Source organism: Kitasatospora sp. NPDC114501, assembly GCF_055633695.1.
The window spans coordinates 225,880-266,772 of record NZ_JBVKDS010000003.1 but is presented as its reverse complement, the minus strand read 5'-3'; the positions used below and the strand labels follow the sequence as shown (position 1 = coordinate 266,772).

Below are 40,893 nucleotides of genomic sequence, written 5' to 3'. Positions count from 1 at the left end.
GCGGTGCCGAAGACCTCTTCGGCACCGCGCCCCCGCCGCGCCCGGTGGCCGCTCGCAGCCCGCGTCCCCGCGGGCCGGGGCCGGCCCTAGCGGTAGTTCACGTACTGGATCGCGAAGTCCAGGTCCTTGCCCTTGAGCAGGGCCTGCACGGCCTGGAGGTCGTCGCGGCTCTTCGAGCTGACGCGCAGCTCGTCGCCCTGGACCTGCGCCTTGACGCCCTTCGGGCCCTCGTCACGGATGATCTTCGCGACCTTCTTCGCGTCCTCCGTGGTGATGCCCTCCTTGACGTTGGCGAAGATCTTGTACTCCTTGCCGGACAGCTGGGGCTCGTTGGCGTCCAGGGCCTTCAGCGACAGGCCGCGCTTGACGAACTTGGTCTGGAGGATGTCCAGGACGGCGCGCACGCGCTCCTCGCCGTTCGCCTTCATCTCGATCTTCTCGCCGGAGCGGCTGATCTCGGCGCCCACGTTCTTGAAGTCGAAGCGCGTCGCGATCTCGCGGGAGGTCTGGTTGATCGCGTTGTCGACCTCCTGCCACTCGACCTTCGAGACGATGTCGAAACTGGAGTCGGCCATGGGTGTTGGTCTCCTTGATGCTCTGGCTTCACTGGCGCGGGCCGCCCACCGGGCGTCCGCGGTCCCAGCCTATCCAGCGCCACACCGGCCCCGCCCGTAGCGGTCGCCCGAGGTTTCCCGGTCGTCGGGTGATCCATCGAGTGGCGAAGCACCCCCTGGCATCAGGTATGGTTTACCACGTCGAACGGGGTGAACACCCCGGGAGACAAAGATCCTGGCTGGTTGCCCGAGCGGCCAAAGGGAGCAGACTGTAAATCTGTCGCGCAAGCTACGCAGGTTCGAACCCTGCACCAGCCACAGGATAGAAAAGCGGTCCCTGACCTGCGGAAACGTAGGTGAGGGGCCGCTTTTTCGTTTATTTGCTTCCGGGGCGAGTGGTGCCTCGTTTGGGCGACTTGTCTCACTTTGCGCCACCCGGATCCCAGCGCTGACCAGCGCATACGGACCAGCTACGGACCAGGATCCGGAGCCGGCGCCGCCGGGCGGTTCCGGTTGAGCCGCTTCGAGATCAGCTCGTTCGCGTACTCGACGGTGCCGTGGAGGCACTTCGCGTAGACCCGTAGCAAGACGGCCACGCTGTGCCCCGCCCGCCGGGCGACCTCCGTCGGGTCGACCCCGGAGTTCAGCCCGAGCGAGATCCCGGCGTGCCGCAGATCGTACGGACGCTTGCCGAGCTTCGTCGCGCAGTCGGCCGGCGACAGCACCTCGGCCCGGGCCCGCTGCCAGACGACCCCGTACCCGCTCTCCTGCACCATCCCGCCCCGGGACGTCCGGAACAGCCGCCCGTCGGGCGCGGCGCCGAAGGCGGCGACGTGCTCCCGCAGGATCGCCACCAGCTCGGGCGGGATCGGAACGCGGCGGGTCGCCTTCTCGGCCCGGTGCTTCAGCCCGCGCTTGTCGTGCGAGGTCCCGTCGTCCGTCCAGGACGACCCGACCCGCGGCCGGGTCTCGTCCAGGACCACGTAGCCCCACCCCTCGGCCGGGAGGTGGCAGCGGGCGAGCGTGAGGAACACGGCCTCGGCCGGCCGCAGCCAGCCGTAGTAGAGGCAGGCGAAGAAGGCCCGGAGGTGGGCCCCGCGCTTCCCCTGGCGTCCCGCCGCCTCGATGAGCGCGGCGGCCTGGTCCTCGTTGACCACCACGCCGGGGTCGACCTCCTCCTCGGCCTCCGGCGGCTGCCACTGGACGGTCGGGAGCGGGTTCGCGGCCAGGTAGCCCTCCTCCACGGCGTAGCCGAAGAGGTGACCGAGGATGCGGCGCTTGCGCAGGATGACCGACGGCGCGGCCTTCTTGCCGTCGAGCTTCACCGCGAGGGCGTTCAGCAGGCGGCGCACCATCGGCGGCTCCTCGAAGGCGGAGACCAGCACGGACTGCTTCTGCACCCACGCCAGGGCCTTGGCCCAGTCCGCCGGCGGCTCCTCGCCCCACGCGTTCACGTTGAAGGCCCAGCTGTAGAGCGCCCGGCGGACGATCCGCTTGTCCGGCATGCCGGCCTTCGACTTCACCAGCTCGAACGTGACCGTGGCGAGGGCGTCGGCCCAGGTCGTGCGGGTCTTGGCGGGGGCTCCCTCCCACCGGGCCTCGACGTACCGGCGGCCGAGCTCGTACCAGCTGATCTGCTTCTCCTTGCGGAGCTCGGAGAGCGGCAGGCCACGGGCGACGTCGAACGGCTTCCCGTCGCGGAGGGCGGAGATCAGCTCCGCCTTCCGGCCGTCGGCCGCGGTCTTGGTCAGGAAGGACTCGGAGAACTCCCTCCCCGCGACGGTCCAGCGGACCATCCAGGGGGCCCGCCGGTCCGGACGGTGTCGGTGGTCCCAGAACTTGACCTTGTAGGAGGTGGGCATCAGGCGGCCACCTCGCAGGCGGCGAGCCACGCGTCCAGGTCGGACCGGTCGACCCGGACCTGGCCATTGGGGAGCTTGATCAGGCGCGGCGCCTGGCCCCGGGCGCGCATCCGGTAGAAGGCGGCACGGGACATGCCGAGTTCGGCGAGCACGACGGGGAGCTTGAGCAGTTCGCGCTTGGGCATGGCGAAGTCTCCTGCTGTGGGTGCGGAGGGTGGCTGCGGAGTGTTACGAGCCCTCTTGCGGGCGGCGATGGAGGGCGGAAGACGTCAGGCATGTCAGGGGAACTCGCTGACCTGCTGATACGCGCCCTGGCCGGGCGTCAGGGGTTGTCAGGGCTGTCAGGAGATCTCGGCTATCCCTGACAGCCCTGACGTGCCCTGACTGCGCGTCCGGCGGCGTATCGCCAGGTCAGGGCTTTGTCCTGACGTCCCTGACGGTTACGAGAGCGGCGTCGTGTCCACGGGGGTGCTCAGGACCGGGTGGACGCGATAGGTGACGGCCTGGGGCCGGCCGCGCTGGCCGCTCGCCGAGGGCTGGTCGGTGCGGAGCCAGCCGTGCTGTTCGAGGAGGGCAAGCGCGGGTTCGACGTCGGCGACCTTCTTGAACCGCCGGGAGGACGCGACGGCGTCGTGGGCCTTGATGTGGGTGCGATGGGTGCCGTCCTTCTTCGGCCGCTGGAGCCACTGGAGGAGGGCGTGGGCGTCCTCGGTGGCGGGGTCGGCGGCGATGAGGTCGAAGACGGCGAGGGTGTGGGCGGTGTAGTACTCGGCGATCTCGGCAGCGCGGTCGACGGTGGCGGCCTCGACGGGGGCGCGCCAGTCGCCGGCGACGTGGTCGGCGAGGTGGAGGAGGACCGCGATGCGGGCGATGTGGCCGACGAGCTTGCCGGCCCAGTCCTTGATGTGGGCGAGCGGCTCGTCCGGGCGGAGCTGGACCTCAAACTTCTCCTGGAGCTTCTCGACGGCGAGGTCGGCGGCCTCGGTCATCTTCACGGTGAACGGCTCCTCCAACGCGGTGAGGGCGCGAAGCAGCGCCGACAGGCGGGCGTCGTAGGCGGTGGCGACCGGCTCGGGGATGGGGGTGGTGCGGATCTTGCGGTAGCCGAGGTTGGAGGGCGGGAGGGAGTACAGGAAGCGGGCGAGCAGGCCGCGGTCGCGGGCCCCGGGGGCGGCGCCGAGCTCCTGGAGGACGGCTGGCTGCGGGGTGACGCCGATGGTGAGCGCGGGCTTGTCGACGGTGGGCTGCTCGCGGGTGATCCGGTCGGCCTGGAGGCGCTCGCCCTTGTGGGCCTGGAGGAAGACCCCGAGGTTGGGCTTGCTGCTGTAGCGGCCGACGATGCTGTCGAACAGGTCGCCCTCGGGGGAGAGCGCGGCCAGGCAGCGGTGGACGCCGAGCTGGTGGGTGACGGTCTCGGGGGTGATGTCCCCGGAGAGGGTCAGCCGCGGGCTCGGCGGGACGACGATCTCGTCGGCCAGCATTCGGGCGCCGGAGATCTCGGCCACCAGGTGGGCGCGGTCGAGGTCGGGGTTCTTGCGGGCCTTGGCCATGAGCGCCTCGACCTCGGCGAGTGCGGTCTCCTTGGCGGTCTCGGCTTCGATGATCCGGGGCCGGGCCTCGGCCCGCAGCTCGTCCTCGACCCGGTAGACCGGGCCGGTCATGAACGCGAACACGTCGGACTTGCGGCTGGCGGGCGGCATCGCGCACACCAGGTAGAGGTTGGACTGCTCGCGCCAGCCGGGCCGGATCTCCACGTTCACCCGGCCGCCGGCGGCGGTGGACAGGGCGGCCAGGGACATGGTGGCGGCCATGTCGGCCGGGGTCTGGGTGAACTCTGCCACCGCCTCCACGTACGCACCGACCCAGCCGGGCAGGGCGCGGGCGGGGAAGGTCGGCAGCGTCCCGTGGGAGCCGAGCGGGACGGGGTCCAGCCAGGTCTCGCCGGACGCGAGGTCCGCGAGCGCGGCGAGCGCGGCGGTGCGGACGGCGTCGAGGTCGGCCTGGTCGTCGCCGGCCATGTGGGCGAGGCGGCTGGTGGCGGTGTTGATGCGGCGCCGCTCGGCCGCGATGCGCACGATCTCGGCGTAGTAGTCGCCGTTCGCGGCAGTGGGTGTGGCTTCGATGCAGGTGTGCAGGTAGCCGGGCCCGCCGACGCGGACCAGGTCCCCCTGGCCGCGCAGGACACCGGCCAGTAGCAGCGGATCGACCGGCCGCTCACCGTCGGCCATGCGGACGATGGCGCGCCAGATCGTCTCGTGCACGGGGTGGTAGAACGCGCCCGGGTCGCCCAACTGGGCGGCGAGCGCGGGGATCTGGGCGGGGTCGAGCAGGGCTGCGCCGATGACGGCCTGCTCGGCGGCCTTGACCTCGGAGGGCTCGGGGCGGAACGGGATCACGTTCGGCGCGTACTCGGTGCTCAACGAGCTGATGACCGGGCCGCTCACCGGACGCCGCCGAGCAGGTCGGCGACGAGCGGGGCCAGGTTCCGGTTGGCGTGCTCGGCGAGCGCCGCGACGACGGCCTTGGCCTCGCTGGTGAGCGCGCGGCCGGGCCGGGCCGCGGTGGGGGTGACGAGGATGCTCTCCGGGACTGGGAGGAGCACGGTGGCGGTCACCAGGACGGCGGGGCGGTCGGTGCGCTCCGGGCCGACCAGCACGGGCCACGCCTCATCGGGGCGGGACCACGGGGCGCACTCCCAGTCCAGCGGGCGGCCGGTGGGGCGGTGGGCGAGCGCGTTGTGCCGCAGGCCGACCTTGACGCAGAACTGGGCGCCGCCGTCGTGGTCGACGTACACCTCGACCCGGTCGAGGTCCGGGCGCACGACCGCGTAGCCCGGGGCCATGACCGGGCTGGTGGCGATGCGCCACGCGGCGGCGGCGAACTCGGCCGGGCGGAGCGGCTGGCCGTCGTCGTGGAACTGGCCGGCGTGGTGGGCGATGTAGGCGCCGTAGCGGGAGTGGCCGTCGCTGGCGCTCTCCCGGTCGCCGGTGTCGGCCACGATGACGAGCGTGGAGCGGTCGAACTGGGGCATGCTGGTCCCATCTCTGTGAAGGGGATGCACAGCCCCGCACCGGCCGACTCTCTGCCAAGAACAGGCGGCCGGTGTGGGGCTTCGTGCTGTGTGGATCACGCGGCGTTGGCGCGGCCGACGATGATCGTTCGGGCGGGGTTCTCGGGGTCGGCGCGCATGACGAACCCCTCTCGGGTGGACCACTGCTGGGCGTTGTTGTGGTTGTTGTTGTTGTTGCTCTGACCTGCGACAACAACGCCGTCAGGGGCGCTCTCGGAGGGGGAGGGGAGCGGGGGCACGTCGTCGTGGTGGATCCCGGGCACGCTGATGCCCTCGACCTTCACCCCTCCTCGGACCCTGATTCCGGCCTCGTGAAGGAGGGAGCGGACGGCCTTCCCGGACCGCTTCCAGAAGGGGTGCGCGGAGGCGAGATGTGCGGTCACGGCGGTGAGGGCGACGTGGGTGCCGCCGGCCCCCAGCAGGGCGACCGCATGGCGGGCGTCGGCGGGGGTCGGGGCGGCCGCCTCGGAGGTCTCCGGGTAGTCCTCCTCGGCGGGCTCCTCCTCGGTGGCCTCGACAGCGGGCACCGGCTGGTCCTGGTCCTCCTGGTCGGCCTCGACCGGGGTGGTCTTGTCGGGGGTGGGGGCGTGGATCAGGGCGGCTATCCACCACGCCCCGATCAGGAGGCCGATGCCGGGCTGGATCCAGGGGCGGGCGAGGGAGTAGATCAGCGGGCCGCCGACGATCAGCATCAGGGCGGCCGCGCCGGCGGCGTCGCCCGCCCGGCTCCGCGCGGCCTTGCGTGCGGCTTTGGCCTGCTCCAGTTCCAGCTGGCGGGCCGCGACCTGCGCGGCTTCCTGGGCCTGGAGCATCGAGGCGCGCTTGGCCGGGTCGGCCTCCGCCAGCTTCTTGGCGAACGCGGCCTCGGCGGCCTGGGCGATCTGCTGCGCGAGCTCGTCCTGCTTGGCCTTGAGTGCGGCGGCCTCGGCGCGGCGCTCGCGCTGGGGGGCCGTCAGCTTGCGGACGAGGACGGGCGTGCCGGCGGCCAGGCCGGTGAACGGCCACAGGAGGGTCGGGATCAGCTTCTCGGTGGGGAAGATGCGTTCCACCGCCGTCAGCCGATGAACGAGTTGATCAGGCCGCTGAGAACGGAGGCGGGGATGGCCCAGAATCCGCCGGCACTCGCGTAGAGGCTGGGCGCGATGGCCCCGCACAGGGCGTCCTTCCAGGCACGGGGCTTGAGCCCGAAGACGGCGATGGTCAGCACGGCGGCGGTCGCGCCCTGCTGCCATTCCCCCAGCGCGGCGTTGCCCTCGAACGACGCGCCCAACTGCTCGCCGATCCCGGACAGCTGCTGGAAGGCGGTGCCGGCGTTGGCGGAGAGGAGACCGATGCCGAACGCCCAGTAGGGGACGTGGTCGGGGTCCACGGTGATCTTGTTCTTTCCGCGGATGCCGACGTAGAGGTACATGGTGGTGACGGTGGCGGCGCCGCCGGCACCCAGCGCGATGAGGCTGCTCATGGAGTGTCTCCTTGGCGGGGTCAGTAGAGGGGGAGGGCGGCGAGGAGCGGGGCGAGGCCGGTGGCGACGGCGAGGCCGGAGGCGACCGGGATGCGCGCGGCGATCAGGATCAGCAGGGGGCCGGGGCGGTGGACCTCGCTCACGCGCAGGCGGCCCCGGTCACGCAGGTGCAGGTCGAGGGCCCAGCCGCCGGCGGCCAGCAGCAGGCCGACGAACGGCCCGCCCGGCATGATCAGCTCGACCAGGCCGGTCGCGTAGCCGCCGACCGCGCTGATGGCGGTGAGGACGCACCAGCGGCGGAAGCGACGGGTGCGGTCGGAGGATCCGGCCGTGGCGCGGGCGGCCTTGCGGTGCTGGCGGCGGGCCCGGGCCTTGGCCTCGCGCTGGTCGGCGAGCCGCTGCTGACGGTGGCGCAGGTCGCGCTGGGTGGGAGTCTCACCTGCCGCGGCGCGCAGCTGGTCTTCCCGGACTCGGGCCCGCTGCCGGTCCAGCTCACGCTGGGTTTCTAGACGGGTGGCCCGGTCCTCGGGAATCTCGGAGAGCCGGTCCGCGAGGAGGTCGACCAGGCCGACGAGGTCGTCCCGCTGAGCGGGACCAGAGGGAGTGAGGACGTCCTCGATGCGGTGGCGCGCCGAACGCTCCTGGGCGCTCTCCCCGACCGCGCCGAGCGCCGCGTCCATCCGGGCACGCTGGCCCGCGAGCAGCTGCTCGTACTCCACCTGCTGGCGAGCCTGGCGCTGGGCCTCGGTCTCGGTCAGCAACTGGCCGATCTGTTCCCCCACCTGGGAGGCGATCGTCGAGGCCTGCTCAGCGAAGAGCCTGCTGGCCGGGGCCCAGAACGCCTCGGCGGCGGCCTCCATCGAGGGCGGTCCGGCGGCGGTGATCGGGACCGGGATGTGGACAGTGGAGTCCGGCGTGCCCGAGGTCGGGGTGGGGAGGACGGGGCCGGACTTGCGCCACCACTCGGCCACGGGCTCAGGGCCGGGGTTGGGGGTGCCGGCGGTGGGCGGCTGGGACGGCGGCGGGGGGATCGTCATCGGTCCCCCCGGATGAGCGCGCGGAGGCAGACGATGATGATCAGGGTGTCCACCGCGAGGAAGATCGTGCAGAGCATGTAGCCCATGGGTTCTCCCTGGTCAGGGGTGGTGCAGACCCCACACGCCGAGGCGTGTGGGGTCTGCACCACAGGGGCGGGGGTCAGGAGGAGCGCCACCATGCGCGCGGGGTCGGCGCGCGGTGCCAGGCGGTGGTGCTCTGGCTGGTGCGGTGGGAGTCGATCTGGCGCTGGCCCTCGCGGTCGGCGCGGCGGACGGCGGCGGCCCGGCGCTGCTGGCCGGACTTGGGCTGCTGGCTTCGGCGGAAGAGCTGCATCGGGTTCGTGCGCTCCTTCAGCGGTCGACGACGGGCTTGTCGAGGTCGCGGTGGGTGAGGCGGACGGTGGTGCCGGTCTTGGCGAGGCGCCTGGCGAGGACCAGGGCGACGGTGGCGGCGCGGTGTCGGCCACCCGCGCAGCCGACGGCGATGGTCAGCGGGGCCTCGGCCGGACCGGCGTCGAAGGCGTCGGCCAGCAGCGCGGTGGCGGTGATCAGCTCCCGGATGCCGGGAGTGGCGAGCACCGCCCGGCGCACCGGCAGGTCGTGGGCACTCTGGCGACGCAGGGACGGGTCAACGTGCGGGTCACGGAAGTGGCGCCGCAGGTCGAGGATCAGGTGGGCCTCGGGCGCGGCGGCGTGCAGGTAGCCGAAGCTGACGACCTGGATTTCGGTCACGGACATGGAGAGCGCCCCTACTCGCCGGCGACGGCCGGGCTGGTCTCGGCGGTGTCGGTGGTCACTGTGCGTTCTCCGTTCCGGGACGGTTGCGCTCGGCTTCGATGGCGGCGCGCAGGCGGACGGCGGTCTCATTGCGGCAGCCGAGCAGCGAGCGGACCTTGCGGGTCGACAGCTCCTCGCCGTCGGCGGCGAGGTCGGCGGCCAGCACCCGGACCCGAGCCAGATCGGCCGGGTTCAGGGCCCGTTCCCCGGCCGGGGCGGAAGCGTTCCCGCCGCCGTCGGTCGAGGACCCGTCGTCGGGCTCTTCGGGCTTCGGTACGGGTACGCCCGACCCGTTTCCGTAAATGGCTTCGAGCGCTTCCGTCGTGATCGGGGAAGCGTTCCGCAACGCGTCGGGAACGGTGTCGAGGTACACGCCGTCGGACGGTCCAGAGGGCAGCGGCAGCGTGAGCGAGGGGAACGGGTCGTCGGGCATGCCCGGCCACAGATCGGCCGGTGCTGGCAGCGCGCTCAGCTCCGCCACCCGGGCCCTCGCGTTGAGCCGCTGGGCCAGCAGCTCGGCCGTCAGGCCGGGGACGGTGACGCCGTGGACGTACTCCCACGCGATCCGCCACGCCTCATCGGGCGACAACGCTCCGTAAGCGGCGGCGGACAGCAGACGGTCCGCGACGGCCCGCACCTCGGGGTGGTGCTCGGCCCGGCGGCGGGCGTGCTCGGCCCGCTCCTTCGCCTGCTTCTTCTCGGCGGTGGTCGGGCCCCGGCCGCCGTGGGTCTGGAGGTCGGTCAGCCAGACGGCGCCGATGCTGGACAGGGCCAGCACGGCGGCGACCCACCGGGCATCGGTGTACTGCGTCCAGCCGTGGGCGAAGTTGATCCCGGCGGCGACCGCGCCGGCCGTCCAGGCGCCGAGGCGGTAGGTGTGGGTGGAGCGCTCGCCCTCCGCCTGGGCGCCCATGGCGACCAGCGCCCACGCGCCGCCCTCCAGCATCGCGGCCAGCAGCACCGCCAGCAGCAGGGCCACGTCCGCGTGGTCGAGCGCGGCGACCTGGGAGACCACGGCCGGCACGATCGAGCACGCCTGCACCAGCCGGACGAACGCCCGCGCGGGGTTCGCCGTGACCCAGCCGGTCACCCGGCCGAACCGCGCGGCCCGCGCCGCACGCCGCCGGTTCGCGGCTTCCTCGGCGGCGCGCTGGTCGGCCTCGCGCCGCTGGCGGGCCGCCTCGGCGTCCAGCCGGCGCTGCTCGCGCTCCTCCCGCAGGTCCGCCCGGGCGTCGGCCCGCTCGGCCCGGCGGTCTTCGCGCCGCTCGGCGCGGTACTCGTTCAGCCCGCTCACCGCTGCCACCCCCGCTCCAGGGAGAAGTCGGTAGCCTCGGCGGCCTGCTCTGCCGTCAGCTGCCCGCGCTCGTTCAGCGCGTCGGCGACCCGGCCGACCTGCTCCCAGAGCAGGTCGAGCAGGGCGTCGGTGTGGTCGTGCAGCGCGGCCAGGTCCCGGCACGGGTCGTCCCCGGTGTTGAAGGTGACGTCCCGGCCCGTGGCCTCGTCCACAGCCCGGTAGATCTCGCGGCGGTCGCCGATGCCACCGAGTTCGGTCAGCCATCCGCGTGCGGTGTTCCACCGCCCGGTCTCCCGCAGCCACCGGTCCTGGGCCCGCTCGCCGGCGGCCAGCATGACCAGGCCGGTGTAGAGCGGGGCCGACCAGGGCCCGACGACGACCGCGCCGCCGTTGCCGGCGCGGTCCGGGACCAGGCCGAGGTCGTCGCGGATGTAGACGCTCTCGAACGGGATCCCGAAGTGCAGCAGGACCACGACGTGGCCCGCTTCGTGCGCCGCAATGGCCCGCCGCACCTCGACCCTCGGCAGATCCAGGGCCGCGGTGACGGTCACCCCCGACGGCAGCTCCGGCCGGGGGTTGCGGGTGGTCAGCCCGGACCGGGCGTCGAAGTGCCAGCCCGTGCGGTTCAGGGTGTCGTTCACGCCGCCACCCGCTCGGTGCTGGCGGTGCGGCGGATGACGGCCGGGCGCCGCAGCGGCACCGGCGCAATGCTCAGCAGTCGCTCGGCGTAGGTGGCCAGCACCGGGTCCTCCCGGCGCAGGTCCGCCAGGATCCCGTCCGCCGCGTCCATGCGGGCCTCGCGCTCGACCGTGCTCTCACCGGGCACGCCGGTGAACAGCCGGGTGAACTCCGAGTCCGTGACGAGACCGAGCGCCAGCTCGGCGAACTCGTTCTCGTTCAAGGCCATCTGGCCTGCAACAATCGTCCTCACGGGTCTACCTCCTCTCTCGTAGGGGGTGGGCCTGAGGGCCGCCGCGCGTTCCTTGGCCGGGAGCACGGCGGCCCGACTCATGCGGGCCCAGCTACTCGTGGTGCACGAGCAGCCATGGCGCGGTCCAACCGCGAGCGGAAGGGCCGGGCCAAAGTCACTCGTTCACAGCTCGGGCCCCACCCCGCCGAAGCGGAGCAGGGCCCGAAGTGCCGTCCTCTTGGGGAGCGTGCTCCCGTTCAGGCGTGGACGGCGCGCCTTTCGGCTTGCCCTCCGGACTGCCAAGGCGCCGGGTACCTCGGCCCGATCTGTCCCGGGCCCCTTCGCCCTGGACACGGCAGTAGCCGGCCATTCGCGGGCGCAGTTGTGCAGGTCAGAGCAGCCCAAAGAAGGCCCCTCTGTGTCGCCCCTGTCTCACTTGGTGCGACACACACAACATAGGCAACCTGCTTAGACAGGTCAAGAGAGTTGGGTTTCTCGCGCCTGTTGGGCACCTCCCCTAGCATTGGCGTATGGCCCTAGACCCGGATGACTCGCGCCCCCCGTATCAGCAGGTCAGCAGCTCTCTGCGGGCCTCGATCCTCACGAAGAAGCCGGGCTTCGAGACCGGCGACAAGCTGCCCTCCGGCCCCGAGCTGGCGAAGCACTTCGGCGTGGCGCGCGGCACGGTGGACAAGGCGCTCGATCTGCTTCGCACCGAGGGGCTGATCGTGACCCGGCAGGGGAGCGGCTCGTTCGTCCGGGAGCGCACCTCGCGCCCGGTCGGCCTGCGGCCGCACCTCGAAGCGGCCTTCGAGCAGCAGCAGGTGACCCTCGACTTCGCCGGCTTCTCCAGCGAGACGCTGCACAACGCGCTCCAGGAGCCGCTCGACAAGGTCCGCTCCGGACGGTTGGCCCCGGAGTCCATCACGGTCCGGCTGCTGCTGCCGGACACCACGGCGCCGATGGCGGTGCCGGTCCTGGTCGACGGGCTCCAGGACGAAGCCGCCCTCCGGCAGCGCGCTCGGAACATCGCCCTGACGAACGCCGGCGGCATCGCGCACTCGGTGGAGATGCTGGCCGAGCTCGGCCTCGTCCAGAAGGCAAGCGTCCAGGTCAAGGTCCACCGGGCTTCCAGCCTGTTCAAGCTGTACATCTTGAACCGGCAGGAGGCGTTCTTCGGCTTCTACCCGCTCCGCGAGCGCACCGTGGCGATCGACGACACCGCCCACACCTTCTACGACGTGACCGGCAAGGACACCACCCTGTTCCACCATGCCGCCGGCCCGGACGACGCCTCGCTCGGATCGCAATATGTCCAGCAGGCTCAGATGTGGTTCGACAGCGTGTGGAGCACGATCGCCTACGAGCGGCAGCCATGATCGCCACGCCTCAGCAACTCGCCGACGTGCTGCGGCCAGTGAAGCACGTGCTCCTCGACTTCGACGGCCCGGTGTGCTCCGTCTTCGCTGGCCTGCCCGCTCCGGAGGTCGCGCGTCGACTCCATGAGGGCCTGCTCGCTGCGGGCAAGCAGGCCCCGGCCGGGGTGGAGGACGAGACCGACCCTCTCGCCGTGCTCCGGCTGGTCTCGAACGCCCGGCCCGATCTCGCGGCCAGCACGGATGCCGCGCTGGCCGCACTGGAGACCGAAGCCGTCCGGGTCGCTCGTCCGACCCCAGGCGGCGAATCGGTTCTGCGCGCTGCTGTCCTCTCCGGCCGGTTGGTCTCGGTGGTCAGCAACAACGCGGGCGCGGCCATCGAGGCCTACCTCACGGAGCACGGCCTCAGCGGCTACGTGGCCGGCGTCTTCGGACGTGCCCCGGGTGACCCCTCCTCCATGAAGCCGAATCCGCGCCTGCTGCTCGAAGCCATGGAGGCCGCGGACATCGGGCCGGAGGGTTGCGTCTTCATTGGCGACGCGGCCCGTGATGTTGAGGCGGGGAAAGCGGCAGGGGTCCCTACGGTCGGCTATGCCAATAAGCCTGGGAAGCGGCAAAAATTGGCGGCGGCCGGCGCTATCGCAGTAGTTAACTCAATGCATGAATTGGCGAATATTCTTAAGTGACGCCGAGGGTGGCTGCGCGCGAGCGGTTACCGATGCCGCTCGCGCGCACGAATGCATCTACATCCACTTATCGTTGAAGCGGCCTCCCGTTGCTTCTTGAAGTGCAGCAAGGAAGCTCAGCTGAAATTCTGCTGGCGACATGGTTGTGGGATCCCAATGGATCCATTGCGGCTTTTTGCGGCGCTTTCCGCGCCATTCTGCAAACATCCCCGCAGCTTGAGCGGTGAGAGGTGCGCTGCTGATGATGATTGGAATTATATGGAGTTGCGGGGGCAGGCTTTCGATCGTACGCATGACAGTTGCCGAGCTTACGGCGCGAGTGGAATGTTTGACTATGATGGCAAAGCTCGTCGAATCGACCGTTACGATCACGTCAACCCCATTTTCCCCGTCAAACTGCTGTACTATCGGCGCGAAGCCTTGCTCGTGGAGGTTGAGGATTTCACTCACTACGATACTTTCGTAGTGCACTGCCGCCATATGCGCACTGAGAGATTTTGTCTGCTCGATAGTCTCTTCCGAGACGGGCTTGGACAGAACCTTCCCGGCCCGTCTCAGAAATCCGGAGAGGGGCTGTTGGTAGTAGGACACTCCAGCAGTTGAGCGCATCTCTCGAATCAGCTCGGTCCGAGGGCCAATGGTCTGGCCGCTTTGGCGCCTGTACCAGTCTTCCTTGATGTCATCAGTCACCAGGAGGACTGGCCTCTGGGTCTGTTTTGCGTGTTCAATCAGCTGGAGCCAGAGAACGGCGTCACCGTTTGCATTGGCGCCCTTGTCTGCGTCTTTGCCGCCCGGGGGAAGGCCTGACTTAATCCGCTCTTCGGCCAATGCGTTGAGCTCTGCATGGCGGGCAGCATCTGGACGCTCCCCGACCTTTCCGGAAAGGAGAGATTCCCATCGGTTAAGGACTGGGTCGATGCGAAGAGCTTCCTCAAGCTTCGAATCCCGCTGATTGCTTAGTGATTTTACTTCTTCGATCAGATCATCCAGTCCACGGATGATCCTTTGCTGCTTTTCGGCAGTGACGATTGAATGACCCTGGAGGGTCTTGATGTGGTCTTCTAGCGACTTTCGCGCTGTAGTCAGTGGCGCTTCTAGCTTCTGGTAGACCTTATCCTCTCCTGCGAGTACGTTTGGTCGATTACTGAAGAACTCCCATGCGGCCTGGGGGGGAATCCAGATTTGCTCGGCTAGAAACTCTAGGATTGAAAAGAGCTGTCCCCGGGCTTGGCTATCCAGCCTGTAGGGGGAGAGTAGGACGTTGGTGTCTAGCGACACTACCCCGTTGGATAGATATTCTAGATACTCATCGTCGGACGGTGAGTAGTATTCGCTAAACTGTTCGCGCATCGACATTCGGACCCCTCCTGGATGCGATATGCGCGGGATCTTACCGAGAGTTGCGGTGGGAGTTGACCTGTTCGGCCATGTTGATCACGGGCCACGCTCGACGGTGCTGACACCTGGGCGTGGAGGTGGAGGTGCCGGGGCTGGCGGAGCGTGACCAGGAACACAGAAGGGCCGGGTCCGGGCAGCGGAGGAGCTGCCCGGACCCGGCCCTTCAGGTGGTCGCGGAGGCGGGTCGGCAGGGGTCGTGGAGACCATGATCCGGACCAGGGGCGGACCAGATGCGGTCTGGAGGCGAGAGCTGCCTGGTCAGAGTGTCTCTGGTCAGCGGCCTGTAAATCTGTCGCGCAAGCTACGCAGGTTCGAACCCTGCACCAGCCACAGGATGGAAACAGCCCCCGATCTGCGGAAACGCGGATCGGGGGCTGTTTCGTCTGTCCGGGGCCGTTCCGTGGGGTGATGGGCGGGGCTCCGGGCAGACTTATTGCACATTGCTTGCAATTACGGGTGGCAGGCAGCAGAGTGGGGGTCGGGGGTGGGAGTCCTTCGACAGAGCTGATCGTCTTCCCAGCCGGCGACCGCCGGGACAACGGCTCGCCCCACCCCCGCCAACAGCTACCGGGCGGGCCCCGCTCGGGTGGCGGCCGCGTCAAGGGCGCGTCAGGGCCGCTCGGGGCGGCGTCAGGAAGGCGTAGGGGCCCGCCGGGCGACGGGCGCGCGGACCGCAGGATCGGACCAACTACCGACTGCGGAGGTCCCGTCCGATGTCCAGCGCCACCACCCCGGCCGTCGCGGCCGATCCCCGGCCTCCGGATACCGGCGCCGCCGACGAGCGGCACCGGCTCAGCGTGCTCGGCGGGCTGGCCGCGCTCTCCTTGGACGCCATGGCCTCGGTCGCGTACGGGCCGGAGTCGATCGTGCTGGTGCTGGCCGCCGCCGGGGCGTACGGGCTGGGCTTCACGCTGCCGGTCACCGTGGCGATCGCGGTGCTGCTGGCGGTGCTGGTCGCCTCCTACCGGCAGGTGATCGCGGCGTTCCCGGACGGCGGCGGCTCCTACGCGGTGGCCAAGGCGCACCTGGGCCGCCGGACCGCGCTCACCGCGGCCGCCTCGCTGGTCGTCGACTACGTGCTGAACGTCGCGGTCTCCGTCACCGCCGGCGTGGCCGCGCTCACCTCGGCGGTGCCGGGCCTCTACGGCGACCGGGTCTGGCTCTGCCTGGGCGTGCTGGCGCTGGTCACCGCGGTGAACCTGCGCGGGATCGCCGAGTCGGCGCGCTGGTTCACGGCGCCGACGGCCGTCTTCGTGCTCTCCATCCTGGCGATTGTCGTGGCCGGACTGCTCCGGGACGGCCCGGCCAGCACCGCGGCCGCCGCCGGCCACGCCTCCACCCTCGCCGAGAACGCCACCACCGTCGGCGCGCTGCTGCTGCTCAAGGCCTTCGCGGCCGGCTGCTCCGCGCTGACCGGGGTGGAGGCGGTGGCCAACGCCGTCCCCTCCTTCCGCACCCCGCGGATCAGGCGCGCGCAGCACACCGAGGTCGCGCTCGGCGCCCTGCTCGGCGTGATGCTGGTCGGGCTGGCCGTGCTGATCGGCCGCTTCCACCTCCAGCCGGTCGAGGGCGTCACCGTGCTCGCCCAGCTCGCCGACGCCTCGCTCGGCCACGGCTTCGGCTTCTACGTCGTCCAGTCCGCCACCGTGGTGCTGCTCGGACTGGCCGCCAACACCTCCTTCAGCGGCCTTCCGGTGCTGCTCGACCTGCTCGCCCGCGACAACCACCTCCCGCACCTGTTCGCGCTGCGCGCCGACCGCCAGGTCTACCGGTACGGCGTGCTGTTCCTGGCCGCGGTGTCGGCGGCGCTGCTGGCAGGCTCCGGCGGGGACGTCAACAGCCTGGTGCCGCTGTTCTCCATCGGCGTCTTCGTCGGCTTCACCATCTGCCAGGTCGGCATGGTCCGGCACTGGCTGCTGCACCGGCCCGCCGGCTGGCGGGCCAGGGCCGCGCTGAACGGCTTCGGGGCGCTGCTCACCGGCGTCGCCGCGTTGGTCGTCACCGGCACCAAGTTCACCGAGGGCGCCTGGGGCATCGTGGTGGCCCTGCCGCTGCTGGTGGTGCTGTTCGAGGCCGTCCACCGCAGCTACGCGCGGATCGGCGAGCGGCTGGAGCTGGGCCGGGTGCCCGGTCCGGTGACCCGGCAGCGCAGCCTGGTCGTCGTCCCGGTGACCGCGATCACCCGGCTGACCAGGGACGGCCTCTCGGCGGCGCTCTCGCTCGGCGACGAGGTGATGGCGGTGACCGTGGTGCACGAGCCGGCCGCCGCCGAGGCGCTGCGCCGGGACTGGGAGCTGTGGCGGCCGGGCGTGCCGCTGGTGGAGCTCCCGGACGCCCACCGCCGGCTGGGCCGGCCGATCGCCGACTTCGTCGACGAGCTGGGGGCGGAGCACGCCTACGACCGGCTGACGGTGCTGATCCCCGAGGTGGAGCCGGCCCGCTGGTGGCAGCGGGTGCTGCAGAACCGGCGCGGGGCGGTGATCGACCGCGCCCTGCGCCGGCACACCGACGCGGTGGTCTGCCGGCTGCGCATGCGGATGTGACCGGGAACGGGGGAGGGAGGACGGCCCCGGACGGCAGCCTGCCGTCCGGGGCCGTTGCGCCCTGGCGGCAGGCCTGGCTGCGGGCTGGCGGCGGCCCTGGTGGCGGGCCTGGCCCGACCACGACGGTCTCGGTCCGGTGAAGCGCCCGTCAAGGCCGCGTCAACGTCCCGCTATCACCCGTATGGACGGCGTCAGGGCCCTCATGACGCGCCCCTGACGGCTGGTTTGCTGCATCTGCCGGTCGTCCACCGGCGCCGCGCGAGCCCCTCCGGCCAGGTCGCGGCATCTCCCGAACCGCTCTGGTGGAGCCCATGTCCGATCTCATCTACGTCGGTGTCACGGTCGCCGTGTTCGCCGTCATCGCCCTGATCGCGCGGGGGGTGGAGAAGCTGTGAGCGCGGAGAACGTCGCTGGTCTGATCGTGGCCGTCGCGCTCGTCGGCTATCTCGTCGTCGCGCTGATCTTCCCGGAGAAGTTCTGACATGGGATCCACTCTCGCGGGCTGGCTCCAGGTCCTCGCCCTCGTCGGCGCGCTGGCCCTGTGCTACCGCCCCCTCGGCGACTACATAGCCAAGCTCCTCACCTCCGCCAGACACCTCGGAGTCGAGCGCGGCGTCTACAGGCTGATCGGCGTCGACGGCGACGCCGACCAGCGCTGGCCGGTGTACCTCCGCTCGGTGCTGGCCTTCTCGGCCGTCTCCGTCCTCTTCCTCTACGGCCTGATCCGCCTCCAGGGCCACCTGCTGCTGAACCTGGGCGTCCCGCAGATGGAGGGCCACCAGGCCTGGAACACCGCCATCTCGTTCGTCGCCAACACCAACTGGCAGTCCTACGGCGGCGAGTCCGCGATGGGCCACCTGGTCCAGATGGCGGGCCTGGCGGTGCAGAACTTCGTCTCCGCGGCCGTCGGCATCGCCGTCGTCGCCGCGCTGGTGCGCGGCTTCACCCGCAACCGGACGGACCGGGTCGGCAACTTCTGGGTGGACCTCACCCGCATCGTGCTGCGCCTGCTGCTGCCGATCTCGATCGTGTTCGCCCTCGTCCTGGTCGCCAACGGCGTGGTGCAGAACTTCCACGGCTTCCACGAGGTGACCACCCTCGCGGGCGACGTGCAGAAGATCCCCGGCGGCCCGGTGGCCTCCCAGGAGGTCATCAAGGAACTGGGCACCAACGGCGGCGGCTTCTTCAACGCCAACTCGGCGCACCCGTTCGAGAATCCGACCGGCTTCACCAACCTGATCGAGGTCTTCCTGATCCTGCTGATCCCGTTCGCGCTGCCGCGGACCTTCGGCCGGATGGTCGGGGACAACCGCCAGGGCTACGCGATCGTCGCGGTGATGGGCCTGTTCTGGGCCGCCTCGGTTGCCCTGACGACCTTCGCCGAGTCGCAGCACTCCGGTGCGGCCCTCCAGGCCGCGGGCGGCGCGATGGAGGGCAAGGAGCAGCGCTTCGGCATCGCCGCCAGCTCGCTGTTCGCCGCGTCGACCACGCTGACCTCGACCGGTGCGGTGAACTCCTTCCACGACTCGTACACGCCGTTCGGCGGCGGGCTGACGGTCTTCAACATGATGCTGGGCGAGATCGCGCCCGGCGGTGTGGGCTCCGGCCTGTACGGCATGCTGGTGCTGGCCGTCGTGGCGGTGTTCGTGGCCGGCCTGATGGTCGGGCGCACCCCCGAGTACCTGGGCAAGAAGCTCGGCGGCCGGGAGATGAAGTTCGCCTCGCTGTACATCCTCACCACGCCGACGATCGTGCTGGTCGGCACGGGTGCGGCGACGGCCCTGCCGGGTGAGCGCGCCGGGATGCTCAACTCGGGCGCCCACGGCTTCTCCGAGGTGCTGTACGCCTTCACCTCCGCGAGCAACAACAACGGCTCGGCCTTCGGCGGCATCACCGTCAACACCGACTGGTACGACACCGCGCTCGGCCTGGCGATGATCTTCGGCCGTCTGCTGCCGATCGTCTTCGTCCTGGCACTGGCCGGCTCGCTCGCCCAGCAGCAGCCGGTCCCGGCCACCCCGGGCACCCTGCCCACCCACAAGCCGCTGTTCGTGGGCCTGCTGTCGGGCGTGATCCTGATCGTCGTCGGCCTCACCTACTTCCCGGCCCTGGCTCTCGGGCCGATCGCGGAAGGTCTGTCCTCCTGATGTCCACCCCCACGCTCAACCCCGCACCGGCCGAGACCCCCGCCGAGCCCGCCGCCCCGCACAGAGTGGCCGGCGGCCTGCTCGACCCGAAGCTGATCGTCGCGTCCCTGCCGGACGCGGTGAGGAAGCTCGACCCCCGGGTGATGGTCAAGAACCCGGTGATGTTCGTGGTCGAGGTCGGCTCGGTGGTCACCACCGTCGCCGCGATCGTCGACCCGTCCGTCTTCGCCTGGGCCATCACGGTCTGGCTCTGGCTCACCACGGTCTTCGCCAACCTGGCCGAGGCCGTCGCCGAGGGCCGCGGCAAGGCGCAGGCCGACACCCTGCGCAGGACCAAGACCGAGTCCGTCGCGCGCCGGCTGACGGACTGGCCCGCCACCCGGGACGAGGAGGAGGTGCCCGGCACCGCCCTGCGGCTCGGCGACCACGTGGTGGTCGAGGCCGGGCAGGTCATCCCCGGTGACGGCGACGTCGTCGAGGGCGTCGCGAGCGTCGACGAGTCGGCGATCACCGGCGAGTCCGCGCCCGTCATCCGCGAGTCCGGCGGCGACCGCAGTGCCGTCACCGGCGGCACCAAGGTGCTGTCCGACCGGATCGTGGTGAAGATCGCCTCGGAGCCCGGCAAGTCCTTCATCGACCGGATGATCGCCCTGGTCGAGGGCGCCGCCCGGCAGAAGACGCCGAACGAGATCGCGCTCAACATCCTGCTGGCCTCGCTGACCGTCGTCTTCCTGGTCGCGGTCGTCACGCTCCAGCCGATGGCCACCTACGCGGGCGCCCCGCAGTCGATGATCGTCCTGGTCGCCCTGATCGTGGCGCTCATCCCGACCACCATCGGCGCGCTGCTCTCCGCGATCGGCATCGCCGGCATGGACCGGCTGGTGCAGCGCAACGTGCTGGCGATGTCCGGCCGCGCCGTCGAGGCCGCCGGCGACGTCAACACCCTGCTGCTCGACAAGACCGGCACCATCACCCTGGGCAACCGCCAGGCCGCCGAGTTCGTCCCCGCACCCGGCATCGGCCGGGAGGAACTGGCCGGTGCCGCGCAGCTCTCCTCCCTCGCGGACGAGACCCCCGAGGGCCGCTCGATCGTGGTCCTCGCCAAGACCGAGTACGGTCTGCGGGCCCGCGCCCAGGGCGAGTTGACGCACGCCACCTGGGTGCCGTTCACCGCCCAGACCCGGATGTCGGGTGTGGACCTCGACGAGGCCGACGGCGTCCACCAGGTCCGCAAGGGCGCGGCCGGCGCGGTCACCGACTGGGTCGCCGAGAACGGCGGCCGGGTCACCGGCGAGGTGTCGACGCTGGTCGACGGCATCTCGGCGGCCGGCGGCACCCCGCTGGTGGTGGCGACCAGGACCGGCTCGGCTCCGGCCAGGGTCCTGGGCGTCATCCACCTCAAGGACGTGGTCAAGGAGGGCATGCGGGAGCGCTTCGACGAGCTGCGCCGGATGGGCATCAAGACCATCATGATCACGGGCGACAACCCGCTGACCGCCAAGGCGATCGCGGAGGAGGCCGGCGTGGACGACTACCTCGCCGAGGCCACCCCCGAGGACAAGATGGCCCTGATCAAGAAGGAGCAGGAGGGCGGCAAGCTGGTCGCGATGACCGGCGACGGCACCAACGACGCCCCCGCGCTCGCCCAGGCCGACGTCGGCGTCGCGATGAACACCGGGACCATGGCGGCCAAGGAGGCCGGCAACATGGTCGACCTGGACTCCAACCCGACCAAGCTGATTGAGATCGTGGAGATCGGCAAGCAGCTGCTGATCACCCGCGGCGCGCTGACCACCTTCTCGATCGCCAACGACGTGGCCAAGTACTTCGCGATCATCCCCGCGATGTTCGCCGGGGTCTACCCGGGCCTGAGCCACCTCGACATCATGGGCCTGCACAGCCCCCAGTCCGCGATCACCTCGGCGATCGTCTTCAACGCCCTGGTCATCATCGGCCTCATCCCGCTCGCCCTGCGCGGCGTGAAGTACCGCCCGTCCGACGCCGGTTCGCTGCTGCGCCGCAACATCGGGGTGTACGGCCTCGGCGGTCTGGTGGTGCCGTTCGTCGGCATCAAGCTGATCGACCTGATCGTCCAGTTCATACCCGGCCTCAGCTGACGCGGAAGGAGAGAACCATGTCCAAGCCCCTGCCGACGATCCTCCGCACCCACCTCACGGCCCTGCGGGTGCTCCTCGTGCTCACCGTGGTCCTCGGGATCGCCTACCCCCTGCTGGTCACCGGCATCTCCCAGGTCGCCTTCGACGACCGGGCGAACGGCTCGCCGGTGAAGTCCGACGGCAAGGAGGTCGGCTCCAGCCTGATCGGCCAGAGCTTCGACCTCCCGAAGAAGAACCCCGACGACCCGGACGAGGAGGCCCGGCCGGACCCGCAGTGGTTCCAGCCCCGCCCCTCCGCCGCCGGGACCGGCTACGACGCGTCCTCGTCCGCCGCCTCGAACCAGGGCCCGAACAGCGAGGACCTGCTGAAGGCCGTCACCGACCGCCGCGCCGCCGTCGCCGCGTTCGACGGCGTCGACCCGGCGAGCGTCCCGGCCGACGCGCTGACCGCCTCCGGCTCCGGCCTCGACCCGCACATCTCCGTCGCGTACGCCCGGGAGCAGGTCGACCGGGTCGCCAAGGCGCGCAACCTGCCGGTGGAGACGGTGGACAAACTGGTCGAGAAGTACACCGAGAGCCGCTCGCTCGGCTTCCTCGGCGACGAGGGAGTCAACGTCGTACTGCTCAACAAGGCACTCGGCGAGCAGAAGTGACCTCACCTCGCACAGTCGGGTGACCGGGCCGGCCCGGGCGCGGGAGCACGCCTCCCGCGCCCGGGCCGGCCGGCCCGCGTCCGCAGACGTGCACCACCTCCCGATGGAAAGAGCAGTGCCCATGGCCCGCGACCTCACCCCCGGCGCCGGCAACCGCGGCGGCCGGCTGAGGGTGTACCTCGGCTCCGCGCCGGGCGTCGGCAAGACCTACCGGATGCTGGACGAGGCCCGGCGCAGACAGCAGCGCGGCGCCGACGTCGTGGTCGGGTACGTCGAGTGCCACGGCAGACGCCACACCGAGGCCATGCTGGCCGGCCTGGAGGTCCTGCCGCGGGTCCACCGCTCCTACCGGGACACCGAGTTCGAGGAGATGGACCTCGACGGCCTGCTCGCCCGCCGCCCGTCCGTCGTGCTGGTGGACGAGCTGGCGCACACCAACATCCCCGGCGGCCGGAACGCCAAGCGCTGGCAGGACGTCGAGGAACTGCTCGCCGCCGGGATCGACGTCATCACCACCGTCAACATCCAGCACCTGGAGTCGCTGAACGACGTCGTCCAGAAGATCACCGGCATTCCGCAGCGCGAGACCGTCCCGGACGAGGTGGTCCGCCGGGCCGACCAGCTCGAACTCGTCGACATGGCCCCGCAGGCGCTGCGCCGCCGGATGGCCCACGGCAACGTCTACAGGGCGGAGAAGGTGGACGCCGCGCTCTCCAACTACTTCCGGGTCGGCAACCTCACCGCCCTGCGCGAACTCGCCCTGCTCTGGGTGGCCGGGCGGGTGGACGAGGGCCTGCGCGACTACCGGGCCAGCCACAACATCGACCGGGTCTGGGAGACCCGCGAACGGGTCGTGGTCGCCCTCACCGGCGGCCCCGAGGGCGAGACCCTGATCCGCCGCGCCGCCCGGATCGCCGACCGCACGGCCGGCGGCGACCTGCTGGCCGTCCACATCTCCCGCAGCGACGGCCTGGCCGGCGCCTCCTTCGGCGCGCTCGCCCAGCAGCGGCAGCTGGTGGAGACCCTCGGCGGCAGCTACCACGTGGTGGTCGGCGACGACGTCCCCACCGCGCTGCTCACCTTCGCCCGCGCCCACGACGCCACCCAGCTGGTGCTCGGCACCAGCCGCCGTGGCCGGATCAACCGCTTCCTCACCGGCCCCGGCACCGGACAGACCACCGTGGACGCCTCCGAGGACATCGACGTCCACGTGGTCACCCACGCGTTCACCGGCCGCGGCCGGCTGCCCCCGCTCGGCCGCCGCCACTCCCGGCGCCGCACCGTCGCCGGCTACCTGGCCGGCCTGGTGCTGCCCTGGCTGCTCACCGTCCTGCTCCCGCGGGCGGACCACGGCATCAACCTGACCACCGACGCGCTGATCTTCCAGCTGGGCGTGGTCGTCGTCGCCCTGCTCGGCGGCGCGGTGTCGGCCCTGCTGGCCTCGGTCGTCGCCTCCGTGCTGCTCAACTACTACTTCATCCCGCCGATCCACAGCCTGACCATCGGCGAGACCAACAACATCGTCGCCCTGGCGGTGTTCGCCGCCATCGCGCTCACCGTCTCCACCGTGGTCGACCACGCCGGCCGGCTCACCAGCCGGGCCGCCCGCGCCACCGCCGAGGCCGAGACCCTCTCCACCCTGGCCGGCAGCGTGCTGCGCGGCGCCGACGCGCTGCCCGCCCTGCTGGAGAAGTCCCGGACGGCCTTCGGCATGCGGGCCGTCGCCCTGCTCTCCCGGGCCGACGGCGAGGTGCTCGCGCACTGCGAGGGGGACCACCAGGACGACGGCGGGGGACCGTACGAGACCACCGAGGTGCCGGTCGGCCCGGACGCCGTGCTGGTGCTCACCGGCCGCCGGCTGCCCGCCGCCGACCAGCGGGTGCTGACCGCCTTCGCCGCCCACGTCGCCGCCGCGCTGGAGCGCGACCGGCTGGCCGTGGTCGCCGCCGAGGTCGAGCCGATCAGGGCCGCCGACCGGATGCGCACCGCCCTGCTCGCCGCCGTCAGCCACGACCTGCGCACCCCGCTGGCCGCCGCCCGCGCCTCGGTCGGCTCGCTGCGCAGCCCCGACGTCGAGTTCTCCTCCGAGGACCAGGCCGAACTCCTCGCCGCCGCCGACGAGTCGCTGGTCAAGCTCACCCGGCTGGTCGACAACCTGCTCGACATGAGCCGCCTCCAGGCCGGCGCGCTCACCCTGCACCTCACCGAGACCCACCTGGACGAGATCCTGCCCCGGGCGCTCGACAGCCTCCCGGACCCGTACCCGCCGATCCGGCCGCCGGACCTGACCGCCGACATCGACGAGGGCACCCCGCCGGTGGTCGCCGACCCCCCGCTGCTGGAGCGGGTGCTCGCCAACGTGATCACCAACGCGCTGCGGTACAACGCCCCCGGCGTGCCCGTCCTGGTCACCGCCAGCCACCACGCCGACCAGGTCGAGATCCGGGTGATCGACCGCGGCCCCGGCATCGCCCCCGAGGACCGTGACCGGGTCTTCCTGCCCTTCCAGCGCCTCGGCGACACCGACAACACCACCGGCGTCGGCCTGGGACTCGCCCTCTCCCGCGGCCTCGCCGAGGCGATGGGCGGCAGCCTGGAGGTCGAGGACACCCCGGGCGGCGGCACCACCATGCTGCTCACCCTGCCCGCCGCCGGGACCGAGGCTCCTGGGGAGGAACCGCCACATGAGTGAACGGAGTGAACGGAGTGAACGGATCACCGGAGGGTCCGTGTCCCGCGAAGCGACGGAGATCCTGGTCGTCGACGACGAGCCGGCCTTCCTGCGCACCCTGCGGATCAACCTCAGCGCCCGGCGGTACGCCGTCCGCACCGCCGCCAGCGGCGGCGAGGCGCTCGACCGCGCCGCACACTCCTCCCCGGCCGCCGTCCTGCTCGACCTCGGCCTGCCCGACCTCGACGGGATGGACGTGCTGCGCGGCCTGCGCACCCGCAGCGCGGTGCCGGTCATCGTGCTCTCCGGCCGGACCGACGCCGCCGACAAGGTGGGCGCCCTGGACGCGGGCGCCGACGACTACCTGACCAAGCCGTTCCTGATGGACGAGCTGCTGGCCCGGCTGCGCGCCGTGCTGCGTCGGCCGCCGGGCGGCACGCCGCCGGGCCGGCCGGTGATCGGCGACCACACCGTGGACCTCGTGGCCACCGCGGTGAACGGTCCGAACGGCCCGGTCCGGCTCACCCCGACCGAGTGGCGCATCCTCACCCTGTTGCTCGCCAACCCCGGCCGGCTGGTGCCGGGGCGGCAGATCCTGCGCGAGGTGTGGGGCCCGGCCCAGGAGGGGCGCGGCAACTACCTGCGGGTCTACTTCGCCGGGCTGCGCCGCAAGCTGGAGCGCGACCCGGCCCGGCCGCGGCACCTGATCACCGAGCCGGGGATCGGGTACCGGTACGTGCCGTGACCGGCTGGGCCCGCCTCGGCCGCCTGGGCTGACTGGACCGGCTGGACCGCCTCCGACCGCCGGGTCCGCCCGTCCGCCACGCCCCGTCAACATGCCGTCAAGAGCGGCCCGGTGGGCGACAGGAGGGCGTCAAGGCCGCCCGGTGGCGGGGGTCCGCGGACGTAGTGTCGGTGTCGAGCGAGCGGGCCCTTGCTCCGTGTGGGGGAGGTCCGGGGCCGCTCCAGCCGCCGTCCACGGACGGCCAGCAGGTGGGGGAGGGGCGCGCGACATCCGTCGCGCGCCCCCAATTCCTCTTCCGGCCCCGGCTCAGCCGTCCTCGCCCCCGCACTGCCGGGGCAGCGCCAGCGCCACGGTGTCCGCGAACTCCCGGACCGCGCTGGTCCGGCTGACCACCCGGCCGCTGTGCACCACCAGCCGGCTGTGCCCTCCCGCGAGCGCCCCGGCCAGGCTGTCCCCGCGCACCGCCAGCAGCTCCGCCGGGAACCCGGCGTCCACCCGCACCGGCGCCAGGCCGAGCACCGCCCGGGCCTGGTTCGCCACCGCGTCGTACGCCGTCTCCGGGTCCAACTCCCCACCGGCTGCCAGCAGATAGGCCGACTCCAGCGGATCCGCCCGGCCGACCGGGTTGGACGGATCGCGCAGTGCCCCGCTGCCCGCCGCCAGCGGCACCCGGGCCGCCGCCAACTCCCGCACCAGGCCCGGCCGCAGGCCCACCGTCCGGCCCTCCAGCCCGGTGCAGCAGCCGTTCTGCGGCAGGCAGACCACCCGGATCCCGCTGGTCGCCAGCACCGTCGACGCGCCCCGGGCCAGCGCCCCGCACGGGCCGATCGTCACCCTCGGCCGCAGCGGCGCCAAGGCCCCGGCCATCCGGGCGAGTTGGGCGGCGTCGGCGGCGCTGGTGTGCAGGTCCACCGGGCAGTCCGCCTCCCGGGCGGCCTCCAGTAGCAGCTGCACGTACCCGGCCGGGTCCGGGTCCAGCTCCGGGCAGCCGCCGGCCGCCGTGGCACCCAGCTTGAGCGCCTCGCGCAGCTGCGCCCGGCCGTCCGCCCCGGCCCGCCCGGTGAGCAGCCGGGGCATCGCCACCGCCTGGAGCTCGGCCAGCCCGCTCAGCGCCTGCCGGGCGGTGAGCACCGCCTCCAGTCGGCGCAGCCCGTGCACGTCGCCGATCCGGACGTGGGTGCGCTGGGCGGTGGCGCCGTAGCCGAGCGAGGTCAGCGCGGCCTCGGTGACCCTTCGGGTGAGGTCGGCCGGGGTGTCCGGCGGCGGGGTGGACAGGGCGGCGGAGAAGGCGGCGTCGTAGTGGGCGTGGGCCTCGGCGGGGGCCGGGAGCAGCAGGTAGCCGCGCAGGTCGATCCGGGCGCCGGTGGTGACGGTGGGCGCGCCGGGCAGGGCGGGCAGCGGGCCGAGGCTGCCGACGGTGCCGACCGCCTGGATCCGGTCGCCGCTGATCCGGACGTCCACCACCCGACCGTCGGCCAACCGGGCGCCGGTGAGCAGCAGGACCGGGCCGTGCCCGAGCGGGTTGGCCGCCGGGCCGGGCCCGGAGTGCGGTCCGTCGGCGGCTGCGCTGTCCATCGCCGGCTCCTTCTCGCGTCGGCCCGTGCGGTCGGCCCCGTACGGCTGGCCCGTCCCGCCGGCCAGTCCTCCCGATCAATGAGCGTCGAGCCTATGGGCCCGGGGGGCGGGGCGCCGGGAGGCGGGCAATAGTCGTATCGGGTCGGGCCGTGCGGCTCGGAGGCCGATCGAACGCCGGGCCTTGGATCGTCCGTCCGTACCCCTCGCCCACCTGCGGTCTTCGCCGCGGGATACGGATTTCACCTCCGGCCGCGAAACGTGTAATCTCTTCCTCGTTCGCCCCTATAGCTCAGTCGGTAGAGCGTCTCCATGGTAAGGAGAAGGTCTGCGGTTCGATTCCGCATGGGGGCTCTGGTGAGAAGCGGTCAGCTCCGGCTGTGCTGCGGATCACTGTGGCGGTGTAGCTCAGTTGGTAGAGCAAGCGGCTCATAATCGCTGTGTCACCGGTTCAAGTCCGGTCACCGCTACCCCGCGTAGTCGGTCGGGAGATCGCACTCCCGGTCGGCTACTCTTGTCGTGTTCTTATTCGTTGTCCAAGGAAGGCACTCCCGTGGCTGCCACCGATGTCCGCCCGAAGATCACGCTGGCCTGCGTGGAGTGCAAGGAGCGGAACTACATCACCAAGAAGAACCGGCGTAACGACCCGGACCGTCTTGAGATGAAGAAGCACTGCCCCCGCTGCAACTCGCACACCGCGCACCGCGAGACCCGCTGACCCTCTTGTAGGGCGCCGGGCCTGTGTGAATTCAGGTCTTCTACTCCGGGCCGCATCCCTCTTGGGGGTGCGGCCCGGAGTTTTTTCGTATCCACCCCGCGTTCCGAGGAGCTGCCATGGCGCTCGATCCCTCCTTCATCGGGCGTAGTTACCCGCCCACCGAGCCGTACGAGGTCGGCCGGGAGAAGATCCGCGAGTTCGCGACCGCGGTCGGCGACGCCAACCCGGCGTACACCGACCCGGAGGTGGCGAAGGCGCTGGGCCACCCCGACGTGATCGCCCCGCCGACCTTCCCGTTCGTGATCACCTACCGCGCGGCGGGCCAGGTGGTCGAGGACCCGGAGCTGGGCCTGGACTTCACCCGGGTGGTGCACGGCGACCAGAAGTTCGCCTACACCCGCCCGGTGCGGGCCGGCGACCGGCTCTCGGTCGCGGTGACCATCGACAACATCAAGTCACTGGCGGGCAACGACGTGCTCACCGTGCGTGGCGAGGTGACGGACGCGACCGGCGAGCACGTTGTGACGTCGGTCATGACCCTGGTGGCCCGGGCCGCCGACGAGGCGGGGGAGTGAGCGCGATGGCGATCAGCTACGACGAGGTCGAGGTCGGCACCGAGCTGCCGGCGCAGTCCTTCCCCGTGACCCGCGACACACTGGTGCGCTACGCGGGCGCCTCGGGCGACTTCAACCCGATCCACTGGAACGAGAAGTTCGCCCTGGAGGTCGGCCTGCCGGACGTCATCGCGCACGGCATGTTCACCATGGCCGAGGCGATCCGGGTGGTCACCGACTGGGTCGGCGACCCGGCCGCGGTGGTCGAGTACGGCGTGCGCTTCACCCGCCCGGTGCCGGTGCCGAACGACGGGGTCGGCGCGGTGGTCGAGGTCTCGGCCAAGGTCGCCAAGAAGCTGGACGACCGCAGGGTGCAGGTCGACCTGCTGGCCACCACGGGCGGCCAGAAGGTGCTCGGCATGTCCCGGGCCGTCGTCCGGCTCGGCTGAGCGGGTCCCGCCCGACGGAGGCCGCGGCCGGAGCCCGTACCGCACGGGAGTCCCGGCCGCGGCCGTGGGCCTTGCCTGGATAGTGATTGGCCACTAACTTGGGATCCATGGCGAAGTCGAGCATCCGGATGAGCGCGGAGGAGCGGCGCGAGAGCGTCGTCCGGGCCGCCCTGATCGAGTTCGCCCGGGGGGGCTACCACGGCACCTCCACCGAGGCGATCGCCCGCCGGGTGGGCGTCTCGCAGCCGTACCTGTTCCGGCTGTTCCCGGGCAAGCAGGCGATCTTCGCCGCCGCCGCCGAGCGCTGCGTCGAGGAGACCTGGCGGGTGTTCGACGAGGCCTCGGCCGGGCTGTCCGGCGAGGAGGCCGCCGAAGCGATGTCCGGCGCGTACCTGAGCCTGGTCGAGGACCGCGACCAGCTCATGATGCAGATGCAGCTCTACGTCTCGGTCTTCACGGCCCGGGCGGCCGGCGAGGAGCAGATCGGCGAGGCCGCCCGACGGTTGTGGGAGGACCTGTTCGACCGGGTCCGGATCCGGATCGGCGGCGACATGGAGGACGCCACGCGGTTCTTCGCGTACGGGATGCTGATCAACACCCTGGTGGCGCTGGGCTACCCCCCGGACCACCGGATGTGGACCGGCTTCGGTGAGCACGGCGAGCCGGCTGCGTCCGGAGAGCACGGGGAGTCCGAGGCGACCGGAGAAGCCGGAGAAGCCGGAGTAGCCGCGGCGTCCGGGGCGCCCGAGTAGACCGGCCGCGCGGTGCGTCCGTGCGGCCTCTTTTCGGTCCGCAAAAGTTATTGAGCAATTACTACCTAGAGGAACCCTGGGGGAAGTCATGACGGAGAAACCTGCCATGGGCAGAACCGCGGTCTGGACCCTGGTGATCGTCAGCGCGGCCGGCTTCATGGCCGCCCTGGACAACCTGGTGGTCACCACCGCACTGCCGTCGATCCGCGAGGAACTCGGCGGCGGGCTGTCCGACCTCGAATGGACGGTCAGCGCCTACACCCTGAGCTTCGCCGTGCTGCTGATGTTCGGCGCCGCGCTCGGCGACCGCTTCGGCCGCCGCCGGATCTTCCTGGTCGGTCTGACGGTCTTCACCGCCGGCTCCGCCGCGGCCGCGCTGTCCCCGGGCATCGGCGAGCTGATCGCCGCCCGCGCCCTCCAGGGCACCGGGGCCGCGGTGATGATGCCGCTCACCCTCACCCTGCTCACCGCCGCCGTGCCCGAGGCCAGGCGGGGGCTGGCCTTCGGGATCTGGTCGGGCGTCAGCGGCCTCGCCGTCGCCGCCGGGCCGCTGATCGGCGGCTCGCTGACCGAGCACTTCTCCTGGCAGTGGATCTTCTGGGTGAACGTCCCGGTCGGCCTCGTCCTGCTGCCGCTGGCCTTCCTGCGGCTCGGCGAGAGCCGCGGCGCGGGCCGGGCCCTGGACGTGCCCGGAACCCTGCTGGTCAGCCTGGGGATGTTCGGGGTCGTGTTCGGCCTGATCCGCGGCAACCCGGACGGCTGGACCAGCCCGCTGGTCCTCGGCTCCCTGGTCGCCGGCACCCTGCTGCTGGCCGCCTTCGTCTGGTACGAGCAGCGGGTGGCCGTCCACCCGATGCTGCCGATGCGGCTGTTCCGCAGCCGGGCCTTCTCCGCCGTCAACGCGGCCAGTCTGCTGATGTACCTGGGGATGTTCGGCTCGATCTTCCTGATCAGCCAGTACCTCCAGGGCGTCGGCGGCTTCAGCCCGCAGGAGGCGGGCGTCCGGATGCTGCCGTGGACGGCGATGCCGCTGCTGGTCTCGCCGGTCGCGGGCATCGTCTCCGACCGGATCGGCGGCCGGTCGATCGTGGCCGCCGGGCTGGCCCTTCAGGCCGCCGGCCTGGTGCTGTTCGGCCTGGTCGCGGACGGCGGCACAGGCCTCGACTACCCCGCCCAGATCCCGGCCATCGTGATCTGCGGGATCGGCATGTCGCTGTACTTCGGCCCCACCGCCCAGCTGGTGATGGCCAGCGTCCGGCCGCAGGAGCAGGGGATCGCCTCCGGCGCCAACAACGCGCTGCGCGAGGTCGGCGGGGCGCTCGGGGTCGCCGTGCTCGCGGCGGTGTTCTCGGCGCAGGGCGGCTACCAGTCGGCGCGGGCCTTCACGGACGGGCTGGTGCCCGCGCTGTACGTCGGCGGGGCGGCCGTCGGGCTCGGCGCGCTCGCCGCGGTGTGCATCCCGCGCCGGCGCAGGGCGCAGGCCACGTCGGCGGGGGCACAGAAGGAGCGGGCCGGGGCACCGACCGAGCCGGCACGGGTCTGAGGCGTCGGAGCGGCGGAGCGCAGGCCGACGGGCGGCGGGTGGCGGGGGTGCCGGGGGGCACCCCCGCCACCCGTACGCTGGTGGGCGTGCTGGTAGAAAACGACGCCCCCCTCGCCCCGCTGACCACGCTCCGGCTCGGCGGCCCGGCCCGCCGGCTGGTGACCGCCCACACCGACGACGAGGTGATCGCCGCCGTCCGCGAGGCCGACGCGGCCGGCGAGCCGCTGCTGGTCCTCGGCGGCGGCTCCAACCTGGTGATCGGCGACGCCGGCTTCCCCGGCACCGTGCTGCGGATCGCCACCGAGGGCTTCGTCCTGGACGGCACCGAGCTGGAGGTCGCGGCCGGCGAGACCTGGTCCGAGGTGGTCCGCCGGACGGTGCTCGACCACCGCCTGGCGGGCATCGAGTTCCTGGCCGGCATCCCCGGCTCGGCGGGTGCCACCCCGGTGCAGAACGTGGGCGCGTACGGCCAGGAGGTCGCGCAGTCGGTCACCGAGGTGGTCGCGTACGACCGCGGCGCCGACGAGGTGGTCGTGCTCTCGAACGCCGAGTGCGCGTTCTCCTACCGGCACAGCCGCTTCAAGGCCGATCCGGACCGCTACGTGGTGCTGCGGGTGCGGTTCCGCCTGGAGGACCACGGCGGGCTCTCCACCCCCGTCCGCTACGCCGAGACCGCCCGGCACCTGGGCGTCGGGCAGGGCGACCGGGTGGCGGTCGACACCGCCTGGAACGCGGTGCTGCTGCTGCGCGCAGGCAAGGGCATGGTGCTGGACCCGGCGGACCACGACACCTGGTCGGCCGGCTCCTTCTTCACCAACCCGGTGCTCACGGCCGCGCAGTACGAGTCCTTCCGCACCCGCCCGGGCGCCGAGGACGCCCCCGCGTACCCGGCCCCGGAGGGCTGCACCAAGACCTCGGCGGCCTGGCTGATCGACCGGTCGGGCTTCGGCAAGGGCTACGGCAGCGGCCCGGCGACGCTCTCCACCAAGCACACCCTGGCGCTCACCAACCGCGGCTCGGCCACCGCCGACGACCTGTTGGCGCTGGCCCGGGAGATCCGGGACGGGGTCCGCGAGGCCTTCGGCGTGGAGCTGGTGAACGAGCCGGTGATGGTGGGCGTCAAGCTCTAGTCCGGGTCCGAGCCGGGTGCGAGGCTGACCCCGGACGGCTGCTGGGCGGGCACCGCGGCCCGGTCCGCCGGGGCGCGGCCGTCCGCCAGCCAGGCGTCGATGTCCGCCAGCAGCTCCTTGCGGACGGCCTCCGGCGCGACCGAGCCGCGCACCGACTGCCGTGCCAGCTCGGCGAGTTCGGTGTCGGAGAAGCCCAGCACGCCCCGGACCAGCTCGTACTGGTCGGCCAGCCGGCTGCCGAACAGCAGCGGGTCGTCGGCACCCAGCGCGAGCGGCACCCCGGCGTCGAAGAGCCGGCGCAGCGGGACCTCCTCGGGGCGCTCGTACACGCCGAGCGAGACGTTGGAGGAGGGGCAGACCTCGCAGGTGACCTGGCGGTCCGCCAGCCGTTCCATCAGCCGGGGGTCCTCGGCGGCCCGCACGCCGTGGCCGATCCGGCCGGCGCCCAGGTCGTCCAGGCAGTCCCGGACGGACTCCGGGCCGGACAGCTCGCCGCCGTGCGGGGCCGCCAGCAGCCCGCCGTTGCGGGCGATCGCGAAGGCCCGGTCGAAGTCCCGGGCCAGGCCCCGGCGCTCGTCGTTGGAGAGGCCGAAGCCGACCACCCCGTGGTCGGCGTAGCGGACGGCCAGCCGGGCCAGCGTCCGGGCGTCCATCGGGGACCTCATCCGGTTGGCCGCGACCAGGACCCGGATGCCCACCCCGGTCGCCGCGGCGGCGTTCTCCACCGCGTCCAGGATCAGCTCCAGCGCGGGGATCAGCCCGCCCAGCCGGGGCGCGTACGAGGTCGGGTCGACCTGGATCTCCAGCCAGCGGGAGCCGTCCCGCTTCTCGTCCTCGGCGGTCTCCAGGACCAGCCGGCGGATGTCCGCCTCGTCCCGCAGCACCGAGCGGGCGGTGTCGTACAGCCGCTGGAAGCGGAACCAGCCCCGCTCGTCGGTGGCCCGCAGCCGGGGCGGCTCGCCGGAGCTGAGCGCCTCCGGCAGCCGGACGCCGTGCTTGTCGGCCAGCTCCAGGAGGGTGGCGGGCCGCATCGAGCCGGTGAAGTGCAGGTGCAGGTGGGCCTTGGGGAGGCCCCTGACGTCTCGCGGGTTCAACAGGCGTTCCATTCACCGATACTGCCGTATCAGGCCCCCGAACGGGAACCGCCCCCTTCGCATCCCCCGAAGGGGTGAAAGGAGGCGGTGTGCCGGGTGAATCCCGTATGCCGGATTGACGTCAGTGCCGGAAGGACGTCAGTCGCGGGCCTCGCCGAGCAGCTTCTGGACCCGGCTGACGCCCTCGACCAGGTCGGCGTCGCCGAGCGCGTAGGAGAGCCGCAGGTAGCCGGGGGTGCCGAAGGCCTCTCCCGGGACGACCGCGACCTCGGCCTCGTCCAGGATCAGGGTGGCCAGCTCGCCGGAGGTCTGCGGGCGCTTGCCGCGGATCTCCTTGCCCAGCAGGCCCTTCACCGAGGGGTAGGCGTAGAAGGCGCCCTCGGGCTCGGGGCAGAACACGCCGTCGATCTCGTTGAGCATCCGCACGATGGTCCGGCGGCGGCGGTCGAAGGCCTCGCGCATCTCGGCGACCGCGTCCAGGTCGCCGGCCACGGCGGCCAGGGCGGCGCGCTGGGCGACGTTGGAGACGTTCGAGGTGGCGTGCGACTGGAGGTTGGTCGCGGCCTTGACGACGTCCTCGGGGCCGATCACCCAGCCCACCCGCCAGCCGGTCATCGCGTAGGTCTTGGCGACCCCGTTGACCACGATGCACTTGTCGGCCAGCTCGGGCAGCAGGGCCGGCAGCGAGGTGAAGGTGGCGTCGCCGTACACCAGGTGCTCGTAGATCTCGTCGGTGAGCACCCACAGGCCGTGCTCCAGCGCCCAGCGGCCGATCGCCTCGGCCTCGGCCTCGGTGTACACCGCGCCGGTCGGGTTGGACGGCGAGACGAACAGCACCACCTTGGTGTTCTCGGTGCGCGCGGCCTCCAGCTGCTCGACCGAGACCTTGTAGCCGGTGGTCTCGTCGGAGACGACCTCCACCGGGACACCGCCGGCCAGCTGGACCGACTCCGGGTAGGTGGTCCAGTACGGGGCCGGGATGATGACCTCGTCGCCCGGGTCCAGGATCGCCGCGAAGGCCTCGTAGATCGCCTGCTTGCCGCCGTTGGTGACGAGCACCTGGGAGGCGTCCACCCGGTAGCCGGAGTCGCGCAGCGTCTTGGCGGCGATCGCGGCCTTCAGCTCGGGCAGGCCACCCGCCGGGGTGTAACGGTGGTTCTTCGGGTCGCGGCAGGCCTCGACGGCCGCCTCGACGATGTAGTCCGGGGTGGGGAAGTCGGGCTCGCCGGCACCGAAGCCGATGACCGGACGGCCGGCGGCCTTGAGGGCCTTGGCCTTGGCGTCCACGGCGAGGGTCGCGGACTCGGCGATCGCACCGATCCGGGCGGAGACCCGGCGGTCGGCGGGGCGGATGGACTGGTCGGGCTGAGGGGTGGAAGCGCTCATGTCTGCATCGTCGCAGAACCCGGACCTACCGGGCATCGGGGTATCGGCATCCGTACGTCCCCGTCCGGACCGCGGCCCCGGCGATCCGTCTGCGGGGGCCCCGCCGGGCCGGACATCCGCCGGGTGACCGGCCGGTCCGGAACAAGACGTTCGACCAAACACCCCTCGACCACGTACACTCGCTGCTCGACGGCCCGCCGAAAAGACCGGAGCTTTCACCGCCTGTACAGACAGCGGGGGGAGATGCGGTAGGTTGGTCGCCACCGGAGCCGCGAGGCACCGTAGGGCAATAGCTCAATTGGTAGAGCACCGGTCTCCAAAACCGGCGGTTGGGGGTTCGAGTCCCTCTTGCCCTGCTGCTAGATCCGTTTTCAGCCCGTTCGCTCCACAGGAGTGAGCGGGCTTGATGCGGAGATGGCACCGATCAGCACCGCTAGCCGGCTGGTCGTGCCCCACCTGGTGCGCGGCGAAGTCGGCAGGACCCGGATTCAGGTGAGGACGAGTGACGGAGACCACGGGCTCCACCGCAACGCCTGAGAGCGGCAACCCCGAGGGTGCCGACGGCGCTGCCGAGACCACGACTGCCGACGAGAAGTCGGGCAAGCGCGGCAACCGCGAGAAGAAGTCCGGCAAGCGCGCCAAGAAGGGCCTGTTTGCCCGGATGGCGCTCTTCTACCGCCAGATCATCGCGGAACTGCGCAAGGTCGTCTGGCCGACCCGCAGCGAACTCACCAACTACACCGCCGTCGTGGTCACCTTCGTCGTGGTCGTGATGGCCTTCGTGGCGGGCCTGGACTACGGCTTCTCCAAGCTGAGCCTCTGGGTCTTCGGCTGACCGGCCGCCCCCACCTCTCGAACAGCCTCCCGACCCGGGCCGAATCATCGGCCCGGGTCGAGCTGTCGGCGCCGGACGTACGCGCGGTTACCGTGGACTCGGTACTGTTGAAGTCTCCGAGACCTCATCTGGCGCCCGCGCGAGCGGCCGTCCGCCGGGCCGGTCGAGGAGCGCGCCACCTTCACCATCTCCAGGAAAGAAGCCGCCACCGTGTCTGAGTCCCCCCTGTACGACGCCGACGAGACCGTCCGCGAGGCGGATGTCGCCGCCGAGCCGGACGCGACCGAGCTGGCTGTCGACACCGAGTCCGCCGAGCAGATCGTGGACGCCGCGGACAGCGACGAGGACGAGGTCGAGGCGTACGACGAGGCCGAGGCCGGCGAGCCCGCCGAGGAGGCCGCGCTGCACGTGGAGGGCGCCGCCGAGGAGGCCGAGGACGCCGAGGAGGAGCCGGCCGAGGAGGCCGAGGAGGTCGACCCGGTCGCCAAGTTCCGCGAGGACCTGCGCTTCATGCCGGGCGAGTGGTACGTGATCCACACCTACGCCGGCTACGAGAACCGGGTGAAGCAGAACCTGGAGCAGCGCGCCGTCTCGCTGAACGTCGAGGAGTACATCTTCCAGGCCGAGGTGCCGCAGGAGGAGGTCGTCCAGATCAAGAACGGCGACCGCAAGACCATCCGCCAGAACAAGCTCCCCGGCTACGTCCTGGTGCGGATGGACCTCACCCCGGAGTCCTGGGGCGTCGTGCGCAACACCCCCGGTGTCACCGGCTTCGTCGGCAACGCCTACGACCCGTACCCGCTGACCCTGGACGAGGTCGTCAAGATGCTCGCCCCGGACGTCGAGCGCCAGGCGGCCAAGGAGGCCGGCAAGCCCTCGCCGGTCAAGCCGAGCGAGATCCAGGTGCTGGACTTCGAGGTCGGCGACTCGGTCACCGTCACCGACGGTCCGTTCGCGACCCTCCAGGCGACCATCAACGAGATCAACCCGGACTCGAAGAAGGTCAAGGGCCTGGTCGAGATCTTCGGCCGGGAGACCCCGGTCGAGCTCTCCTTCGACCAGATCCAGAAGAACTAGTCGTACGGTCTTCGGATTCGGGGCGGGCCTGCGGGCCCGCTCCGAATCCGTTTTGGTCCAGCGGCGCGAACGCGTTAGCCTGGTCCGATGTGTGTGCTGGCGGCCGGGTGTCGCCCCGGTTCCGCACGCACCAGCAATCACCTCTCGGAAGGACCCGGAGAGACATGCCTCCCAAGAAGAAGAAGGTCACGGGGCTTATCAAGCTCCAGATCAACGCCGGCGCGGCCAACCCGGCGCCGCCGGTCGGCCCCGCGCTGGGCCAGCACGGCGTCAACATCATGGAGTTCTGCAAGGCCTACAACGCTGCGACCGAGTCGCAGCGCGGCATGATCGTGCCGGTGGAGATCACGGTCTACGAGGACCGTTCCTTCACCTTCATCACGAAGACGCCGCCGGCCGCGCGCCTCATCCTGAAGGCTGCCGGTGTCGAGAAGGGCTCCAGCGAGCCGCACAAGACCAAGGTCGCCAAGCTCACCAGCGCCCAGGTCCGTGAGATCGCCACGACCAAGATGCCCGACCTGAACGCCAACGACCTGGACGCCGCGGCGAAGATCATCGCCGGCACCGCCCGGTCGATGGGCATCACCGTCGAGGGCTGAGAACCCCTCTCGTCCTCTGTGGTAGGGCCCGCGCAGGCCCGTGACACCACAACTCCATTCACCATTCAGGAGCAGCTATGAAGCGCAGCAAGGCCCTGAAGGCCGCGGACGCCCAGGTCGACCGCGAGCGCCTTTACGCCCCCCTCGAGGCCGTCCGCCTCGCCAAGGCGACCAGCACCACCAAGTTCGACGGCACCGTTGAGGTCGCCATGCGTCTGGGCGTCGACCCGCGCAAGGCCGACCAGATGGTCCGCAGCACCGTGATCCTCCCGCACGGCACCGGTAAGACCGCTCGGGTCCTGGTCTTCGCGACCGGCGAGCGTGCCGAGGCCGCGCGTGCTGCGGGCGCCGACATCGTCGGTGCCGACGAGCTGATCGACGAGGTCGCGAAGGGCAAGCTGGACTTCGACGCCGTCGTCGCCACCCCGGACCTCATGGGCAAGGTCGGCCGCCTCGGCCGCGTGCTCGGTCCCCGTGGTCTGATGCCGAACCCGAAGACCGGCACCGTGACCCCGGACGTCGCCAAGGCTGTCAACGACATCAAGGGCGGCAAGATCGAGTTCCGCGTCGACAAGCACTCGAACCTGCACTTCATCATCGGTAAGGCCTCCTTCACCGACGAGCAGCTGGTCGAGAACTACGCCGCCGCGCTGGACGAGGTGCTCCGCGCCAAGCCGTCCGCCGCCAAGGGCCGCTACATCAAGAAGACCGCGTTCTCGACCACCATGGGCCCCGGCATCCAGGTGGACCCGAACCGCACCCGCAACCTCCTCGTCGAGGAGGACCCGGCCGCGGTCTGAGCCCCAGTGCTCTAGAGCAGTCCGTACGACGGGCCCGTACCCCCTTCACCGGGGGTGCGGGCCCGCCGTCGTTCCCGGGGGCCGCGAGCGGTGGTGACCGGGCCGGGGCCGGGGCGGGGCCGGCCACGACGGCGGGCCGCGGCGGTTGCCGGATCGGGACACCCGGCGGATGGGAACGGCGGCCCGAACCGTCGTACGCTCTGCCGGTCAGACCATGTGGAGAACCTGTGACCGCCGGAGTGTGCCGTGCCGCCCGCCCCTCGCCCCACCGTTCTCGCGGCGGCCCTGCTGCTGCTCGCCACCACCGGGTGCAGCCTGCTGGCCGCCCCGACCACCGCCACCCCCGGGGGCCCCGCGCCGGTGCCGCCCAAGCAGGTGGTGCTCGCGGCCGCGCAGGCGCTGGACGACGCCGGCGGCGCCCGGATCGACGTGGTCCAGGAGGGCCCGGCCGGCCGGCGCACCGCGAGCGGCTCGCTGGTCTGGGGCGCCTCGGACGAGGCGGCCCTGACCGTCACCGACGAACTGGGCAACGGGCGGCTGACCCTGAAGGACGGTGCGCTCGACCTCGTCTACCAGGGCGGGGCTGCCAAGCACGCGGAGCGGAGCACCGCCGAGGCGGTCGACCCCGGGGCGGGCCCCGACCCGGAGGGCTTCGCGGGCGGCTGGACGACCGCGCTGATCACCGGCCCGGGCAGCCGGGCGTACGAGGTCGCCCAGGGCGTCAAGCTCGCCTCGCTCGGCGGCGAGCAGCTGGCCGGGGTGACCGTGGCGCACTACCAGGGCTCCGCTCCGGTGGCCGAACTGTTCGGCAAGGACGAGGAGTTGAGCCCGAAGCGGCGGGCCGCCACGCTGGACTGGTACCGGCGGCACGGGGTGACGTCGATCGGTTACGAAGTCTGGGTCGGGCCCGGCATGCAGTTGCTGCGGCTGCGCGAGACGGTCCGGGGGAGTGCGGGAACCACGGTGACCACGACCGACGTCTCGGCTCCCGGGGGCGCGGACACGACGCCCGCCCCGGCCGGGTGACGGGGAGGGGATATCCAGTGCGTGGGGGTTCCGGGGATCCGTTAGAGTCCGCGTGAAAAGAACATGAGAAGAGCTGACAATCGGCTCTTCCATGGATTGACCGGATCCCACGGGGGTAGCTTCATGCGCGCTCTGCGCCTCGCCTCGGCCGTCGCGACGACGGCCGTCCTGCTCGGTGCGGCTACGGCCTGTGGCGGTGACACCAAGAGCAGTGACGCCAAGGCCGGCGACACCAAGACCGCCGAGGCCAAGGCCGGCGACACCAAGGCCCCCGACGCCAAGGCCGCGGACCCGCTCGCGGCGGCCCTCGCCGGGGACCCGAAGGCCGCGCTGGCCGCGTCCGCGGTGGTGATGCAGAAGGCCGGCAACGGCAAGGTCACCATGGTCCCGGCCGGCCCCGACAGCCCCGGCGGCACCGGCGACGCGGACTGGAAGGAGCCGGCCAAGACCTCCGTGGACCTGCTCGGCGACATGGGCGGCAAGAAGCTCAAGATCCGGGTGGTCGGCGTGGACGCCTACCTCGGCGGCGACGAGGCGGCCCCGGCCCTCGGCGGCAAGCACTGGGTCAAGCTGTCCACGGACGAGACCGGCGCCACCTTCCGGGCGGCGGGCCAGATGATGAACCCGGTCACCCTGCTCACCATGGCGGCCCAGAGCGGGAAGCTCACCAAGGTCGGCCAGGAGGCCGTGGACGGCGCCCAGACCGTCCACCTGCGGGCGGAGCAGGACACCGCCATGCTGGTGGCCGGGATGACGGGGCTCCCGGCGGAGCGGCGGCCGGCCGTCCAGAAGGTGCTGGAGGAGGACGGCAAGTCCCTCACCATCGACTTCTGGCTGAACGCCAAGCAGGAACTCGTCCAGTACCAGGAGTACGGCGACCAGAAGGGCAGCAAGGAAGCCGTCACCGTCAAGTACTCGGACCTCGGCAAGGCCGCCCCGATCACGGTGCCGACCGCCGACGACCTCGGCGCCGAGGCCGACCTGCTCAAGCTGCTCGGCTGATCCCGCGCGCCGGACTCCGAGCCCACCGACCACAACCGGCTACCGCCCCGGGCGCACCCCGCGCCCGGGGGGCCTCAAGGGGGGAATCATGGCTGGAACCCGCAACACCGCCGTGGCCGTCGTCCTCGCCGCCCTGGCGCTGACCGCGACCGCGTGCAACGACAACGACGACAAGAGCGCCGCCCCGGCCGCGCCGACCACGGCCGCCGCCACCTCGGCCGCCCCGTCGTCCGCCGCCCCGGCCACCGGCGCGAAGCCGGAGAAGGTCAGCCCGGCGGTCTACCTGGAGCAGGTCACCCAGAAGACCAGCGCGGCCAAGTCGGCGAAGGTCGACGAGCTGATCCAGGTCGGCGAGATCACCATGAAGGGCAAGGGGGCGGTATCCTGGGCCAACGGCCTGGAGGCCGACCTCACGATGGACCTGTCGGGCTCCCCGATGGCCAAGCTCCTGGAGCCGCTGACCGGCGGCCCGAACGTGCACTACCTGTACACCAAGGACGCCATGTACATGGGCCTGGGCGGGAAGCTGCTGGAGAGCGGCGGCCCGAAGTGGGTGCGCTACAGCAAGGCCGACATGGCCAAGGCCTCCGGCGGCACGACCGACCAGCTCCAGAGCGCGGACCCGGTGCAGGGCGTCCGGACGCTGATCGCCAGCGGCAAGGTCACCGAGGTCGGCCCGGAGACGGTGAACGGCAAGGCCACCACCCACTACTCCGGCGTGCTCAGCGCGGCCGACGTGGCCAAGGCCACCAGCCAGGGCATGACCCAGGAGCAGGCCGACCGGCTCAAGCAGAACCTGGACGCGGCCGGCGTCACCAGCGACCGGATCGACGTCTGGGTCGACGCCGACAAGCTCGTCGTCAAGCGGACCGAGCAGGCCGAGACCAAGGCCGGCGCGATGAACGTCACCGTCAGCTACTCGGACTACGGCACCCCGGTGATCGCCGCCACCCCGTCGGCCTCGGAGGCGATCGACCTCGCCGACCTCCAGAAGGCCGCGGCCGGCAGCTGATCCGCGCGGTCGGGGGCGGTGGGGAGCCGACCGGCTCCCCAC

At 71.7% G+C, this 40,893-nt stretch carries 39 protein-coding genes and 4 tRNA genes; 26 read left to right on the top strand and 17 right to left on the bottom strand.

Annotated features, from left to right (window positions below):
* Positions 1-86 precede the first annotated feature (86 nt).
* Positions 87-575, bottom strand: a complete 489-nt coding sequence (locus tag ACZ7RU_RS07665) for a YajQ family cyclic di-GMP-binding protein (RefSeq protein WP_049652087.1) — start codon at positions 573-575, stop codon at positions 87-89.
* Between the two features lie 216 nt (positions 576-791).
* On the opposite strand from ACZ7RU_RS07665, the gene ACZ7RU_RS07660 reads away from it, so the two are divergent.
* Positions 792-872 (top strand) — tRNA-Tyr (locus ACZ7RU_RS07660).
* A gap of 152 nt (positions 873-1,024) precedes the next feature.
* Here the strand turns inward: ACZ7RU_RS07660 and ACZ7RU_RS07655 are convergent.
* The 12 genes from ACZ7RU_RS07655 to ACZ7RU_RS07600 form a co-directional block, all read right to left on the bottom strand.
* Positions 1,025-2,416, bottom strand: coding sequence for a tyrosine-type recombinase/integrase (locus ACZ7RU_RS07655; protein WP_470339962.1), 1,392 nt, complete (start codon positions 2,414-2,416; stop codon positions 1,025-1,027).
* The gene (locus ACZ7RU_RS07650; protein WP_470339961.1) at positions 2,416-2,601 is read right to left on the bottom strand and encodes a helix-turn-helix transcriptional regulator; all 186 of its coding nucleotides are present in this window, start codon (positions 2,599-2,601) and stop codon (positions 2,416-2,418) included. The genes ACZ7RU_RS07655 and ACZ7RU_RS07650 overlap by 1 nt, the downstream gene beginning before the upstream one ends.
* 255 nt (positions 2,602-2,856) lie before the next feature.
* A complete protein-coding gene (locus ACZ7RU_RS07645) occupies positions 2,857-4,836 on the bottom strand; it encodes a YfjI family protein (RefSeq protein ID WP_470339960.1) in 1,980 nt (659 codons plus the stop codon).
* 20 nt (positions 4,837-4,856) lie between these two features.
* Entirely contained in the window at positions 4,857-5,447 is a 591-nt protein-coding gene (locus ACZ7RU_RS07640) for a hypothetical protein (protein WP_470339959.1), read from the bottom strand.
* Positions 5,448-5,542: 95 nt separating this feature from the next.
* Positions 5,543-6,535: a hypothetical protein gene (locus ACZ7RU_RS07635; protein ID WP_470339958.1), complete on the bottom strand. Its 993-nt coding sequence runs from the start codon at positions 6,533-6,535 to the stop codon at positions 5,543-5,545.
* A gap of 5 nt (positions 6,536-6,540) precedes the next feature.
* Positions 6,541-6,948, bottom strand: a complete 408-nt coding sequence (locus tag ACZ7RU_RS07630) for a hypothetical protein (RefSeq protein WP_470339957.1) — start codon at positions 6,946-6,948, stop codon at positions 6,541-6,543.
* Positions 6,949-6,968: 20 nt separating this feature from the next.
* Positions 6,969-7,985 carry a hypothetical protein gene (locus ACZ7RU_RS07625; protein WP_470339956.1) on the bottom strand — a complete coding sequence of 339 codons (1,017 nt, stop codon included), beginning with the start codon at positions 7,983-7,985 and terminating at the stop codon, positions 6,969-6,971.
* Between the two features lie 160 nt (positions 7,986-8,145).
* The gene (locus ACZ7RU_RS07620; protein ID WP_470339955.1) at positions 8,146-8,319 is read right to left on the bottom strand and encodes a hypothetical protein; all 174 of its coding nucleotides are present in this window, start codon (positions 8,317-8,319) and stop codon (positions 8,146-8,148) included.
* A 17-nt stretch (positions 8,320-8,336) separates the two neighbouring features.
* Positions 8,337-8,723, bottom strand: a complete 387-nt coding sequence (locus tag ACZ7RU_RS07615) for a RapZ C-terminal domain-containing protein (RefSeq protein WP_470339954.1) — start codon at positions 8,721-8,723, stop codon at positions 8,337-8,339.
* A gap of 55 nt (positions 8,724-8,778) precedes the next feature.
* A complete protein-coding gene (locus ACZ7RU_RS07610; RefSeq protein WP_470339953.1) occupies positions 8,779-10,065 on the bottom strand; it encodes a hypothetical protein in 1,287 nt (428 codons plus the stop codon).
* Positions 10,053-10,697: a hypothetical protein gene (locus ACZ7RU_RS07605; RefSeq protein ID WP_470339952.1), complete on the bottom strand. Its 645-nt coding sequence runs from the start codon at positions 10,695-10,697 to the stop codon at positions 10,053-10,055. The genes ACZ7RU_RS07610 and ACZ7RU_RS07605 overlap by 13 nt, the downstream gene beginning before the upstream one ends.
* Positions 10,694-10,987, bottom strand: a complete 294-nt coding sequence (locus tag ACZ7RU_RS07600; RefSeq protein ID WP_470339951.1) for a hypothetical protein — start codon at positions 10,985-10,987, stop codon at positions 10,694-10,696. Before ACZ7RU_RS07600 ends, ACZ7RU_RS07605 begins: the two co-directional genes overlap by 4 nt.
* A 509-nt stretch (positions 10,988-11,496) precedes the next feature.
* Here ACZ7RU_RS07600 and ACZ7RU_RS07595 point away from each other — a divergent pair.
* Both ACZ7RU_RS07595 and ACZ7RU_RS07590 read left to right on the top strand, forming a co-directional pair.
* Positions 11,497-12,345, top strand: a complete 849-nt coding sequence (locus ACZ7RU_RS07595; RefSeq protein WP_470339950.1) for a GntR family transcriptional regulator — start codon at positions 11,497-11,499, stop codon at positions 12,343-12,345.
* Entirely contained in the window at positions 12,342-13,028 is a 687-nt protein-coding gene (locus ACZ7RU_RS07590) for an HAD family hydrolase (RefSeq protein ID WP_470339949.1), read from the top strand. The genes ACZ7RU_RS07595 and ACZ7RU_RS07590 overlap by 4 nt, the downstream gene beginning before the upstream one ends.
* 57 nt (positions 13,029-13,085) lie before the next feature.
* Here the strand turns inward: ACZ7RU_RS07590 and ACZ7RU_RS07585 are convergent, their stop codons facing one another.
* Positions 13,086-14,384, bottom strand: coding sequence for a PIN-like domain-containing protein (locus ACZ7RU_RS07585; protein WP_470339948.1), 1,299 nt, complete (start codon positions 14,382-14,384; stop codon positions 13,086-13,088).
* A gap of 755 nt (positions 14,385-15,139) precedes the next feature.
* Between ACZ7RU_RS07585 and ACZ7RU_RS07580 the strand changes: the two genes are divergently transcribed.
* The 7 genes from ACZ7RU_RS07580 (at position 15,140) to ACZ7RU_RS07550 (ending at position 25,302) form a co-directional block, all read left to right on the top strand.
* On the top strand, positions 15,140-16,969 hold the full coding sequence (locus tag ACZ7RU_RS07580; protein ID WP_470339947.1) for an APC family permease: 1,830 nt from the start codon (positions 15,140-15,142) through the stop codon (positions 16,967-16,969).
* Between the two features lie 391 nt (positions 16,970-17,360).
* A complete protein-coding gene (gene kdpF / locus ACZ7RU_RS07575; RefSeq protein WP_350519858.1) occupies positions 17,361-17,450 on the top strand; it encodes a K(+)-transporting ATPase subunit F in 90 nt (29 codons plus the stop codon).
* A gap of 1 nt (position 17,451) precedes the next feature.
* The gene (kdpA, locus tag ACZ7RU_RS07570; RefSeq protein ID WP_470339946.1) at positions 17,452-19,116 is read left to right on the top strand and encodes a potassium-transporting ATPase subunit KdpA; all 1,665 of its coding nucleotides are present in this window, start codon (positions 17,452-17,454) and stop codon (positions 19,114-19,116) included.
* Positions 19,116-21,233, top strand: a complete 2,118-nt coding sequence (gene kdpB / locus ACZ7RU_RS07565) for a potassium-transporting ATPase subunit KdpB (protein ID WP_470339945.1) — start codon at positions 19,116-19,118, stop codon at positions 21,231-21,233. The genes kdpA and kdpB overlap by 1 nt, the downstream gene beginning before the upstream one ends.
* A gap of 17 nt (positions 21,234-21,250) precedes the next feature.
* Positions 21,251-21,886, top strand: coding sequence for a potassium-transporting ATPase subunit KdpC (gene kdpC / locus ACZ7RU_RS07560; protein ID WP_470339944.1), 636 nt, complete (start codon positions 21,251-21,253; stop codon positions 21,884-21,886).
* A 121-nt stretch (positions 21,887-22,007) separates the two neighbouring features.
* Positions 22,008-24,578 (top strand): ATP-binding protein, encoded by a 2,571-nt coding sequence (locus tag ACZ7RU_RS07555; RefSeq protein WP_470339943.1) that lies wholly within the window; start codon positions 22,008-22,010, stop codon positions 24,576-24,578.
* A gap of 37 nt (positions 24,579-24,615) precedes the next feature.
* Positions 24,616-25,302, top strand: a complete 687-nt coding sequence (locus tag ACZ7RU_RS07550; RefSeq protein ID WP_470339942.1) for a response regulator — start codon at positions 24,616-24,618, stop codon at positions 25,300-25,302.
* 306 nt (positions 25,303-25,608) lie between these two features.
* Here ACZ7RU_RS07550 and ACZ7RU_RS07545 read toward each other — a convergent pair whose 3' ends face one another.
* Positions 25,609-26,877, bottom strand: a complete 1,269-nt coding sequence (locus tag ACZ7RU_RS07545; protein WP_470339941.1) for an amidohydrolase family protein — start codon at positions 26,875-26,877, stop codon at positions 25,609-25,611.
* 278 nt (positions 26,878-27,155) lie between these two features.
* On the opposite strand from ACZ7RU_RS07545, the gene ACZ7RU_RS07540 reads away from it, so the two are divergent.
* From ACZ7RU_RS07540 to ACZ7RU_RS07505, 8 genes are all read left to right on the top strand, one after another.
* Positions 27,156-27,228, top strand: a tRNA-Thr gene (locus ACZ7RU_RS07540).
* 43 nt (positions 27,229-27,271) lie between these two features.
* Positions 27,272-27,344 (top strand) — tRNA-Met (locus ACZ7RU_RS07535).
* Between the two features lie 83 nt (positions 27,345-27,427).
* Entirely contained in the window at positions 27,428-27,592 is a 165-nt protein-coding gene (rpmG, locus tag ACZ7RU_RS07530; RefSeq protein ID WP_006604855.1) for a 50S ribosomal protein L33, read from the top strand.
* Positions 27,593-27,708: 116 nt separating this feature from the next.
* Positions 27,709-28,167, top strand: coding sequence for an FAS1-like dehydratase domain-containing protein (locus ACZ7RU_RS07525; RefSeq protein WP_470339940.1), 459 nt, complete (start codon positions 27,709-27,711; stop codon positions 28,165-28,167).
* Positions 28,168-28,172: 5 nt separating this feature from the next.
* A complete protein-coding gene (locus ACZ7RU_RS07520) occupies positions 28,173-28,595 on the top strand; it encodes a MaoC family dehydratase (protein WP_097237453.1) in 423 nt (140 codons plus the stop codon).
* Positions 28,596-28,702: 107 nt separating this feature from the next.
* Positions 28,703-29,347 (top strand): TetR/AcrR family transcriptional regulator, encoded by a 645-nt coding sequence (locus tag ACZ7RU_RS07515; RefSeq protein WP_470339939.1) that lies wholly within the window; start codon positions 28,703-28,705, stop codon positions 29,345-29,347.
* 88 nt (positions 29,348-29,435) lie between these two features.
* Positions 29,436-30,890, top strand: coding sequence for an MFS transporter (locus ACZ7RU_RS07510; RefSeq protein WP_470339938.1), 1,455 nt, complete (start codon positions 29,436-29,438; stop codon positions 30,888-30,890).
* Between the two features lie 47 nt (positions 30,891-30,937).
* Entirely contained in the window at positions 30,938-32,020 is a 1,083-nt protein-coding gene (locus ACZ7RU_RS07505) for a UDP-N-acetylmuramate dehydrogenase (RefSeq protein ID WP_470339937.1), read from the top strand.
* Here ACZ7RU_RS07505 and ACZ7RU_RS07500 read toward each other — a convergent pair.
* Positions 32,017-33,126 (bottom strand): adenosine deaminase, encoded by a 1,110-nt coding sequence (locus ACZ7RU_RS07500; protein WP_470339936.1) that lies wholly within the window; start codon positions 33,124-33,126, stop codon positions 32,017-32,019. The genes ACZ7RU_RS07505 and ACZ7RU_RS07500 overlap by 4 nt on opposite strands.
* A 126-nt stretch (positions 33,127-33,252) precedes the next feature.
* The gene (locus tag ACZ7RU_RS07495) at positions 33,253-34,500 is read right to left on the bottom strand and encodes a pyridoxal phosphate-dependent aminotransferase (RefSeq protein ID WP_470339935.1); all 1,248 of its coding nucleotides are present in this window, start codon (positions 34,498-34,500) and stop codon (positions 33,253-33,255) included.
* A gap of 283 nt (positions 34,501-34,783) precedes the next feature.
* On the opposite strand from ACZ7RU_RS07495, the gene ACZ7RU_RS07490 reads away from it, so the two are divergent.
* The 8 genes from ACZ7RU_RS07490 (at position 34,784) to ACZ7RU_RS07455 (ending at position 40,851) form a co-directional block, all read left to right on the top strand.
* A tRNA-Trp gene (locus ACZ7RU_RS07490) sits at positions 34,784-34,856 on the top strand.
* Positions 34,857-35,002: 146 nt separating this feature from the next.
* A complete protein-coding gene (gene secE / locus ACZ7RU_RS07485; protein ID WP_470339934.1) occupies positions 35,003-35,335 on the top strand; it encodes a preprotein translocase subunit SecE in 333 nt (110 codons plus the stop codon).
* A 210-nt stretch (positions 35,336-35,545) separates the two neighbouring features.
* Entirely contained in the window at positions 35,546-36,412 is an 867-nt protein-coding gene (gene nusG / locus ACZ7RU_RS07480; protein ID WP_470339933.1) for a transcription termination/antitermination protein NusG, read from the top strand.
* Positions 36,413-36,576: 164 nt separating this feature from the next.
* A complete protein-coding gene (gene rplK / locus ACZ7RU_RS07475; RefSeq protein WP_387760756.1) occupies positions 36,577-37,011 on the top strand; it encodes a 50S ribosomal protein L11 in 435 nt (144 codons plus the stop codon).
* Between the two features lie 77 nt (positions 37,012-37,088).
* The gene (gene rplA, locus ACZ7RU_RS07470) at positions 37,089-37,811 is read left to right on the top strand and encodes a 50S ribosomal protein L1 (RefSeq protein ID WP_207809814.1); all 723 of its coding nucleotides are present in this window, start codon (positions 37,089-37,091) and stop codon (positions 37,809-37,811) included.
* A gap of 246 nt (positions 37,812-38,057) precedes the next feature.
* Positions 38,058-38,837, top strand: coding sequence for a hypothetical protein (locus ACZ7RU_RS07465; protein ID WP_470339932.1), 780 nt, complete (start codon positions 38,058-38,060; stop codon positions 38,835-38,837).
* A 123-nt stretch (positions 38,838-38,960) separates the two neighbouring features.
* Positions 38,961-39,839 carry an SCO4651 family lipoprotein gene (locus ACZ7RU_RS07460; RefSeq protein WP_470339931.1) on the top strand — a complete coding sequence of 293 codons (879 nt, stop codon included), beginning with the start codon at positions 38,961-38,963 and terminating at the stop codon, positions 39,837-39,839.
* 88 nt (positions 39,840-39,927) lie between these two features.
* Entirely contained in the window at positions 39,928-40,851 is a 924-nt protein-coding gene (locus ACZ7RU_RS07455; protein WP_470339930.1) for an SCO4651 family lipoprotein, read from the top strand.
* Positions 40,852-40,893 lie beyond the last annotated feature (42 nt).

Excerpts from the sequence above, each read along its gene's own strand:
- ACZ7RU_RS07460 (WP_470339931.1), top strand. The coding sequence starts at position 38,961 with ATGCGCGCTCTGCGCCTCGCCTCGGCCGTCGCGACGACGGCCGTCCTG.
- ACZ7RU_RS07585 (WP_470339948.1), bottom strand. The coding sequence starts at position 14,384 with ATGTCGATGCGCGAACAGTTTAGCGAATACTACTCACCGTCCGACGAT.
- rplA (WP_207809814.1), top strand. The coding sequence starts at position 37,089 with ATGAAGCGCAGCAAGGCCCTGAAGGCCGCGGACGCCCAGGTCGACCGC.
- ACZ7RU_RS07620 (WP_470339955.1), bottom strand. The coding sequence starts at position 8,319 with ATGCAGCTCTTCCGCCGAAGCCAGCAGCCCAAGTCCGGCCAGCAGCGC.
- ACZ7RU_RS07615 (WP_470339954.1), bottom strand. The coding sequence starts at position 8,723 with ATGTCCGTGACCGAAATCCAGGTCGTCAGCTTCGGCTACCTGCACGCC.
- rplK (WP_387760756.1), top strand. The coding sequence starts at position 36,577 with ATGCCTCCCAAGAAGAAGAAGGTCACGGGGCTTATCAAGCTCCAGATC.
- kdpA (WP_470339946.1), top strand. The coding sequence starts at position 17,452 with ATGGGATCCACTCTCGCGGGCTGGCTCCAGGTCCTCGCCCTCGTCGGC.
- ACZ7RU_RS07495 (WP_470339935.1), bottom strand. The coding sequence starts at position 34,500 with ATGAGCGCTTCCACCCCTCAGCCCGACCAGTCCATCCGCCCCGCCGAC.
- ACZ7RU_RS07500 (WP_470339936.1), bottom strand. The coding sequence starts at position 33,126 with ATGGAACGCCTGTTGAACCCGCGAGACGTCAGGGGCCTCCCCAAGGCC.
- ACZ7RU_RS07640 (WP_470339959.1), bottom strand. The coding sequence starts at position 5,447 with ATGCCCCAGTTCGACCGCTCCACGCTCGTCATCGTGGCCGACACCGGC.
- ACZ7RU_RS07455 (WP_470339930.1), top strand. The coding sequence starts at position 39,928 with ATGGCTGGAACCCGCAACACCGCCGTGGCCGTCGTCCTCGCCGCCCTG.
- ACZ7RU_RS07655 (WP_470339962.1), bottom strand. The coding sequence starts at position 2,416 with ATGCCCACCTCCTACAAGGTCAAGTTCTGGGACCACCGACACCGTCCG.
- ACZ7RU_RS07590 (WP_470339949.1), top strand. The coding sequence starts at position 12,342 with ATGATCGCCACGCCTCAGCAACTCGCCGACGTGCTGCGGCCAGTGAAG.
- ACZ7RU_RS07665 (WP_049652087.1), bottom strand. The coding sequence starts at position 575 with ATGGCCGACTCCAGTTTCGACATCGTCTCGAAGGTCGAGTGGCAGGAG.
- ACZ7RU_RS07595 (WP_470339950.1), top strand. The coding sequence starts at position 11,497 with ATGGCCCTAGACCCGGATGACTCGCGCCCCCCGTATCAGCAGGTCAGC.
- ACZ7RU_RS07525 (WP_470339940.1), top strand. The coding sequence starts at position 27,709 with ATGGCGCTCGATCCCTCCTTCATCGGGCGTAGTTACCCGCCCACCGAG.
- ACZ7RU_RS07510 (WP_470339938.1), top strand. The coding sequence starts at position 29,436 with ATGACGGAGAAACCTGCCATGGGCAGAACCGCGGTCTGGACCCTGGTG.
- ACZ7RU_RS07555 (WP_470339943.1), top strand. The coding sequence starts at position 22,008 with ATGGCCCGCGACCTCACCCCCGGCGCCGGCAACCGCGGCGGCCGGCTG.
- ACZ7RU_RS07520 (WP_097237453.1), top strand. The coding sequence starts at position 28,173 with ATGGCGATCAGCTACGACGAGGTCGAGGTCGGCACCGAGCTGCCGGCG.
- kdpC (WP_470339944.1), top strand. The coding sequence starts at position 21,251 with ATGTCCAAGCCCCTGCCGACGATCCTCCGCACCCACCTCACGGCCCTG.
- ACZ7RU_RS07630 (WP_470339957.1), bottom strand. The coding sequence starts at position 6,948 with ATGAGCAGCCTCATCGCGCTGGGTGCCGGCGGCGCCGCCACCGTCACC.
- ACZ7RU_RS07580 (WP_470339947.1), top strand. The coding sequence starts at position 15,140 with ATGTCCAGCGCCACCACCCCGGCCGTCGCGGCCGATCCCCGGCCTCCG.
- ACZ7RU_RS07515 (WP_470339939.1), top strand. The coding sequence starts at position 28,703 with ATGGCGAAGTCGAGCATCCGGATGAGCGCGGAGGAGCGGCGCGAGAGC.
- ACZ7RU_RS07650 (WP_470339961.1), bottom strand. The coding sequence starts at position 2,601 with ATGCCCAAGCGCGAACTGCTCAAGCTCCCCGTCGTGCTCGCCGAACTC.
- kdpB (WP_470339945.1), top strand. The coding sequence starts at position 19,116 with ATGTCCACCCCCACGCTCAACCCCGCACCGGCCGAGACCCCCGCCGAG.
- ACZ7RU_RS07545 (WP_470339941.1), bottom strand. The coding sequence starts at position 26,877 with ATGGACAGCGCAGCCGCCGACGGACCGCACTCCGGGCCCGGCCCGGCG.
- ACZ7RU_RS07625 (WP_470339956.1), bottom strand. The coding sequence starts at position 7,985 with ATGACGATCCCCCCGCCGCCGTCCCAGCCGCCCACCGCCGGCACCCCC.